Source organism: Nocardia nova NBRC 15556 (assembly GCF_001613005.1).
GTDB classification, from domain to species: Bacteria; Actinomycetota; Actinomycetes; order Mycobacteriales; family Mycobacteriaceae; genus Nocardia; species Nocardia nova.
Genome location: NZ_BDBN01000073.1, coordinates 1 through 54,468, shown reverse-complemented (window position 1 = coordinate 54,468; position 54,468 = coordinate 1). Strand labels below are relative to the sequence as shown.

46 protein-coding genes and 2 pseudogenes are annotated in these 54,468 nt (G+C 69.7%); 20 read left to right on the top strand and 28 right to left on the bottom strand.

Annotation, left to right across the window (positions count from 1 at the left end; all coding sequences use genetic code 11):
* A pseudogene (locus NN2_RS26275) lies at nt 1-258 on the bottom strand (hypothetical protein); the annotation flags it as partial.
* Between the two features lie 259 nt (nt 259-517).
* Here NN2_RS26275 and NN2_RS26270 point away from each other — a divergent pair.
* From NN2_RS26270 to NN2_RS26260, 3 genes are read left to right on the top strand one after another with little or no spacing between them, the layout of a single operon-like run.
* A complete protein-coding gene (locus NN2_RS26270; RefSeq protein WP_227463155.1) occupies nt 518-763 on the top strand; it encodes a hypothetical protein in 246 nt (81 codons plus the stop codon).
* Nucleotides 764-819: 56 nt separating this feature from the next.
* On the top strand, nt 820-1,353 hold the full coding sequence (locus NN2_RS26265) for a WKL family lipoprotein (protein WP_030516907.1): 534 nt from the start codon (nt 820-822) through the stop codon (nt 1,351-1,353).
* A complete protein-coding gene (locus NN2_RS26260) occupies nt 1,305-3,455 on the top strand; it encodes an MMPL family transporter (protein ID WP_227463156.1) in 2,151 nt (716 codons plus the stop codon). Before NN2_RS26265 ends, NN2_RS26260 begins: the two co-directional genes overlap by 49 nt.
* A gap of 41 nt (nt 3,456-3,496) precedes the next feature.
* On the opposite strand, the gene NN2_RS26255 is transcribed toward NN2_RS26260, so the two are convergent.
* Nucleotides 3,497-3,934 (bottom strand): MarR family winged helix-turn-helix transcriptional regulator, encoded by a 438-nt coding sequence (locus NN2_RS26255; protein ID WP_063016793.1) that lies wholly within the window; start codon nt 3,932-3,934, stop codon nt 3,497-3,499.
* Between the two features lie 85 nt (nt 3,935-4,019).
* On the opposite strand from NN2_RS26255, the gene NN2_RS26250 reads away from it, so the two are divergent.
* From NN2_RS26250 to NN2_RS26240, 3 genes are all read left to right on the top strand, one after another.
* Nucleotides 4,020-5,261: an epoxide hydrolase family protein gene (locus tag NN2_RS26250; RefSeq protein WP_063016791.1), complete on the top strand. Its 1,242-nt coding sequence runs from the start codon at nt 4,020-4,022 to the stop codon at nt 5,259-5,261.
* Between the two features lie 175 nt (nt 5,262-5,436).
* Entirely contained in the window at nt 5,437-6,429 is a 993-nt protein-coding gene (locus NN2_RS26245; RefSeq protein WP_063016813.1) for a zinc-binding dehydrogenase, read from the top strand.
* 23 nt (nt 6,430-6,452) lie between these two features.
* Nucleotides 6,453-7,442, top strand: coding sequence for an RNA polymerase subunit sigma-70 (locus NN2_RS26240; protein WP_063016811.1), 990 nt, complete (start codon nt 6,453-6,455; stop codon nt 7,440-7,442).
* Nucleotides 7,443-7,450: 8 nt separating this feature from the next.
* On the opposite strand, the gene NN2_RS26235 is transcribed toward NN2_RS26240, so the two are convergent.
* The 4 genes from NN2_RS26235 to NN2_RS26220 all read right to left on the bottom strand — a co-directional run bounded on the left by NN2_RS26235 (nt 7,451) and on the right by NN2_RS26220 (nt 11,883).
* The gene (locus tag NN2_RS26235; protein WP_063016789.1) at nt 7,451-8,308 is read right to left on the bottom strand and encodes a heme ABC transporter ATP-binding protein; all 858 of its coding nucleotides are present in this window, start codon (nt 8,306-8,308) and stop codon (nt 7,451-7,453) included.
* A complete protein-coding gene (locus tag NN2_RS26230; RefSeq protein ID WP_082857269.1) occupies nt 8,305-9,309 on the bottom strand; it encodes a FecCD family ABC transporter permease in 1,005 nt (334 codons plus the stop codon). The genes NN2_RS26235 and NN2_RS26230 overlap by 4 nt, the downstream gene beginning before the upstream one ends.
* Nucleotides 9,310-9,686: 377 nt before the next feature.
* Nucleotides 9,687-10,847: a heme/hemin ABC transporter substrate-binding protein gene (locus tag NN2_RS26225; protein ID WP_082857267.1), complete on the bottom strand. Its 1,161-nt coding sequence runs from the start codon at nt 10,845-10,847 to the stop codon at nt 9,687-9,689.
* A 73-nt stretch (nt 10,848-10,920) separates the two neighbouring features.
* Entirely contained in the window at nt 10,921-11,883 is a 963-nt protein-coding gene (locus tag NN2_RS26220; RefSeq protein WP_063016805.1) for an aldo/keto reductase, read from the bottom strand.
* Between the two features lie 270 nt (nt 11,884-12,153).
* Here NN2_RS26220 and NN2_RS26215 point away from each other — a divergent pair, with 270 nt between their 5' ends.
* The 4 genes from NN2_RS26215 (at nt 12,154) to mshC (ending at nt 15,786) form a co-directional block, all read left to right on the top strand.
* Nucleotides 12,154-12,903: a histidine phosphatase family protein gene (locus NN2_RS26215; protein ID WP_063016787.1), complete on the top strand. Its 750-nt coding sequence runs from the start codon at nt 12,154-12,156 to the stop codon at nt 12,901-12,903.
* A 24-nt stretch (nt 12,904-12,927) separates the two neighbouring features.
* Entirely contained in the window at nt 12,928-13,512 is a 585-nt protein-coding gene (locus NN2_RS26210; protein WP_062964358.1) for a DUF3090 domain-containing protein, read from the top strand.
* Between the two features lie 6 nt (nt 13,513-13,518).
* Nucleotides 13,519-14,358: an SCO1664 family protein gene (locus tag NN2_RS26205; protein ID WP_063016777.1), complete on the top strand. Its 840-nt coding sequence runs from the start codon at nt 13,519-13,521 to the stop codon at nt 14,356-14,358.
* A gap of 189 nt (nt 14,359-14,547) precedes the next feature.
* Nucleotides 14,548-15,786 carry a cysteine--1-D-myo-inosityl 2-amino-2-deoxy-alpha-D-glucopyranoside ligase gene (mshC, locus tag NN2_RS26200; RefSeq protein ID WP_063016775.1) on the top strand — a complete coding sequence of 413 codons (1,239 nt, stop codon included), beginning with the start codon at nt 14,548-14,550 and terminating at the stop codon, nt 15,784-15,786.
* A 190-nt stretch (nt 15,787-15,976) separates the two neighbouring features.
* Here mshC and NN2_RS26195 read toward each other — a convergent pair whose 3' ends face one another.
* Both NN2_RS26195 and NN2_RS26190 read right to left on the bottom strand, forming a co-directional pair.
* Nucleotides 15,977-16,462: an SRPBCC family protein gene (locus NN2_RS26195; protein WP_063016773.1), complete on the bottom strand. Its 486-nt coding sequence runs from the start codon at nt 16,460-16,462 to the stop codon at nt 15,977-15,979.
* Nucleotides 16,459-16,821, bottom strand: a complete 363-nt coding sequence (locus NN2_RS26190; protein ID WP_051756663.1) for an ArsR/SmtB family transcription factor — start codon at nt 16,819-16,821, stop codon at nt 16,459-16,461. Before NN2_RS26190 ends, NN2_RS26195 begins: the two co-directional genes overlap by 4 nt.
* 99 nt (nt 16,822-16,920) lie before the next feature.
* Between NN2_RS26190 and NN2_RS26185 the strand changes: the two genes are divergently transcribed.
* Nucleotides 16,921-19,896: a type II toxin-antitoxin system Rv0910 family toxin gene (locus NN2_RS26185; RefSeq protein WP_063016771.1), complete on the top strand. Its 2,976-nt coding sequence runs from the start codon at nt 16,921-16,923 to the stop codon at nt 19,894-19,896.
* Nucleotides 19,897-19,905: 9 nt separating this feature from the next.
* Here the strand turns inward: NN2_RS26185 and NN2_RS26180 are convergent, their stop codons facing one another.
* Nucleotides 19,906-20,559 (bottom strand): enoyl-CoA hydratase-related protein, encoded by a 654-nt coding sequence (locus NN2_RS26180; RefSeq protein ID WP_063016769.1) that lies wholly within the window; start codon nt 20,557-20,559, stop codon nt 19,906-19,908.
* Nucleotides 20,560-20,606: 47 nt separating this feature from the next.
* Nucleotides 20,607-21,227, bottom strand: coding sequence for a TetR/AcrR family transcriptional regulator (locus NN2_RS26175; RefSeq protein WP_063016767.1), 621 nt, complete (start codon nt 21,225-21,227; stop codon nt 20,607-20,609).
* 150 nt (nt 21,228-21,377) lie between these two features.
* Between NN2_RS26175 and NN2_RS26170 the strand changes: the two genes are divergently transcribed.
* On the top strand, nt 21,378-22,217 hold the full coding sequence (locus tag NN2_RS26170; protein ID WP_063016765.1) for a patatin-like phospholipase family protein: 840 nt from the start codon (nt 21,378-21,380) through the stop codon (nt 22,215-22,217).
* A 1-nt stretch (nt 22,218) separates the two neighbouring features.
* On the opposite strand, the gene NN2_RS26165 is transcribed toward NN2_RS26170, so the two are convergent.
* From NN2_RS26165 to NN2_RS26155, 3 genes are all read right to left on the bottom strand, one after another.
* Nucleotides 22,219-23,577: a M1 family metallopeptidase gene (locus NN2_RS26165; RefSeq protein ID WP_063016764.1), complete on the bottom strand. Its 1,359-nt coding sequence runs from the start codon at nt 23,575-23,577 to the stop codon at nt 22,219-22,221.
* Between the two features lie 13 nt (nt 23,578-23,590).
* A complete protein-coding gene (locus NN2_RS26160) occupies nt 23,591-27,667 on the bottom strand; it encodes a Pls/PosA family non-ribosomal peptide synthetase (RefSeq protein ID WP_082857265.1) in 4,077 nt (1,358 codons plus the stop codon).
* Nucleotides 27,668-28,072: 405 nt separating this feature from the next.
* The gene (locus tag NN2_RS26155) at nt 28,073-29,944 is read right to left on the bottom strand and encodes an APC family permease (RefSeq protein ID WP_231982850.1); all 1,872 of its coding nucleotides are present in this window, start codon (nt 29,942-29,944) and stop codon (nt 28,073-28,075) included.
* A 520-nt stretch (nt 29,945-30,464) separates the two neighbouring features.
* Between NN2_RS26155 and NN2_RS26150 the strand changes: the two genes are divergently transcribed.
* Both NN2_RS26150 and NN2_RS26145 read left to right on the top strand, forming a co-directional pair.
* On the top strand, nt 30,465-31,727 hold the full coding sequence (locus tag NN2_RS26150) for an MFS transporter (RefSeq protein WP_063016801.1): 1,263 nt from the start codon (nt 30,465-30,467) through the stop codon (nt 31,725-31,727).
* A 110-nt stretch (nt 31,728-31,837) separates the two neighbouring features.
* Complete coding sequence (locus tag NN2_RS26145) at nt 31,838-33,586, top strand: serine/threonine-protein kinase (protein ID WP_063016799.1); 1,749 nt, start codon at nt 31,838-31,840, stop codon at nt 33,584-33,586.
* Nucleotides 33,587-33,623: 37 nt separating this feature from the next.
* Here NN2_RS26145 and NN2_RS26140 read toward each other — a convergent pair whose 3' ends face one another.
* The gene (locus NN2_RS26140) at nt 33,624-34,619 is read right to left on the bottom strand and encodes an SMP-30/gluconolactonase/LRE family protein (protein WP_245658853.1); all 996 of its coding nucleotides are present in this window, start codon (nt 34,617-34,619) and stop codon (nt 33,624-33,626) included.
* Between the two features lie 290 nt (nt 34,620-34,909).
* Here NN2_RS26140 and NN2_RS26135 point away from each other — a divergent pair, with 290 nt between their 5' ends.
* Nucleotides 34,910-37,207, top strand: a complete 2,298-nt coding sequence (locus NN2_RS26135; protein WP_063016758.1) for a hypothetical protein — start codon at nt 34,910-34,912, stop codon at nt 37,205-37,207.
* Nucleotides 37,208-37,236: 29 nt separating this feature from the next.
* Here the strand turns inward: NN2_RS26135 and NN2_RS26130 are convergent, their stop codons facing one another.
* The 3 genes from NN2_RS26130 to NN2_RS26120 all read right to left on the bottom strand — a co-directional run bounded on the left by NN2_RS26130 (nt 37,237) and on the right by NN2_RS26120 (nt 41,509).
* Entirely contained in the window at nt 37,237-38,994 is a 1,758-nt protein-coding gene (locus NN2_RS26130) for a DUF3556 domain-containing protein (RefSeq protein WP_063016756.1), read from the bottom strand.
* 30 nt (nt 38,995-39,024) lie between these two features.
* Complete coding sequence (locus NN2_RS26125) at nt 39,025-40,548, bottom strand: acetyl-CoA acetyltransferase (RefSeq protein ID WP_063016754.1); 1,524 nt, start codon at nt 40,546-40,548, stop codon at nt 39,025-39,027.
* A 91-nt stretch (nt 40,549-40,639) separates the two neighbouring features.
* A complete protein-coding gene (locus NN2_RS26120) occupies nt 40,640-41,509 on the bottom strand; it encodes a class II glutamine amidotransferase (RefSeq protein WP_063016752.1) in 870 nt (289 codons plus the stop codon).
* 237 nt (nt 41,510-41,746) lie between these two features.
* Here NN2_RS26120 and NN2_RS26115 point away from each other — a divergent pair, with 237 nt between their 5' ends.
* Nucleotides 41,747-41,989 (top strand): hypothetical protein, encoded by a 243-nt coding sequence (locus NN2_RS26115; protein ID WP_227463174.1) that lies wholly within the window; start codon nt 41,747-41,749, stop codon nt 41,987-41,989.
* 6 nt (nt 41,990-41,995) lie between these two features.
* On the opposite strand, the gene NN2_RS26110 is transcribed toward NN2_RS26115, so the two are convergent.
* Nucleotides 41,996-42,247 (bottom strand): hypothetical protein, encoded by a 252-nt coding sequence (locus tag NN2_RS26110; RefSeq protein ID WP_030516939.1) that lies wholly within the window; start codon nt 42,245-42,247, stop codon nt 41,996-41,998.
* 45 nt (nt 42,248-42,292) lie between these two features.
* A complete protein-coding gene (locus NN2_RS26105; protein WP_063016795.1) occupies nt 42,293-42,739 on the bottom strand; it encodes a GreA/GreB family elongation factor in 447 nt (148 codons plus the stop codon).
* Nucleotides 42,740-42,939: 200 nt separating this feature from the next.
* Here NN2_RS26105 and NN2_RS26100 point away from each other — a divergent pair, with 200 nt between their 5' ends.
* Nucleotides 42,940-44,469, top strand: a complete 1,530-nt coding sequence (locus NN2_RS26100) for a PucR family transcriptional regulator (protein WP_063016750.1) — start codon at nt 42,940-42,942, stop codon at nt 44,467-44,469.
* Between the two features lie 55 nt (nt 44,470-44,524).
* The gene (locus tag NN2_RS26095) at nt 44,525-45,352 is read left to right on the top strand and encodes a class I SAM-dependent methyltransferase (protein WP_063016748.1); all 828 of its coding nucleotides are present in this window, start codon (nt 44,525-44,527) and stop codon (nt 45,350-45,352) included.
* 53 nt (nt 45,353-45,405) lie between these two features.
* Here the strand turns inward: NN2_RS26095 and NN2_RS26090 are convergent, their stop codons facing one another.
* The 5 genes from NN2_RS26090 to NN2_RS26070 all read right to left on the bottom strand — a co-directional run bounded on the left by NN2_RS26090 (nt 45,406) and on the right by NN2_RS26070 (nt 49,365).
* Nucleotides 45,406-45,705 (bottom strand): hypothetical protein, encoded by a 300-nt coding sequence (locus NN2_RS26090; protein WP_063016746.1) that lies wholly within the window; start codon nt 45,703-45,705, stop codon nt 45,406-45,408.
* A 112-nt stretch (nt 45,706-45,817) separates the two neighbouring features.
* Nucleotides 45,818-46,387: a cupin domain-containing protein gene (locus tag NN2_RS26085; RefSeq protein ID WP_231982845.1), complete on the bottom strand. Its 570-nt coding sequence runs from the start codon at nt 46,385-46,387 to the stop codon at nt 45,818-45,820.
* An 80-nt stretch (nt 46,388-46,467) separates the two neighbouring features.
* Nucleotides 46,468-47,373 (bottom strand): RNA polymerase sigma factor SigJ, encoded by a 906-nt coding sequence (gene sigJ / locus NN2_RS26080; protein WP_063016744.1) that lies wholly within the window; start codon nt 47,371-47,373, stop codon nt 46,468-46,470.
* 65 nt (nt 47,374-47,438) lie between these two features.
* Nucleotides 47,439-48,554, bottom strand: coding sequence for a GGDEF domain-containing protein (locus tag NN2_RS26075; RefSeq protein ID WP_063016742.1), 1,116 nt, complete (start codon nt 48,552-48,554; stop codon nt 47,439-47,441).
* A gap of 223 nt (nt 48,555-48,777) precedes the next feature.
* Nucleotides 48,778-49,365, bottom strand: a complete 588-nt coding sequence (locus NN2_RS26070; protein ID WP_063016740.1) for a TetR/AcrR family transcriptional regulator — start codon at nt 49,363-49,365, stop codon at nt 48,778-48,780.
* Between the two features lie 81 nt (nt 49,366-49,446).
* Here NN2_RS26070 and NN2_RS26065 point away from each other — a divergent pair, with 81 nt between their 5' ends.
* Nucleotides 49,447-50,349 (top strand): alpha/beta fold hydrolase, encoded by a 903-nt coding sequence (locus NN2_RS26065; RefSeq protein WP_063016738.1) that lies wholly within the window; start codon nt 49,447-49,449, stop codon nt 50,347-50,349.
* 7 nt (nt 50,350-50,356) lie between these two features.
* Here the strand turns inward: NN2_RS26065 and NN2_RS26060 are convergent.
* The 4 genes and pseudogenes from NN2_RS26060 to NN2_RS26045 all read right to left on the bottom strand — a co-directional run bounded on the left by NN2_RS26060 (nt 50,357) and on the right by NN2_RS26045 (nt 54,152).
* Nucleotides 50,357-51,497, bottom strand: a pseudogene (locus NN2_RS26060) (phosphotransferase family protein).
* A 48-nt stretch (nt 51,498-51,545) separates the two neighbouring features.
* On the bottom strand, nt 51,546-52,772 hold the full coding sequence (locus tag NN2_RS26055; RefSeq protein WP_063016736.1) for a cytochrome P450: 1,227 nt from the start codon (nt 52,770-52,772) through the stop codon (nt 51,546-51,548).
* Nucleotides 52,773-52,941: 169 nt separating this feature from the next.
* Nucleotides 52,942-53,499, bottom strand: a complete 558-nt coding sequence (locus tag NN2_RS26050) for an ester cyclase (protein WP_063016734.1) — start codon at nt 53,497-53,499, stop codon at nt 52,942-52,944.
* Nucleotides 53,496-54,152 carry an SDR family oxidoreductase gene (locus tag NN2_RS26045; protein ID WP_063016732.1) on the bottom strand — a complete coding sequence of 219 codons (657 nt, stop codon included), beginning with the start codon at nt 54,150-54,152 and terminating at the stop codon, nt 53,496-53,498. Before NN2_RS26045 ends, NN2_RS26050 begins: the two co-directional genes overlap by 4 nt.
* Nucleotides 54,153-54,231: 79 nt before the next feature.
* Here NN2_RS26045 and NN2_RS26040 point away from each other — a divergent pair.
* Nucleotides 54,232-54,468: helix-turn-helix domain-containing protein (locus NN2_RS26040; protein ID WP_156511470.1), on the top strand; the 237-nt coding region annotated here is incomplete at its 3' end.

The following is a 54,468-nucleotide window of genomic DNA, read 5'->3' as shown; positions in this document are numbered from 1 at the left end:
CAGGCGTAACCCGAGGCCGTTGGGGTCGAGGGCGACCACCCGGCCGGTGGCGGGTTCGGCGAGCAGTGTCGCGACCGGCCCGAAGGCGGTGACGGCTCCGGCGGGCGTGGCGGTCGCCGCCGGCGCGGCGGCGGCGCGTCCGGGAGCACCGGCCGCGGGGGCAGTGGTGTCGTCGCTGTGGGAGGAACAGCCCGCGACGAGCACGACGGCGCCGGCGGCCGCGAGGACGGCACCCAGTGCCGACCGATAACCCCGCATGCTCCGAACTCCTTCGTGTGACTCATGCGTACTGTTTCATCTGACCATGATCGGACACGCGGCCCGGTCACCGGGGTGGTTCCGGCGTGGCACGCGCCTCACCCGTTACCGTGGATACCTCATATCGGACGTCGAACCAGGGGAGTCTCGGTTGGAAACAGACCGCACGTCTGAATTCACACTTGAAGATTTAACCGTTGGTCCGTTCGCCCACGGGTTCGGCCGAACGGCCGAGGGGCAGCCGTTCGCCTTCCGCACGGTGCGTTCCACCCTCACCCTCGAGATCTACCGCGCCGACACCCCCACCGACGTGCCCGGCCCCGAGGATGTGGTGGCCGTGGTCGAGGCCGCCGTCACCGATATCGACCTCGACGACGCCCGCAGCGTGCGCGCCCTGGTGCGTGATCTGGTGCCGACCGCCGTGCCGGTCCCGGCGCAGCGCGGGGCGACCACGACGGTGCGCGCGTTGCTGAACCGGTTGAGCGCGGTCATCGAGGGCCGCTGATCACACGTGCCAGACTGTAGGAACCACCGGTTACTTTCGACACATTCGAGGACGTAATGGCATTGCGACGCACGGTCCACGGCGCATTCGGAATCACGATGCTCGCGCTGGTGATCGCCGCCTGCGACAGCGGCCCCGACGAGGCTTCGGTGGCGGCGGCGCGCTCGTCGGCCTACGCCGCGCTCACCTCCTCCTCGGAGGCGGCCGCCGTCAGCAGCGCCAACCGGCCGCCGTTGCCGACCGCCGCACAGCTGGATTCACAGATCAAACGCGCACTGGATCCCTCGCTGCCCGACAGTGAACGCACCGACCTGATCGAGGACGGCGCCGCGTTCAAGGACGCCATTCCCGACATGTACAAGGCGCTGCACGACAATCCGCGCGCCGTCTACGGCGTGGTCGATCCGGTATTCGACAACCACGACGGCACCCTCACCGCCACGATGCGGCTGGACAAGGACGGCAGCGGCGAGAACGTGCGCACCACCATCGTGCATTTCGTCGATATCGACGGGAAGTGGAAGATCTCGCGCAACGATCTGTGCGGGATCCTGCGTTCGGCCGACTACCGCACCGCGGCCTGCGGCTGACCCCCGGCATGCTCGAGGGGTTTCTGCTGCGCTGGGGTCGATTCGTTCATCGCCATCGCTACCTGGTGTTCGCGATCTTCGTGCTGATCGTGGCCGTCTCGGGGTTCTACGGCCGTGATCTGGGCTCCCGGCTGACCCAGGGCGGGTGGTTCGACGAACACAGCGAATCGGTGGTCGCCTCCAAACTCGCCGACCAGACCTTCGGCCGCGACACCGATGCCGACGTGATCGTGCTCTACACCGCACCACCCGGCCACACCGTCGACGATCCGCCGATCCGCACGGCGATCGCCTCGGCCCTGAAGGATCTGCACGACCGGTATCCGGACCGGATCAAGAAGATCGACAGCTACTTCGACGGCTCGATGATGGGGCAGTTCGCCGACGCCTCCCGCACCCACGCCTTCGCCAGCATCGGCCTGCACGGCTCCGACACCGCCACGGTCGACAACTACCTCGCCATCCAAAAGGATTTGGGCGCAGGCGGTTCCGGGCGCGGACCGGGCGGCACGACGGTACAGCTGGCGGGTCTGCAACCGGTGGTCGAGGGCATCAACATCGGGATGCAGGACGATATCCACCGCGCCGAGCTGATCGCGCTGCCGGTGGTGGCCGTGCTGCTGTATTTCGTGTTCGGCGGCGTGGTCGGCGCGCTGCTGCCGGTGCTCATCGGCGGGATGACGATCCTGGGCAGTCAGGGCATGATGCGCCTGCTCACCGACCACATCGACGTCAACGTCTTCGCCAGCGCCGTGGTCACCCTGGTGAGCCTGGGGCTGGCGATCGACTACGGCCTGTTCGCGGTGACCCGGTTCCGGGAGGAGCTGGCGGCCGGGCGCAGTGTGGAGGAGGCGACCGCGCGCACGGTCGCCACGGCCGGGCGCACGGTGCTGTTCTCCGCCGCGATCATCGCGGTGAGCCTGGCGGCGCTGTTCATCTACCCGAACGGGGTGCTGCGCTCGGTGCCCTACGGCGGCATCAGTTCGGTACTGCTGGCGGCGCTGCTGTCGGTGACCGCGCTGCCGGCGGCGCTGAGTATCGTCGGGCGGCGCATCGATCTGTGGGGCTGGCACCGGTTCGCCGGGATCCGCAGCGCCCAGGAGATCGACAACGGGTTCTTCTCCAAGCTGGCCCTGTTCGCGATGCGTCATCCCGCGCGGGTGATCGTGCCGGTGGTGGCCGGACTGCTCTTCCTGCTGATCCCGTTCCGCAACATCGAATTCGGCGGCCTGTCGGAGCGATACCTGGCCGCCGACAACCCGGCCCGCGTGGCACAGGAGAAATTCGACGCGCTGTTTCCCGAATTCCGCACGGAGCCACTGAAATTGGTGGTCGTGGGGGCGGATCCGCAGCAGTTGTCCGATATCCGGTTCCAAGCCAATTTCGCACCGGGACTGACGGGACCGTTCGAGGCGGCGGCGCCGACGACCAACGGGATCAATGTGCTGTCCACCGGTCTGGTGCACAAGACCGACGCCGACGCCGCCATCGCGGCGCTGCGTGCGATTCCGCATCCGTCCGGGGTGCAGGTGATGGTGGCCGGGGTGCCGGCCCTGGAACGCGACGCCATTCACGGCCTCATCGACGGATTACCCTTGCTGGCAACGATTCTGGCGACCGCGGCCCTGGTGCTGATGTACATCGCCTTCCGCTCGATCGTGCTGGCGTTGAAGGCCGTGCTGATGAGCGCGCTGAGTCTCGGTGCCGCACTGGGCATTCTGACGTGGTTGTTCGTCGAAGGGCACGGCGCGGGCCTGCTCGGCTTCACCCCGGGGCCGCTGATGTTCGCGGTGCTGGTGCTGATCGTGACGGTGCTGTTCGGATTGTCCACCGACTATGAAGTGTTCCTGCAATCGCGCATGGCCGAGGCACGGGCGGGCGGGGCGCCGCCGGCGGAGGCGATCCGCTACGGCATCGCCCACACCGGCGGGGTGATCACCTCGGCGGCGGCGATTCTGATCGTGGTGACCGGTGCGTTCGGCTTCTCCGATCTGGTGCTGATGAAATACATCGCCTACGGCATGATCGCGGCCCTGATCCTGGATGCCACGGTGATCCGCATGCTGCTGACCCCCGCGGTGCTGAAATTGGTGTGGCGGTGAGCCTTCCGCAGGCAACAGCGGGCCGGGACGGATGCGCGGTGTCAGCGCTCCCGTTCCAACTGCGCCAGCCGGGTGAGCGCGGGTAGGGCGGCCGCCAAGGCCCGGCGCTGCGCGAGGCTCAGTTCGCCGATCAGCGGAACCAGATAGCGCACCCGGTCGTCGTGGCGGCTGCGCCGGATCTGCCGGCCGGCCTCGGTGAGGTGCACGAGCACGGCCCGCCCGTCACCGGGGTCGCGGCGACGCAGCACCAGGCCGTCGCGCTCCAGGCGCGCGACGAGTTGCGTGATGCCCGGCTGGGTCATCTGTTCGGTATCGGTCAGCTCCGTCAGTCGCATCGGGCCCCGCTGCGCCAGGGTGTCGAGCACCGACAGCGTGGTGAACGGCAGCTTCTCCCGGACCGGAATGCGGATGTAGACGCGGTTGAAGTCCTCGATCACCGCAGCGAACCCGTCCACGTCGAAATCATCGATGTCGTCCACGCGGGCAACTATATCCGGAACTTATACAAGTTGCTTAAATAAGTTGCTTATGTAATTGTGGCGATCACACGGCGCAGGAGGCCATATGAACGACACCACCGACGATGCCCGACCGTTCCCCTTGACTCCCACGACGATTCACGTCCCCGACGGTGTGCTCGCCGACCTGCGGCAGCGCCTGGAGCGGACCCGCCTGCCCGACGACGTGGGCAACGACGACGGGTATTACGGCGTGCCCGCCGGTTATCTGCGGGAGCTCGTCGACTACTGGCGCAGCGGATACGACTGGCGCGCAGCCGAAGCCGAGATCAACACCTTTCAGCATTACAAGGTCGACATCGACGGGGTGCCGATCCATATCATGCGCAAACCCGGAGTCGGCCCGAATCCGACACCGCTGATCCTGACGCACGGCTGGCCCTGGACGTTCTGGCACTGGTCCAAGGTCGCCGGCCCCTTGGCCGATCCGGGTGCGCACGGCGGCGACCCGGCCGAGGCGTTCGACGTGATCGTGCCGTCGTTTCCGGGCTTCGGATTCTCCAGTCCGCTGCTCGACCGCCCCGATCTGAACTTCTGGAAGGTCGCCGACCTCTGGCACACACTGATGACCGAGGTGCTGGGGTACGAGAAATACGCCGCCGCGGGTTGCGACGTCGGCGCGCTGGTCACCGCGCAGCTCGGCCACAAGTACGCCGAGGAGTTGTATGCCATCCACATCGGATCCGGGCTGAAACTGACCCTGTTCAACGGCGATCGAGCCTGGGACTTCAGCGGTGGACGGCCGATTCCCGACGACCTGCCCGCGGCGGTGCACGCACGATTCGTGGAGCTGGACAGACGTTTCGCCGTCCACCTGGCCGCGCACCTGCTCGCCCCCAGCACCCTCGCCCACGCCCTGTCGGATTCTCCGGCGGGCATGCTGGCGTGGATTCTGGAGCGGTGGAGCAAGTGGAGCGACAACGGCGGTGACGTAGAAACCGTGTTCAGCAGAGACGATCTGCTCACCCACGCCACGATCTATTGGGCCACCAACACCATCGGCACCTCGATCCGCCTCTACGCCAACAACAATCGCTATCCCTGGACGCCTTCACACGACCGCCTTCCGGTCGTGCAGGCACCCACCGGCATCACCTTCGTCGGCTACGAGAACCCGCCCGGTGTCGACACCGAGGACCGCGTCGAGAACTTCCGCACCGGCGACCGCGCCCCTTGGTACAACCACGTCGAGCTCACCGTCCACGACCGCGGCGGCCACTTCATCCCGTGGGAGATCCCGGATCTGTGGATCGACGACCTGCGCCGCACCTTCCGCGGGCGGCGCTGACCCGGTAGCGGCGGGTCACCGGGGCGAGAACCAGAGACCGGCCGGGCTCGTCAAGGTCGTTCGCTCCGCGAACTCGCGCCGGCCCACCGATTCCTTTTCGCGGCACCCGAGGTCTACATGGTCGGCGGCGCCGAACCGGTGGGCAGCGACGAGCCGAGAAAGAGAGTTGAGTGCCGTGAGCGTTCCCGCGACCATGCGAGCCCTGCACCAGACGTCCCTGCGGGGCCCGCAGGACACGTGCCTGATCACCGACGCGCCGGTGCCGCACCCGGGCCGCGGCGAGATCCTGATCCGGGTGACCGCGGCCGGGGTCAACTTCGCCGACATCTCGAAAAGCCGGGGGACGTTCCTCGGCGGCCCGCAGCCGCCGTACCCGGCCGGTTTCGAAGCCGCCGGCGAGGTCGTGGCAACGGGCGAGGGCGTATCCGAACCGCGGCCGGGAGCGCGCGTGGCCGGCGTGGGGGAAGGCGCGTTCGCCGAATACCTGGTCCTCCCGGCCGCGGCGGCCGTGCCGGTGCCGGAGGGCTGGACCGCCGAACAAGCCCTCGGCCTGACCGTCAACCTCCCTACCGCGCTCGCCGCGCTGAAACCACTGGGCCGCCTCGTGGCCGGTGAGACCGTGCTGATCCAGGCCGCGGCGGGCGCGACCGGACAGGCCGCGGTGACTCTCGCCGAACACTTCGGGGCGACCGTCATCGCCGCCGCGGCGCCCGGCAAACACGACCTCGTGCGCGAGCTGGGCGCCGACCACGTTCTGGACTCGCGCGGCGAGAGCCTGGCCGCCGAGGTGCGGGAGCTGACCGGCGGCGCCGGCGCCGATCTGGTGCTCGAATCCGCGGGCGGTTCGGGTTTCGCGGACACCCTCGCCGCGACCAGACGAGCCACCGGCCGGGTGGTCGTCTTCGGCGCGGCCGGTGGCGATGCCACGATCAGCAATCGGCAGCTGATCTACGAACACCAGATTCAGCTCATCGGCCTCAACATCGGCGTGCTGATCCAGGCGGCGCCCGAAATCTTCGGCGCGGTCATGGCGGAGTTGTTCGCCCTCGTCGCCGCCGGCGTGGTCGAACCGGCCCGGCCCACGGTCTACGACTTGGCCGAGGGCCCGAAGGTGCTGGCCGAACTGGAGGCTCGCGCAACCGTCGGCAAACTGGCGCTGCGGCCGTGATCACGGCTCCTACACTCGGCGATATGACCGCGCATGCGCGCACGGCCGACCGGGACCGGTTCGCCGCCGACTCCGGGCGCTACCGCCGGGAGTTGCTGGCGCACTGCTATCGCATGGCCGGTTCGGCACAGGATGCCGAGGATCTGGTGCAGGAGACCTACCTTCGGGCCTGGCGTTCCTACGCCGGGTTCGAGGGCCGGGCGTCAATGCGGTCGTGGCTGTACACGATCGCTACCAATGTCTGCCTCACCGCGAGGACCTCGCATCACACGCGGGTACTGCCCTCGGGACTCGGCGGTCCGGACAACGAGTCGGGCAGCCCGCCGAGATATGTTGTGGCAGGCGAGGTTTCATGGCTGGAACCGCTTCCGGACGGCTGGATCGCGACTGCCGACGATCCGGAAGCGGTCGTGGTCGCACGCGAATCGCTGCGGCTGGCGCTGGTCGCGAGTCTGCAGCACCTGCCCGCACGCCAGCGTGCCATCCTCCTGCTGCGCGAGGTGCTGGCTTTTTCCGCGGCCGAGACCGCGGAGATTCTCGGAACCACGACGGCGGCGGTGAAAAGCGGACTGCAACGCGCCCGCGCCCGCCTCGACGAACTGGACCCGGCACCCGAGAAACTACTGGAACCCACCGACCGGCGCGCACGGGCGCTGCTCGACGGCTACATCGCGGCCTTCGAGCGGTCCGACGTCGCGCTGCTGGAACAGGTGCTGCGCACCGATGCCACGCTGGAGGCGACCCCGTTCCGCGACTGGCAGGCCGGGCGGGCGCACTGCCTCCGCATGCTCGACACCTACGTGCTGGGTGTGCCCGGCCAGTGGCGGATGGTCGCCACCACCGCCAACGGACAGCCCGCCGCCGTCGTCTATCACCGGGCCGCGGACGGCCTGCTGCGTGCGGACGGGATCGTGGTGCTGGCGGCGACCGCCACCGGAGTATCGCGGGTGGTGAAGTTCCACGATCCGGCGCTGGTCGCACTGTTCGGCCACCCGGACGTGCTCGCGGACTGAACGGGGGTTCAGCGTCGCACGGGCAGGACCAGCTGGGCGCCGGTGACGGGGTGGTCGATGACCTCGACGGGGTGACGGTAGACGCGGGTCAGCAGGTCGGTGGTGAGGATCTCGCGCGGGTGGCCGACAGCGGCGAGGCGGCCCGCGTCGAGCACGGCGACGCGGTCGGCGTAGGCGGCGGCCAGGCCCAGATCGTGCAGTACGACCACGACCGCCGCGCCCTCGCCGGCGCGGGCCGCGGCCAGACGCAGCACCTGTTCCTGATGGCCGAGATCCAATGCGGCGGTGGGCTCGTCGAGCAGCAACGTCTCGGTGTCCTGAGCCAGCACCCGGGCGAGTGCCGCGCGGGCACGCTCACCACCGGAAAGCGCCGGGAACGGCCGTGCGGCGAGATGTTCCATATCGGTGGCGGCCAGCGCGGCGGCGATTACCCGGTCGTCGAATTCCTGGCGCGGGGTTCGCGCCCAGGGAGAGCGGCCCATGGCGACGACCTCGCGCACCGTGAACGGGAATCCGACGGTGTGGTTCTGCGGCAGCACCGCGCGGCGGCGCGCCATATCGGTGGGAGTCCAATCGGCGACCGGTCGGCCGTCGAGTTCGACTGTGCCGCTTGCCGGTTCGAGTTCGCCCGACAGCGCGGCCAGCAGCGTCGACTTGCCCGCGCCGTTGGGACCCACCAGTGCCAGGATCTGCCCGGCGACGACGTCGATGTCGACCGATTCGAGCACCGGCCGCCCGCCGCGCGCGATATCGATGCCGCGCGCTCGCAGGGTCACCGCACCGCGCGGTGTCGGTTGCGGAAGACCGTGGGCAGGGCGAAGTGTGCGGATCAGTGCGCGCACGCGTGCCGTTCCGGCGCCGCTCATGCCCAGCCTCCCGATCGGGCGCGAGTGCGCCGCAGCAGCCAGAAGAAGAACGGCCCGCCGACCAGCGAGGTCAGCATGCCCAGGGGGAGATCGGCGTTGTGGACCAGGGTCCGGGCCCCGATGTCGGCGGCCAGCAGCACCACCGCGCCGAGGATCGCTGATAGCGGGATCAGCACCCGGTGCGCGGGACCGACGAGCATGCGCACCACGTGCGGGACGACCAATCCGACGAACAGGATGATGCCGGTGAAGGCCACCCCGGCGGTGGCGAGGATCGCGACGACGACGATCACGTTGCGCCGCAAGCGCTCCACGTCGACACCGAGGTGCCGCGCCGCCGATTCGCCGAGGGCGAGCAGATCCAGGCGCGGCGCCATCGCGACCGCCGCCGCCACACCCAGCGCGGCCAGCGGCGCCACCACGGCCACCGCCTGCCAGGTGGCGCCGTTCAGGCTGCCCATCTGCCAGAAGACGATCTGATCGCGCGCCGCGGGGGAGGCGGTGAACAGCAGAAACGACATCAGACCGCCGGCGAAGGCGTTGACCGCGACACCGGTCAGCACCAGCGTGACGGTTTCGGTGCGCCCGCCCGAACGCGACAGCAGATACACCGCGAGTGTGGTCCCCAGTCCGGCGACGAACGCGCCTCCGGCGACCGACCAGGCCGCCACGAACGCGCCACCGACCACGATCACCACACCCGCCCCGACGGCCGCGCCCGCGGACACACCGATCACGCCGGGTTCGGCCAAAGGATTGGCGAACACACCCTGCAGCAGCGCTCCGGCGGTCGCCAGCGCAGCCCCGACCAGCATCGCCAGCACCACCCGCGGGAACCGGACCTCCCACAGCGTGACCTCACCGGCGGGGTGGTGCGGCATCGGCCCCCAGTCGAGCCCGATCCGGTGCAGCACACTGCCGGCCACCTCGAGCGGGGTCGTGGGGACCTGCCCCACAGCGGCCGAGATCAGCGCCAGGATCACCAGCAGTGCGATCGACATCGCGAAGACGACGGTGATGCGGGACCAGCGGCGCGGTGTGCGCGGACCGACGACGGCGTCGCCCGGAGCGGAAGGGTCCGAGTTGGACCTCGGATGCGGTTCTGCCCGCTGCGTGCCGGAAGCCGCACCGCCACCGGTCCCGGCCGAAGGTGCGACCGTCGACCGTTCGGCGCTCCGGCCGCTGAGCGCATCGGGCCCGGAAGTGCCTGCGCCCGCACCGTTCTCCGGCTCGGATGCGCCGTTCGCGCTCGACTCGGCACCCGACAGGTCCGAGATATGTTGCGCAGCAACGGATCCAGCAGAAGGTGCCACATTCGGTCCGGACGGTCGCAGACCGGGATCGGCGGCCGAGTCCTCACCGGGCGAATCGCCGGGACTCATGCGGGCTGGGTGCCGTAGACGGCCTTCGACAGCGCTTCGAGCACATGCCCGGTTTCGGGTCCGAAGCTGAGCAGCACCGCATCGGACATGTCGACGACGCGGTGATCGCGCCCGGCCGGCGTCTGGGCGACCCCAGGCACCTTCTCCAGGCCGTCGACGCCGCCGACCGATTTCAGCCCGTCCGACATCACCAGCAGCACGTCCGGTGCGGCGCTGATCATCGCCTCGCTGGTGATGGTGGTGAACGGCTCGGTCAGTCCCGCCGCGGTTCCGGCGTCGACGCCGCCCAGTGCCGTCACCAGCGAATCGGCGCCCGAGCCGGGCCCGGCGAGCATGGTGATCGCGGTGCTGCGCAGGTAGACGAATCCGATCTTCAACGGCGGCTGGCGTTTCGGCATCGCGGCGGTGGCCGCGGCGATCTCGGCGTGCGTGCGCTCGGCCAGCTTCACTCCTTGATCGTGGACGCCCAAGGCGTCGGCGACCGACCGGATCTGCGGGCCGACACCGTCGATGGTGCGCTGCGGGTCGAAGTACACGACCGTGATGCCGAGCGCGCGCAGCTGATCACGCATGGTGGGGGTGGCGCTGGTGGTGTCGGTGAGAAACACCGTGGGCCGTTGCGCGGCAACGGCTTCGATGTTGATGCTGCCGGTGCCGCCCGCCACGTTGGGCACGTCGCGCACCGCGGGGAAGGCCGCCGAGGTCGAGCGGCCCACCAGTTTGGAGCCCAGGCCCAGCGCCCACACGGTCTGGGCCAGGGTGCCGTAGCGGTCCACGGCCACGATCCGGTCCGCGGAGGTGACGGTGACCTCGGCGCCGTCGAACGAACGCACGGTGACCGGTAGCGCGGGCACCGGCTCGGGGCCGATCGGCGTCGGATCCGGATTCGCCAGCGTCGCGGTGGTCGCGCCCTGCTGCTCGCCCGAGGCGCCGCTGCCCCCGCACGCGGTGGTGACTCCGGCGAGCAGCACGACCGCGAGCACCGTGAGCAGCCACCGGGTGCCGCCCCGGGCCGGCCGCTGCCGTCCACCCGGCTCAGTCGATGCCGAACGGTTCCGTGCGGTCGTCGCGAACCTCAGCGCCGGCGCGCCCGGCTCGGTGGGCCCCGCCGGTGCGGCGGAGGCGATGCGGGCCGATCGGACGTCGAGACACCTCATGTAGGCAAGCCTAAGTGGTCGCGCGGACCGGTTGTCACCGCCCTGTGCGCGCACGTCCCGCCGGCCCGGCCGCTCAGATACCGCTGACGTCGTCGAGAGCGGCCGCGATCGCCCGCGGAAGTTCCAGCGTTTCCGCGGCGAGAACGCCGGTGAGCTGACCGATATCGCGGGCGCCGACGATCATCGACGCGACGCCCGGCCGGTCGCGCAGCCAGGCCGCCGCCACCGCCAGGGGCGAGGTGCCCAGCCCGTCGGCCGCGGTGACCACCGCGTCCACCACCCGGGTGGCGTGTTCGTCGAGACGTTCGCGGATTTCGGCTGCGGTCGCCTCGTCGGCGCCACGCGAGTCGGCGGGCACACCGTCGCGATATTTGCCGGTGAGGATGCCACCGGCCAGCGGTGAGGCCGCGATCAACCCGACCCCGTGGTGCCCGGCCGCCGGTAGCAGTTCGGCTTCGGCACCGCGTGCCAGCAGCGAATAGGGCGACTGCGCGGCCACGATCGGGGCCGCCGAGGCCAGGGTGGCCAGCTGCCAGGCGCTCAGGCCGCGCGCCCCCGCGTAGCGCACCTTGCCCGAGCGCACGGCGTGGTCGAGGGTGGCCGCGATCTCGTCGAGCGGGGTGTGCCGGTCCCAGGCCGCCACACTCCAGATGTCGAGATAGTCGGTGCCCAGTTCGGCGAGGGTGCGGTCGAGTTGACGCATCAGGGTGCGCCGCGACGCGTCCACACTCCAGTGGATGCCGGCCGCGGGTCCGCCGTCGGGATCGGTGACCCCGGGCACCGGCACCAGGCCCGCACACCCGCTGATCACCAGATCGTCGCGCGGCACCAGCTCACCCACGAGCTCGCCGAGCATGCGTTGCGCGGCGCCGCCCTGATACACCGGCGAGGTGTCGACCAGCGTTCCGCCGGCCTCCACGAAGGCCACCAGCTGCGCCGCCGCGTCCTCGGCATCGGTTTCCCGGCCCCAGGTGTGGGTGGCCAGCCCCATCCGCGATACCCGCAGGCCACTGCGGCCCACCGCCCGCTGTTCCATCACCACACCGCCCCAGCTCTCGTCACAGTGTCCGAGCCTAGGGCCACAACCGGTCCCGGAAACGGATACCACTCGCGAACCGCCGGAAGATGCGAGGTGCACCACAGCGCCCGCCGGTGCGGGGAGGCCGGGTCACAGGCCCGGTCGCCGATTCCTCCGACAGCGAAACAGGTTGCATACCAGCGGGTTCCGCATCGCCGGGGCGTGCGGCCGAGGTTGCGGGCCGGTGACGGCGCGAGCCCGGCGGTGGTGATCGCCTAGTCTGGTCCCATGACGGTGATCCTGCTGCGGCACGGGGTGTCGACCTCCAACACCGCGCGCACGCTGGCCGGCCGCAGTCCCGGGGTCGAGCTCACCGAGCGCGGCACCGAGCAGGCACTGGCGGTGGCAGAACGTTTGGCACCGTTACCGATCGAGCACATCGCACATTCCCCGCTGCTGCGCTGCACGCGCACGGTTTCGCCACTGGCCGACAAACTCGGCCTCGAACCCGAACCCGACGAGCGCCTGCTCGAGGTGGATTACGGCGAATGGACCGGCCGGCTGCTCTCGGAGCTGGTGAAGGAACCGCTGTGGAAGGTCGTGCAGCAGCACGCCTCGGGGGCGGTGTTCCCCGGTGGTGAGGGCCTGGCCCAGGTGCAGTACCGGGCGGTGGCCGCGGTGCGCGCGATCGACACCGAACTCGCCGAACGCCACGGCCGCGATGTGCTGTGGGTGGCCTGCACACACGGTGACGTGATCAAGTCGCTGCTGGCCGACGCGTTCGGCATCCATCTCGACGGGTTCCAGCGCATCGTGGTGGAACCGGCCTCCATCAGCGTCGTCCGCTACACCCCGGCCGCCCCCTACGTGTGGCGGGTCAACGACACCGGCTCCGACCTGTCGGCGCTGGCCGCGGTCGCACAACCGTCCGAGCAGCGGGCCGGGCCCGTCCCCGGCGGTGAGGTGGGCGCCGCGCCGCGGGCGGATAATGGGAATATTGCGGATCCCCCCGATTCGGGGAACGAGCGTAATCAGTGATGCAGTCGGTTTCAGGAGGTGCAGATGGCCCGAGCAATCCATGTGTTTCGCACCCCCGACCGTTTCGTCGCCGGAACCGTCGGTGAACCAGGGGATCGCGCCTTCTATCTACAGGCCGTGCAGGAACCTCGCGTGGTAAGCGTGCTGCTGGAGAAGCAGCAGGTGAAGGTGCTCGCCGACCGGATGGGTCTGCTGCTGGACGAGGTGGCGCGGCGGTTCGGCGCCACGGTGCCGCCGCAGGCCGAGGACGTCTCCGACACGGCTCCGCTCCAGATGCCGATCGACACCGAATTCCGGGTCGGGACAATGGGTTTGGGCTGGGACGCCGATGCCGGCGCGGTGGTGGTGGAACTGCTGGCCATCACCGAGACCGAGGTCGACGAATCGGTGGTCCTCGACGACACCGAGGAGGGCCCCGACGCGGTGCGGGTGTTCTTGACCCCGGAGCAGGCCCGCGAATTCGCGTTGCGGTCGGCGAAGGTGATCGCGGCCGGACGGCCGCCGTGCCCGCTGTGCGGGGAACCGCTCTCGCCCAAGGGGCACATGTGTGTGCGCACCAATGGTTACAAGCGCGGCGACATCTTCGGCGCGACCGATCTGGAGGACTGAGGACCGGTGACCACGCGCGCGGCGACCGCAGACGAGGGCGCGGCCCGCGACGGCCTCTACAGCGGTGAGTTGTCGATCATCGGGCGGGTGACCACCGCCAGCAACCTGACCCTGGTCTGTGAGATCGACCCGCCGGTCGGCGGTGGCGCGGAGCCGCTGCGGGTGGTGTACAAGCCGGTGCGCGGGGAGCGTCCGCTGTGGGATTTCCCCGACGGCACGCTGGCCGGGCGCGAGGTGGCCTCGTATCTGGTGTCGGCGGCGCTGGGGTGGTCGGTGATTCCGGAGACGATTCTGCGGGAGGGTCCGCTGGGGCCCGGCATGGTGCAGCGCTGGATCGAGACCGTCGACCCGGGTGAGGCGGCGCCGGAGCGCCTGGATCTGGTGGATCTGGTGCCCGCCGGTGCGGTGCCCGCCGGGTTCCGGGAAGTGCTGCGGGCGGTGGACGGCACGGGTGCGCGCGTGTCACTCGTCCATGCCGACGATCCGCGACTGCGCCGGATGGCGGTGCTGGACGTATTGCTCAACAACGCCGACCGCAAGGGCGGGCACGCCCTCGAAGGCGTCGACGGCGGTGTCTACGGGGTCGACCACGGGATCTGCCTGCACAGCGAACCGAAATTGCGCACGGTGCTGTGGGGCTGGGCGGGTGAGCCGGTGGGGGAGGAACTGCTCGGTGACATCGCCGTGTTCGCCGACCGGATTTCGGGTCCGATCGGTTCGGCGCTGGCCGAGCACATCACCGACGACGAGATCGAGGCCCTGGAGGCGCGGGCCCGCGAGCTGCTGAACGATCCGGTGCTGCCGCAACCGATCAGCTCTCGCCCCATTCCCTGGCCCGCGTTCTGAGCCGGTGCGAATCCGGTCGCGCCGATCCGCCGACGTGCGTGCCGCATTCGGTGCGCGCGGCGTACAACGGTTGACTTCGCCACACCGCTGACCCCGGCCGAGGTCGGATGTGGTGGCGAACACCCCGCGACGGGCCCGGTAGCCGGGGGCGGCGGGCGAGGTGCCCGCCCGGACCCTTACCCTCGAATCATGCAGTCCTGGTCCGAAATCTCCGTTCCCGCCGTCCCCGGATCCGGACCGCCGTTGCGGTTGTTCGATACCGCCGACCGGCAGGTGCGCCCGGTGTCGCCCGGCGCGACCGCCACCATGTATGTCTGCGGCATCACACCCTACGACGCCACGCATCTGGGGCACGCGGCGACCTATCTGGCCTTCGATCTGGTCAACCGGATCCTGCGCGACGGCGGCCACGAGGTGCACTACGTACAGAACATCACCGACGTCGACGATCCGCTGTTCGAGCGGGCCGAGCGCGACGGGGTGGACTGGCGCGAACTCGGCACCGGCGAGATCGAGTTGTTCCGCGAGGATATGGCGCAGCTGCGGGTGCTGCCGCCGCGCGACTACATCGGCGCGATCGAATCGGTCGGCGAGGTCGTCGAACTGGTGGACAAACTGCTGGCCGCCGGGGCGGCGTATGTGGTCGACGACGCCGAATACCGCGACATCTACTTCCGCCACGACGCCACCGAGCAGTTCGGCTACGAATCCGGCTACGACCGGGCCACGATGGATCGGCTGTTCGCCGAGCGCGGTGGCGATCCGGAGCGCCCGGGTAAGCGCGACCCGATCGACGCGCTGCTGTGGCGGGCGGCGCGGCCGGGTGAGCCGTCGTGGCCGGCGCCGTTCGGCGAGGGCCGCCCGGGCTGGCATATCGAGTGTGCGGCGATCGCGTTGAACCGGCTCGGCCCCGAATTCGACATTCAGGGTGGCGGCAGCGATCTGATCTATCCGCATCACGAGTATTCGGCCGCGCACGCCGAGGCGCTGGTGTCGCATCGGCGCTTCGCCCGGCACTACGTGCATGCCGGGTTGATCGGCTTGGACGGCGAGAAGATGTCCAAGTCGCGGGGCAATCTGGTGTTCGTGTCGAAGTTGCGGCGCGCGGGCGTGGATCCGTCGGCCATCCGGCTGGGCCTGTTCGCCGACCACTACCGCACCGATCGGCAGTGGTCGGATGCGGTGCTCGAGCAGGCGCAGCAGCGGCTCGCGCGCTGGCGGCAGGCGGCGGCGCTGGAGTCGGGTCCGGGGGCCGAGGAGACGGTCGCGCGATTGCGTCAGCATCTGGCCGATGATCTGGACACCCCGAAAGCCCTTGCCGCCGTGGACAGCTGGGTGCAGCAGGCCCTGACATACGGCGGGCCGGACACCGCGGCGCCGGGCCTGGTTCGCACGGCCGTCGATGCCCTGCTGGGCGTCACTCTCTGAACAGAGGGTGCGCGGTGCACTGGCTGCACATGCGCAACGACTGCAGGCAGTAGGCCGCCGCGGCTCGAGGCCGGACAGCTGATCCGCAGGTGTCGCACCCGCGGATCAGCTGTGATCGTTTACCTCGGCGCTGAACCGATTCACCACTGCCGCCGCCTCGCGATGGGGGCGCGGAAGTGCGCGCAGCAGTTCAGGCAGCGGCCGCGGCGGCGCGTGCGTAGGTGTCCGCCAGTCCGGGCCAGCCGCCCGGCGAGCCGACCGCGTCGCGCATGGATTCCCACCCCTCGCCGTGGTTGGCGAAGTCACCGTGCACGAGAGTGACGGCGGTGTGGGTGGAATCGACAGGGGTGAAGGTGACATCGACGCGGCTGGTCAGGGCCGGGTCGGGCTGGTATTTCCAGTCCAGGGAGATGTCCCAGGAGAACGCGAAGTGGCCGGGACGGTCCCACACGAGGACGCGACCCCACGGGCATTCGGTGCCGTCGGCCTCGCGGCCGAACAACCGTCCGCCGACGCGGGGTTCGACCACCACTTCGGCCAGCGGCCCCGCGCCGATGTGGTGTTCGCGGGGCCACCAGCTGTCCATGCCGGTGGTGAAGACGTCGAAGGCGGTGTCGATGGGCGCCTCGACGGTGAGTTCGACGCGCACCTGGGTCTCGCTGGTTTGCTGTGTCATGACTGCTCCTCGAATATGGTTGTCCCGCTACTTGTTTCGATCGATTGAGCGCGTGCGGCGGCCTCGGCCCGGTCGCGAAACGACGACATCGCCGTCGTCCAGAACCGGGTGAAGTAGCCGCGCAGGGCGTCGATGCCGTTCGGATCGAGCCGGTAGATCCGGCGGGTGCCGATCGCCTCGTCGACCACCAGCCCCGCCTGTTTGAGCACTTTCAGGTGCTGAGAGACCGCCGGACGGCTGACCGGGAGTTCGGCGGCCAGCTCACCGACGGCGCAGGGTCCGCGCCCGAGTCGTTCGAAGATCGCTCGCCGGGTCGGATCCCCGAGAGCGTCGAGCGCACCATCTTGGTAAGTCCCCACGAACCGTAAGTCTAGACTTACGTAACGCAGGTCACAAGTCTTTGACGCCCCGAAAGAGCGGGTGATTAATTGTCTCGGGACGCAACAAGGAGGTTGTCGGTGTCGCCATTGCCGGGATCGGATCGAATCCGCGCCGCACGCACCAAGCTCGAGGCGGGAAATGCCCTGTTCGCGGCGGTGCGCAAGGATCCGCGCATCGCGCGTGACCTGATCACCGGCCTGATCGGCGCCGCTCGATCGCACTCCGCCCCGGCGGCCACACCGGCCGAAGAGGCAGACGGTTATCTCACGCCCGCCGGTGTGAGCGACTACGCCCGGTCCGCACATGCCCGCCGCGGCATTCGGGTGGCACCCGATGCCGTGGCAGCCTATCTCTCGGATCTGAACCGGCTGGCCGACTGGTTCACCCTGCACGCCGGCTGGCGGGGCGAGGCACCCGGCGCTGTGCGCGAGGGCCTGACGTTCACGCAGCAGGCGCTGGTGATGGGCATCCCCGCCGAGTTGCGCTGGACGGTCGTCGAGGCCGGCGAGCGCGGTTTCGCGCTGCGCGGCGAGGGTCCGCAGGGAGTGCGGCTGGGGTATTGGCTGACTGTCGCCGGTGCCGGCGACGAGGCGACGGTGTACTTCGATGCCGGGCTCGGCGGCCCGCCCGTCGAGGGCCCGCTGGGCGCGTCGGTGGCCCGCAGCCTCGGTGAGGCGATGGAGCAGTCCCTGGCCCGGCTACCCGACGCGATCGCCGCGGCCGGACCGGTGAAAAAGCGTGCGGCACAGCCCATTCGACATCGCGCCTCGGGCACCGAGATCGATCCCCGGACCCCCGTGCTGGTGGGCGTCGGGCAGATCACCCAGCGCACACCGGATTCCGGTTACGGAGATCCGGCCGCGCTCGCGGTGACCGCGTTGCGGCGCGCCGCGGCCGATACCGGCGCCGGAGAGGACCTGCTGCGCCGCGCGGACGCGGTGTTCGCGGTGGCGTGCACGTCGTGGCAGTACCGGGATATGGGGGCGGTGATCGCGCAGCGCCTGGGTGTGGGGGATGTCGACACCGCGCAGTCGAGTCCCTTCGGCGGCGACGGCGGTCAGCTGGTGATCAACGAGGCCGCGGCGGCGATCGCGGCCGGTGAGTACGACATGGTGCTGGTCACCGGCGCGGAGGCCGGAGCCACGCAGGCCGCCGCGCAGCGCGCCGGTGTGGAGCTGTCGTGGCCGCAGCAGGGTTCCGAGGTCGTGCCGACCCGCTCGATCGGCATCGACAAACCGGCCAACAATCCGGCCGAGACCGCGGCGGGCCTGATCGCGCCGATCAACATGTACGCCCTGCTGGAGTCGGCGAACCGGCATCGGCTGGGCCGCAGCCCCGGCGATCACGCCGAGGCCGTGGCCGAACTCTGGTCGCGGCTGTCGGCGGTGGCGGCGCGCAACGAATACGCCTGGCAGCCCGAGGAATTCGACGCCGACCGGATCGCCACTCCCGGTCCGGACAATCGCATGGTGTCCACGCCCTACACCAAACTGGAATGCGCGAATCTGACCGTCGATATGGCCAGCGGCATCGTGGTGTGCAGTGCCGCGGCCGCGCAGGAGGCCGGAATCGCGCAGGACAAGTGGATCTTCATCCACGCCGGCGCGTCCGGGCACGACGAGTGGTTCACCAGTGAACGCGCCGAACTGGCGGCCTCACCGGCGATCGCGACGCTGGGCCGGGCGGTGCTCGAGCACAGCGGCATCGGCGTCGAGGCGCTGACCCACGTGGATCTCTACGCCTGCTTCCCGGTGGCGGTGCAGATCGCCGCGCGCGAATTGGGGCTGGCGATCGACGATCCGGCCCGTCCGCTGTCGGTGACCGGCGGACTGACCTTCGGCGGCGGTCCGGGTAACAACTACGGCGGCCACGCGGTGGCGACGATGGTGGCGCGGTTGCGCGCGGAACCCGGCACCTTCGGCCTGGCGAGTTCGCTGGGCTGGTACGTCACCAAACACGCTCTGGGCGTGTACTCGTCGCTGCCGCCCGCCCGGCCGTACCGGCATCTGCGCCCGATCATCGAGAATCCGCCGGCGCGCCCGGCCCGCAGCACCCACGACGGTCCCGCGGTGGTGGAGGCCTACACCGTCGCCTACGCTCGCGACGGACAGCCGGAAGCGGCGATTGTGAGCCTGATCGAACCCGCGGGCGGCCGGATTCTGCTGCGCAACACCGATTCCGAGCTGATCGCGCAATTGGTCGACGGCGATCTGCTGGGTTTGCCGGTGACGGTGTCCGGGCACGATATCAGCGTCGAGGGTCGCGAGCGGGTGGAGTTGCCGGCCCCGCCCGCCCCGCCGGTGCTGGTAGAGCGCCGCGGCCCGGTCACGATCATCACCTTGAACCGCCCGCAGGTGCGCAATGCCGTCAATCTGGCCACCGCCCTCGGGCTGGAACGGGCCTTGGACGCCTACGAGGCCGATCCGTCGGCGCAGGTCGCGATCATCACCGGCGCGGGTGGATACTTTTGCGCCGGAATGGATCTCAAGGCCGCCTCGCGCGGCGAGACGCCGATGACCGAGAAGCGCGGCCCGCTCGGTATCACCGCGAAACCACCGGTGAAGCCGTTGATCGCGGCGGTCGAGGGACCGGCCCTGGCCGGTGGCTGCGAACTGGCGCTGGCCGCCGATCTCGTGGTGGCAGCACAGGATTCGACGTTCGGGATCCCCGAGGTCAAACGCGGACTGGTGGCCGTCGGCGGTGGCGTCTTGCGGCTGGCGCAGCGGTTACCGCGGGCGGTGGCGATGGAGCTGGCGCTGACCGGTGATCCCATCTCCGCCGAACGCGCGGCGGCACTGGGACTGGTCAATCAGGTGACCGAATCGGGGAAGGCCCTCGACGCCGCACTGGAGCTGGCGCAGCGGATCGCGGTGAACGCGCCGCTGAGTCTGGCGGCGAGTAAACGCATCATCGACGAATCACCGGACTGGTCCACCGATATCGCGTTCACGCGCCAGCTCGAGGTGTCGGGCAGTGCGCTGTCGTCGGAGGATGCGGCCGAGGGTGTGCTGGCGTTCGCGCAGAAGCGCACGCCCGAGTGGAAGGGCCGCTGAGCAGCGCGATCAGGCGGTCAACGCAGTGTAGGCGCCAGCGTAGAACACCGATTTGATCGATCCCAATGTGCCTTGGTCCTTGGCGCCGAGCGGGGCCAGCAGCGCGGTGGCGATCTCGACCTCCGTGCCCGCGGCGGCGGTGGCGTCGACCAGGCCGTGTTCGTGGGCTTCGGCCCCGCCGAACCGTCGTCCGGTGAGCACCGCGGCGGTGATGGCTTCGGCCGACAGCTTGGCCTGTACGAGCGCGGCCAGCGCCGGGGTGAACGGCACGCGGATGTCGACCTCGGGGAAGCAGAAGTAGCCACGATCGGCGCGCATGACCCGCTGGTCGTGCGCGAGGGCGAGCATCGCGCCGGCGCCGAAGGCATGACCGGGCAGGGCCGCCACACTCGGCACCGGCAGCGTGAGCACCCGCGCCAGCAGCCCCTGCACCTGTTCGACGTACCACGGGGCGCGCTCGCCGTGGGCGCCCAGCCACTCCAGGTCGAGTCCGTTGGAGTAGAACTTGCCGCTCGCGGTGGTGATCAATCCGGTGGCGCCATCGGCGAGCACGGTGTCGAGGTGAGCGTTCACGGCGGCGAGGAACTCGGGTGAGAAGCGGTTCTCGCCGGCGCCGAGGTCGAGGACGGCGACGGTGTCACGGTAGGTGAGAGCGGGGGACATCGGATCTCCTTCGGTGCTTCGTTGGTAGCCGGTTTGTGGTGTGGGGGTCAGTGTTTCGGTGGTGGTCCGGCGCTGACGGCGGAACGGACGGCGGCCCGCAACCGCATCCGGGTGTCGGGGTCGGCGAGGCGGTCACGCGACAGCAGCAGCGCGGTGGGCAGATCGACGATGCAGACGGTGATCACCTCGACCGCGCGCCGGTCCTCGCGCTGCCACAGGTGCGCCGACAACCGCCGCATCACCGCGACGAGCCCGCGGTGCTGGGCGCGCACCTCGGCGGCCACACTCTCGGGCAGCTCCGCGGCGAGCACCTCGTCGTGCCGCAGCATCGTCACCAGGCGGGACGAGGCCGGATACCGTGCGGCGAACTCCGCGGGCGCCTCGGCCGCGCGCACGACCGCCTGCACGGCGGCCTCGCTGCCGGATCCGTCCGCCAGCGCCTCGTCGACGAGTTCGTTCTGCACGTCCAGGAACCGGTGCGCGGCGCGAATCCACATGCGCGCCACCAGTTGCGCGCGCGAGCCGAAACTGTGGTAGATCGCCCCGTTCGACATGCCGCTGGCAGCCGCGACCGCGCGAATCGTCACGGCGGGCACACCCGCGGCCACGGCGAGCGCTTCGGCATGGTCGAGAACGACATCGAGGTCGTGGATGCGGGGGCGGGGCACGACCTCACCATAACAGAGCAATTGCTCTAATACTCGGTGGTGTGCGCCACACGATCGCGACCGGCACAGCACACCGACAGCGCGCGATCGAGGCGCTCCGTGAGGTCCGAGGCGCTGCGCGGCGGAGAGCGCGCCGGTAGTGTCGCGCTCATGTGTGCCGCACTCTCGCCCGACCGATTCCGCACCGCATTGGTACTGGGCGGCGGCGGTCCCGTCGGGATCGCGTGGATGGCGGGGGTGATGGTCGGATTGCGTGCCGCCGGGATCGATCCCGCGCGCGCGGACCGGATCGTGGGCACGTCGGCAGGGTCGGTGGTCGGTGCGGTGCTCGCGGCGGGCGGGGATCTGGAACACCTGGGGGCCACCCGGTCGCCGGGCGGCGAATCGTTCGCACCGGATCCGCGCCGACTCGCCGAGATCTTCTCATTGCGAACCACCCCCGGCGACGCGCGCGAAATCCGCCGCCGCATGGGCGAATTGGCGCTGGCCACCGAGGCCGGAGATCCCGACGCCCACGTCGAACGGATCGCCCGGCTGGCCGGTGTCACCGAATGGCCGGAGGCCGACCTGCGCGTCACCACGGTCGATATCGGCACCGGCGAACTGCAGGTGTGGACCCGCGACACCGCGGCGACGTTGCCGCAGGCACTGGCCGCGAGCACCTCGGTCCCGGGCGTCTTCCCGCCGATCCCGATCGGTGAATCCCGCTATTTCGACGGCGGTGTGCGCTCGGCCCTCAATGCCGACCTGGCCGCCGGCGCGCAGATCGTGGTGATCATGGAACCGCTGGCGCACATGTTCCCCCGCACCCGCACCGATCGCGCGCACGGCGCGGAGACCGAGATCTCCATCGCCCCCGATGCCGAGGCGGTGGCCGTCTTCGGCATCGACGTGTTCAACCCGGCCGCGCTGACCCCTGCCTACGAAGCCGGGTTGCGCCAATCCGCCGATGCGGCACGGCAATTGGCCGACGTCGGATTCGACGCCTGAGTCAGCTGCCGACCGCGCCCAGCCCGTGCTGCGGCAGCTCGGGCAACGCCGCGCGGTAGAGCCAGCTGTCCCACAACTCGCGCAGCGGGGCGGGGCTGTAGTGGCCGGCGAGGTCGGTGAAGTCCTCGGCGGCGACGGTGCCGTAGCGGTGCCGGGCGGTCCAGTCGCGCAGCAGGGAGAAGAAGGCGTCGTCGCCGAGGCGCAGGCGCAGGGCATGCAGGGTGAGGGCGCCGCGTTTGTACACCCGGTCGTCGAACATCGACGCCGGCCCGGGATCGCCGATCACGAGATCCTGCGCGGACCGGGCGAGGTTCTGGCGGGCGGCGCGGGCCAGCTGGTCGGCGCTGGGTCCGCCGCCGGCCTGGGACCAGATCCATTCGGCGTAGCAGGCGAAGCCCTCGTGCAGCCAGATGTCGCGCCACTGCCGCACGGTGAGGCTGTTGCCGAACCACTGGTGGGCCAGTTCGTGCGCGATGAGCCGTTCCGCGCCGCGCTGCCCGTCGCAGTGGTTGGCGCCGAAGATCGACAATCCCTGTGCCTCGATGGGGATTTCGAGCTCGTCGTCGGTGACGACGACGGTGTAGCCGGGAAACGGATAGGGCCCGAACCGGCGCTCGAATTCGGCCATCATCTGTGGTTGCCGAGCGAAGTCGTGGTCGAAGGCGGTGCGCAGCCGCGGCGGTAGCACCGCGGTCATCGGCACCTTCGTGAGGCGTCCGGCGTCGATGCGGTGGGCGCGATAGGGTCCGATCTGGATGGTGGCCAGATAGGAGGCCATCGGCTCGGACTGCTCGTACACCCAGGTGGTCTGGCTGGATTTGGTGGTGCGAGCGGTCAGTACGCCGTTGGCGAGCGCGTGATACGGGGAGTCGGTGGTGATCGATATCCGGTAGCTCGCCTTGGAGCTGGGGTGGTCGTCGCACGGGAACCAGGACGCCGCGCCGTTGGGCTGGCTCGCCACGAGCACACCGTCGGTGAGTTCCTCCCAGCCGACCTCACCCCACGGCCCGCGCACGGGTTTCGGGGTGCCGCCGTAGTGCACCACGATCGACAGTGCCGCGCCCGGCGGGACCTGGCGCGCGGGTGTGATCGTCAGCTTCCCGCGGGTGTGGGTGTATTTGGCGGGTTTGGCGCCGTTGACGAAAACCTTTGCCACACTCAGTGTTTGCGACAGATCCAGCGCGAACCGCGGCTGCACCGCGGTGGTCACCGCCGTGATGGTGGCCCGCCCGGTCAGCCGGTTGGCGGCGACCTTGTACATCAGGTCCAGTTCGTAACGCGAGACCCGATAGCCGCGGTTGCCGTTCTGCGGCAGATAGTCGTCGATCGGCGCCTCGGCGCCACCTTTGCCCAGCTTCACCGACGACCTGCCTTCACTTACCGCGCCGGGTATCCGGCCACGGCGCAATCGGATTGCCCTGCCACCGGGTCGACGCGGGGACGGTGTCCCCGCGCATCACCAGCGACGCCGGGCCCACGGTCGCACCGGCGCCGATGCGGGCCGCGGGCAGTGCCACGCAGTGCGGGCCGAGGGTGGCTCCGGCCTCGAGGGTCACGCTGTCCATGGACATGATCCGATCATGGAACAGATGTGTTTGCACGACACAGCCGCGTTCCACCGTCGCTCCGTCGCCGAGGCTCACCAGATCGGCCTCGGGCAGCCAGTACGATTCGCACCACACTCCGCGCCCGATGCGCGCGCCGAGCCCGCGCAGCCAGATGTTCATCACCGCGGTGCCGGTGGCCGCGCGCGCGAACCACGGCGCGGCAACGGTTTCCACGAACGCGTCGCACACCTCGTTGCGCCACACGAACGAACTCCAGAGCGGATGTTCCACCTTCCGGATACGTCCGACGATCAACCATTTCGCCGCCACCGCGCACGCACCGGCCGCGGCGCCGGCGATCAGCAGCACCACACCGGAACAGAGTGCGGCCAGCCAGTATCCGGGCCCGGAGGCCAGCCAGGCCAAGGCGAACAACACACCGAGCCCGATGCCGAAGCTGAGGATCACCGGGATCAGCCGGCAGGTCTCCACCAGCGCGCGCGCCAGTTTCAACCGCAGCGGCGGATCGAAGGTGCGCGCGGTGTCGGAATCGCCGGCGGTGCGGCGCAACCGCACCGGCGGGCTGCCCAGCCACGACGAACCCGCCTTCGCCTTCTCCGGAGCCGCCGACAACACCGCCACCAAACCGTTCTTGGGCACCCGCCGTCCGGGCGCGGTCATACCGGAGTTACCCAGAAAGGCCCGCTTTCCCACCTTGGCGCCGCCGATGTGCATCCAGCCGCCGCCGAGTTCGTAGCCGGCGATCATGGTGTCGTCGGCGAGGAAGGCCCCGTCGGCGACCTTGGTGAATTTCGGCAGCAGCAGCACCGTCGACGCCTCGACGCCCTTGCCCACGTCGGCGCCGAGCAGCCGCAGCCACAGCGGAGTGAGCAGGCTGGCATACAGCGGGAACAGGAAGGTCCGCGCGGAGTCGGTGAGCCGTTCGGTGGCCCAGGCCTGCCAGCCGACACGACTACGCACGGGGTGGTAGCCCTCGGTCAATCCGATCGCGAGCACGCGGATCGCGACGACGGTCACCACAGCGAAGACCGCGAGCACGATCAGCGCGGCCACCGGCAGCACCAGCATCGCGTGTGCCAGCGCCCCGGTCAGCGTTGTTTCGTCGCGGATCCACCAGGCCAGCAGCAGTCCGCCCGCGGCCAGGGCGAACACCGGCAGCGCCGACAGCAGCATCGAGGTGACGCCGAAGACGAGCACCCAGTGCAGTGCGCGCGGCGGTGTGCCGGCGGGCCAGCGATGTTCGGCGGGACCGACTTTCACCGCGGGCGATCCGGCCCAGCTCTGGCCCGCTTTCACCTTCCCGAATACCGCCGAGCCCGGTTCCACGACGGCGTTCTTGCCGATCACCGCGCCGGGCATCACCGTGGAGCGGGAACCGACCACCGCGCCGGGCCCGATGCGGATTTCCCCGATGTGCACGAGGTCGCCGTCGATCCAGTATCCGGCCAGGTCCACTTCCGGTTCGACGCTGCAGCCGTCGCCGAGTTCGAGCATCCCGGTGACCGGCGGCAGCGTGTGCAGGTCGACGCCGCGCCCGATGCGTGCCCCGAGCGCGCGGGCGAACGGCACCATCCACGGTGCGCCGGAGAGGTTTTCCGCGCCCGCGGCCTCGGCCATCCGCACCGCCGTCCACAGGCGCAGATGGACCGAGCCGCCGCGTGGGTAGCTGCCGGCGCGCACGCCGCGCAGCAGGATGCGGGCGCCGGCCACGCAGATCGCCATCCGGCCGGGCGGTGAGATGAACAGCACGAATCCGGCCAGCGCCCACCACCACGACAGTCCCGGCATCCACGGCAGCGCACCGAAGCGGGAGGCGATGTTGGTGACCACGCCGAGCCAGGTGAGCCATTGCAGGCCGGTGAGGGTGGTCAGCGGCACCGAGGCCAGCACCTGGAACCATTGCGCGCGCCGCGGTGTCGGGGTGACGTGGCGGGTGGGCGCTTGTTCGGTGGGGGCGGCGGCGTCGATGAATTCGGCCAGCGCGCCGAGGCGCGGATGATCGTAGAGGTCGGCGACGGTGATCTGCGGCAGCCGTTCGCGCAGCGCGGTGACCAGCTGCGCCGCCGACAGCGAACCGCCGCCGAGGTCGAAGAAGTCCGAGTCCAAGTCATCGACATCGGCGCCGAGCACCGAATGCCACAGTCCCGCAAGCCAATACGCGGTGCCGTCCAAACCCGCGCCGGGTTCGCCGTCGGCGCCGGGCAGCGGCCACGGCAGCGCGTCACGGTCGACCTTTCCCGATGTGCGCGTGGGTAATTCGTCCAGCACGGCCAGCCGGGGCACGAGGGCCGCGGGCAGTCGTTCGGCGAGCAGTTCCCGCGCGTGCGACAGGTCGATGCCGTCGTCGCCGGTGGACAGGTAGCCCACGAGGATCGGGGTGCCGGTGGCGGTGGTGCGCACGGCGGCCGCGGCGGCGGTGACGCCGGGCAGATGTTGCAGCGCGGCGTCGAGTTCGCCGAGCTCGATCCGCCGTCCCCCGACTTTGACCTGGTCGTCGGCGCGGCCGAGGAAGATCAGCCCCGCGGGGTCGTTGCGCACCATATCGCCGGAGCGGTAGGCGCGCTGCCATCCGAGTGTCGGCATCGGCGCGTACTTCTCGGCGTCCTTGGCCGGGTCGAGGTAGCGGGCCAGCCCGACGCCGCCGATCACCAGTTCACCGGCTTCCCCTTCGACGACCGGTGTGCCCTCGGCGTCGACGACGGCCAGATCCCAGCCGTCCAGCGGTAATCCGATGCGCACCGGCGGCGTGCCGGTGAGCTGTGCCGCGCACGCCACCACGGTGGCCTCGGTGGGGCCGTAGGTGTTCCACACCTCGCGGTCGTCGCTGCCGGCGAGCCGCTCGGCCAGTTCCGGGGGCACCGCCTCGCCGCCGAAGATCAGCAGCCGCACCGCGTCGAGCGCTTCCGGCGGCCACATGGCGGCCAGGGTGGGCACCGTGGACACGATGCTGATCTCGCGGCGCACCAGCCAGGGCCCCAGATCCATCCCGCTACGTACCAGCGCACGCGGCGCCGGCACCAGGCACGCGCCGTGCCGCCACGCCAGCCACATCTCCTCGCAGGACGCGTCGAAGGCCACCGACAGTCCGGCCAGCACCCGGTCGCCGGGCCCGATCGGGTCCTGCCGCAAAAACATTCGCGCTTCGGCGTCGACGAATGCGGCGGCGTTGCGGTGGGTGACCGCCACCCCCTTGGGGGTTCCCGTGGAGCCGGAGGTGAAGATGATCCACGCGTCGTCGTCGACCGTGGGGCCGGGCGCGTCGGGATCGGCCGGCGCGCGGTTGCCGTCTCCACGCGGGTCGGTGCCGTCTCGGCCCACGGCGGTGTCGTCCGCGCGCATGGCGGTGTCGTCTCGGCGCATGGCGGTGTCGTCTCGGCGCACGGCGGTGATGCCGTCGGCAGTGACGACGGCGGCGACCGCGGCCTCGCCGAAGACCAGTTCGGCGCGTTCCTCCGGGTCGTCGGCGTCGACGGGGACGTAGGCGGCCCCGGCGCGCAGGACGGCGAGGATGGTCACATACAGCCGTGCGGTTCCCGAGGGAATCCGCACTCCGACCCGGTCGCCGCGCCGGATGCCCGCCGCCCGCAACTCGGTTACCGTCGCGTCGATCGCCGCGAGCAACTCCCGATAGGTCAGTACCTCCGTGCCGTCGTCGACGGCATCGGCGTCGGGGTGCGCGTGTGCTGTTTCGGCGAGGATGTCGACCAGTGTGCGAGGCTGCGCCGCGGCGGCGCCGCGCAGCAGCGGCGAGGCGGGAGCCTGCGCGGTACGCCGGCCGGAGTCCGGGTCGGCGACCTCGGTCCCGTCGGTTTCGGTCACCGCCGAGCCGGAGGGGCCGGCATCTGCGCGGGTTCGGGAATCCGTCGCGGTCTCGGAGCTCATCGGAGCTTCGGGGTCCGTCGCGGTCTGGGAGTCCGTCGAGACCGGGGAGTCCGCAGAGGCTGTGGGTTCAGGGGGCTCACCATTCGTGTCGCTGCCCGAGGGCGCGGTGAGTGGCGCGTCGGTAGCGCCCGCGCCCGACTGCGAACCGACGATCACGTTGCTGCCTACCTCTCCCGTTCCCGGCTATCGGACGTCCGGTTCTCTCACATTGGGGTTACCGTTGCGCAAACACCAGCTGTCCGGTTCACGCGCGTCCGGGCCGCCACAGCCCCCGACGATCGCACCGTCGGCCCGCCCTATTGTCCCAACACAACCGCACGTGGGCTCTCGCGGGGGCGACGGGCGCGTTCGCCCGCGATATGCCGAGGTCTCGCCGACCACGCACTGCCTCCTGCGAGCGCCCGGTCAGCTGTCGACGTGTACGTGCGGGCGCTGATTCGGATCGGCGACAGCGCGCCGCAGAATCTCCCGGGTCACCGGCGCGACCTCGCCCTCACCGACGAACAGGAATTTCAGCAGGTTGAGCAGCGGATTGCCCTCGGTCCATTCGAAATACACGTGCGGATTCATGCCGGTGCGATCGCGTATCGCGAGCAGGATCGCGGCGATCGAGTTGGGCACCGCGGCGGCTTCGACGGAGAGGATTTTGTAGCAGTCGATCTCGACCGCGCCGACGTTGAGGTCGGTGGAGAATTCCGAGGCGTCCTTGACGATCACCTCGAGGAACAGGATCGGCTCCTTGGCGGGGATGTGGCTTTCGATCCGCTGTTCGGCTTCCTTCTGCCGGTAGTCGTCGGGCCGGCGGGCGTCGACGTCGTCGAGGTCGTGGGTGACGATGCGGATGGTGCCCGAGGCGGCGATCTTGTCGATGAGCCAGGCCGCCTTGTCGTCGAAGTCGACCTCGATGGCCCGCAGCTCGAACGCGCGCCGCGCCCGCGACACGAACGACACCACGATGATGGCGATGATGAACAGCGAGGCCAGCTGCACGCCCTCGGGGCGTTCCACGATATTGGCGATGGTGGTGTAGACGAATACGGCCGCCACGGCACCGAATCCGAAAACCTTGCCGCGCTGGCGTTTTCGTGCCGCGGACAGGGTGACGGCGACGGCGGCGGAGGTGATCAGCACGAGCACACCGGTGGCGTAGGCGCCGCCCTGGGCGTCGACGTCGGCGTCGAAGTACCAGGTGATGCCGAAAGCGATCACCGCGAACACCAGCACCAGCGGACGGGTGGCGCGCGCCCATTCCGGCGCCATGCCGTAGCGGGGCAGGTACCGCGGCACCAGGTTGAGCAGTCCGGCCATGGCCGAGGCGCCGGCGAACCACAGTATGGCGATGGTGGAGATGTCGTAGACGGTGCCGAATCCGTTGCCCAGATACTCGTGGGCGAGATAGGCCAGCGCGCGGCCGTTGGCGGATCCGCCGGATTCGAATTCGCGTTCCGGGATCAGCACCACGGTGATGAAGCTGGTGACGATGAGGAATGCGCTCATGATCAGCGCGGCCGTGGTCAGCAGTTTGCGCGCGCCGCCGATCCGCTGCTCCGGGTGCTCCTCGGTGTCGCCGGGGCCGCCTTTGATCTGCGGCATCACCGCCACACCCGTTTCGAAACCCGAGAGTCCGAGCGCGAGTTTGGGGAAGACGAGCAGCGAGATGCCCACCATCGCGAAGACGCTGCCGTGCTGGGCGGTCATGGCGTGGCCCCAGTCGACGACCAGGTGCGAGGCGGTGGCGACCTTCCACACCCCGACGACAGCGACCACCAGGTTCAGCGCCAGGTAGACCCCGACCAGCCCGATCGCGATTCGGATCGCCTCGGCGAATCCTTTGAGAAAGATCGCGGCCAGCAGTGCCAGCAGGGTGAGGGTGATCGCGAGCCCGTGCCCGTGCAGCGCCTGCGGCACGAACGGATTCTCGACGATGTGGGCGGCGCCGTCGGCCGCCGACAGCGTCATGGTGATCACGAAGTCGGTGGCGGCGAATCCGAGCAGGACCAGGATGAACAGTTTGCCGGTCCAGCGGGGAAGGATATCGGCGAACATGGCCAGCGAACCGCCGCCGTGTGGAGATTCGCGGGCCACTCGCCGATACACCGGCAGCGCGCCCAGCAACGTCAGCGCGACCAGCACCAGCGTCGCCAGCGGGGACAGCACGCCGGCGGCCAGCGCGGCGATGCCGGGCTGATAGCCGAGGGTGGAGAAGTAGTCGACCCCGGTCAGGCACATCACCTGCCACCACGACCGTTGATGCTGCTCTTCGGCCTGCTTCACCATCGGGCCGGGATGGCGGGAGTAGCGGTCCTCGTCGGCGCCCTGCAGCAACCAGTCCGTCAAAGCCGAACGCGGTCGTCCGGTGGCGGTGGCGGTCACGTGATCCCCCTCGGGAGCATCTGTCCGGGCATCCCGGAGTCCAGCGATATCCGGGTCAATGTACGTGGGCCGCCACCGCAGCCACGCATACCGGATGTCGTGCGCGGCAGCGCAAAACGGCAAATCAGACACACAATCCGGCAAATCCGGCGCAGGCCCGGCCGATGACTACCGTTCACCGGCCGCGTCGCGCTGTGAGCGGAGTCACCCACCCCGATATCATCGCAGGTGGATCCCACCGACCGAGCCGGCCGCGCTGCCTGCGTCCGGTTTGCCGGACCACCCACCGGGTACCCGAGTGTTTCGTGTCCCACGTCGCGGCATCGCGGCCGGGCGCGCAGCAACCGAAAACAGGTGAGGAGGAGCGCGCGTGAGCACCAGCCTGCCGCACGCCCAGCAACGACGTTCGGTGGCCGCCGCGGCCATGGGCAACGCCACCGAGTGGTACGACTACGGCGTCTACGCGGCCACCGCCTCCTATCTGACCGACGCGTTCTTCCCCGGCTCACTGGGCACGCTGGGCACGCTGCTCGGTTTCGCCATCTCCTTCGTGCTGCGCCCGATCGGCGGCATGGTGTGGGGCCCGCTCGGCGACCGAGTCGGCCGCAAACTGGTGCTGGCCACCACGATCCTGCTGATGGCCGCGGCCACGGGCTGCATCGGCATCCTGCCCACCCATTCGGCGGTGGGTATCGCCGCGCCGATCCTGCTGATCCTGCTGCGCGTCGTGCAGGGATTCTCGACCGGCGGCGAATACGGTGGCGCGGCCACCTACATCGCGGAATCGACCGATGAGCGCCGCCGCGGATTCCTCGGCAGCTTCCTCGAATTCGGCACCCTGTCCGGATTCGTCGGTGGCTCCACGGTGGTACTGATCCTGCAGGTTCTGCTCTCCGACGACGCGATGCAATCGTGGGGCTGGCGCATTCCGTTCCTGCTGGCGGTGCCGCTGGGCCTGATCGGCTGGTATCTGCGCAGCAAGCTCGACGAATCACCGGTGTTCACCGAGGTCGCCGAGCATCAGAAGGCCCAGGGCGGGCTGCGGGTGCTGCTGCGCGACTACCGCCGCGAACTGCTGACCATCGCCGGACTGGTGGTCGCACTCAACGTCGTCAACTACACGCTGCTGGCGTATCAGCCGACCTATCTGCACAACACACTGGGCATGGGCGATTCCGAGACCACGGCGATGGTGCTGGTCGGCCAGATCGTGATGGCGCTGGTGCTGCCGGTGTCGGGTGCGGTCTCCGACCGGGTGGGTCGGCGGCCGATGTGGCTGGTGTCGCTGGTGGGGCTGGCGATCCTGGCCATCCCCATGTACTGGCTGATGGCTCAGGGCGCGGTGTGGGCGATCGTCGGCTTCGTCGTGCTGGGCCTTCTCTACGTTCCCCAGCTGTCCACGATCTCGGCGACCTTCCCGGCGATCTTCCCGACGCAGGTGCGGTACGCGGGATTCGCGTTGGGCTACAACATCTCCACCGCCGCGTTCGGCGGTACCGCACCGCTGATCAACGAGTCGGTCATCGACGCCACCGGCTGGCATCTGTTCCCCGCCTACTACATGGTGGGCGCGTGCCTGGTCGGCCTGGTGGCCTGGTTCTTCCTGCGCGAGACCGCGGGCGTCTCGCTGGCCGGCACCGAGGTTCCCGACGCGGCCGACGAGGAACCGGTTCCGCAGCCCAGCTAGAGCTTCCGGAGCTTGCCTAGGTCCACCGCTTGCGGCGGATGCCGCGCTCGTGTGTGATCGAGCGAGCCCGCACGCGGCAGGGCACGGCCCGGAAGGAACGACGAGTCCAGATGCTCCCACTGGAGTCCGGTGATCCGGCGACCATCGGCCCCTACCGTCTGCTCGGGGTACTCGGCTCCGGCGGAATGGGCCGAGTCTATCTGGGCCGCAACGCCGGTGGCCGCACCGTCGCGGTGAAGGTGGTGCGACCGGATCTGTCGGATGATCCCGAATTCCGCACCCGGTTCCGGCGGGAGGTGGCCGCCGCGCGGCGGGTGACGGGCGCGCATGCGGTGCCGGTGCTGGACGCCGATGTGGAGGCGGAGCGGCCGTGGCTGGCCACCGGGTACGTCGCGGGGTTGTCGTTGCGCGAGGCCGTGGACTCGTTCGGGCCGTTGCCGGAATCGGCGCTGGTTCCGCTGGCCGCGGGCCTGGCGCGGGCGCTGGCCGATGTGCACGCGGCCGGGGTGGTGCACCGCGATCTGAAACCGTCCAATGTGCTGCTGACTCTCGACGGGCCGCGGCTGATCGATTTCGGTATCGCCCGCGCCGCCGACGACGACGGCACGCTGACCACGACCGGCAAGGTGATCGGTTCGCCGGGTTATATGGCGCCGGAACATATTTCGGGTGATGCGCCGGTGGGGCCGGCGGTCGATGTGTTCGCCCTCGGCGGGGTGCTGGTGTATGCCGCCAGCGGCAGTGGGCCGTTCGGTTCGGGTGATTCGATCCCGATGCTGTGGCGGGTGATGCAGGAACCGGCGCGCCTGGATGGCCTGCCGGCGGCGTTGCGTCCGCTCGCGGGAGTATGCCTGGACAAACAACCCGATAATCGCCCGACGCCCGCCGAAATCGAAAGGCAGTGTGTGGCATTGGGTGACGCCCGGTCGGGGTGGTTGCCGGGACCGATCCTGGAGGCGATCAGCCGTCAGGCGGTGATGCTGCTGGATCTGGATTCCGGTCCGGTGCCGAACGTTCCGCCGGTCACGCCGCAGAGCGCGCCCGACCTTCCCTCCACGCTGATCGGCTCCGGCGCCGTAGGGCACCCGCACACGCCCGTGCCGCCGACCGAGGCGTCACCGCCGACCGTACGGCGATCGCTTCCGGGCGATGCGGGCCGGTCATCGACCTTCACCCCCGGCCACTTCCCGAACACCGGTATGCCCGGGCGGACGGGTTCGTGGCCCGGCGCGCCGTCGCAACCGTCCGCACCATGGGATCCCCACGGCTACACCCAGGCCGGCGCACACGCTGAAAGCCCTCCCGCACACAGCAATTCGTCGCGGCGCCGGTTGGTGACGATCGGATGCCTGGCCGTGGTGTTGGTGGCGGCGGCGGTGATCAGTGCCACGCTCGCCTTCCGCAGCGCGTCATCGGATCGGCCGGCGTCTGCTCCCGGTACCGAAACCTCGGTCGAGACCGAGGACACGTCGGCCCCGGAGGCCACCGCCGCCGAGACGACAGTCGCGGGAAGCGAGTTGGCGGCGCTGCCCGCCGATTACGCGGGCACCTGGAAGGGCACCGCCACCGACGGGCTGGCCACCTACGACATCGTCGTCACCCTGCGCGCGGGCGCGGTGGGCACGGAACTGGGTACGGCGAGCAATACCGGCCGGACCAGTGGTCTCACCTGCCGACGCGCCGAAACCCTCACCTCGGCGAGCGATTCCTCGATCACGCTGCGGGCCCGCTTGGTCTCGGGCGCGACCTGTATGGACGACGGCCAGTCCTCCACCCTCACCCTGAACCCGGACCACACCGTCGCCTATTCGATGACCGGCCCGATCGGCGCCATCACGGGAACACTGCGGCGCCAGTGAAACCGGCTGCGGCACAACGGTTGTCGCCTCGGCCGTCTCATGACGGCAGGCGTACCACCGCGATCGCCGGTTCGCTGAGGCTGCCCAGGTAAAGGGTCCCGTCGGTTTCGGCGACGCCGGTGACCATCGCGTACCGGTCGGGTTCGCGTTGCAGGTCGTGGACGAGGGTGCCGTCGAAGTCGTAGGCCTGTACCCAGACGGTGCGGGCGGGTTTGGGCTGCAGGGCCGGCGGGATGGCGCGCACGAGACGGCGCAGCACACCGGGCAGCGGAAGCAACGTGTCCAGCACCGGGTTTCGCGGTGTGACGAGCGCGGCCCAGACGAGGCCGTCGCTGCCGAGGCCGAGATTGTCCGGGCAGCCGGGCAGGTTCTCCACCAGATGGTCGGTCTCGCCGGCGCGGGGGCCGGTGAGGTGGTGGCGGGCGATGCGGTAGCCGCCCGTTTCGGCGACCAGCACACAGGAGCGGTCGGGAGCCAGGACGATCCCGTTGGCGAATTGCAGTCCGTCGACCAGGGTTTCGACCCGGCCGTCGGGGCCGCGGCGGAACAGCCGGCCGGTGCCGGAGTGTTCGAGGATGTCGCCCATGTAGTCGTCGAGCGGGTAGCGGCGGCTGGATTCGGAGAAGTACACGGTGCCGTCGGTGTCGGCGACGACGTTGCTGGCGAAATTCAGCGCTACGCCGTCGACCCGGTCGCACAGGGTTTCCACGGTGCCGTGCGGGCGGTCCAGGCGCAGCAGTCCGCGCTCGGCGTCGCAGATCAGCAGCGATCCGTCGGCCTCGGCGTGCAGGCCCAGCGGCCGCCCGCCGGTGTGGGCGATCTGCTCGACCGCACCGGTGGCCGGGTCGACCGCGAGGACGGCGCCGTCGGCGATGCCGGTGACGACCCGCCCGTCGGGTGCGAGCACCACATCCTCGGGACCGTCCCCGGGCAGTTCGAGCAGCCGCAGGTCGGGCATGGGCGGATCGCTGTGCGGGGCGCGCGCCCGGGCGGGCGCCGGCGGGGGAGTCCACCGGGTCGGCTGGAAAGACATGACTCACCATATCCACCGGGCGGCGGTCCGGAGGCGTCACCACCTCCGGCGCAGGCGGGTGATCACCCCGGTGTCGGCGGGCAGGCCCGGCGGCCGGTGCTGCACAGTAGTCGCCGCGCCGAGCGGGTCGATGGAATCACCTCGAGCGCAACGGGTTACGGCCTTCCCGCCCGGCCGTACAGTGCCCGGTGATCATCAGCGCCGGCGAGCACGTCGATGCGCTGTCGGCATGTGGCGGCGCCGGCGCGTGGTTCCGCCGGTCCTGGTTTCGGTTTCGACGGGATAGTGGTGTGACGAGTGTCAGGGCTCCGGAGCGAAGCGGTGCGGAGGGCGATTTCTGGGATACGGCGCGGTGGCGGCCCGCAGTCGTGGCCGGGCGCTGGGAGCGGTGTCTCGGCGCGAGCCGGGGACGACGGGTCGCGGCGTGGCTGCTGCTGACGGTCCTGTTGCTGTTCGTCGCGCCGATCGGTGTGGGTGCGGTAGCGACCGCGCAGTCGCGGACCGACGCCGCGGGTGCCTCGACAATCGATGCGATCGGCTGGATGGACGTGCGGGATTCGTCCGGAACAGCGGTCTCGGACTACGTCTTCGCCACCAACCACGGCAGCCTGCTGCACCCTGGGAACACCGCGCTGTCGACGGTGCTGGATTTGGAGTTCGCCGGTTTCATGGCGATCGCTGTCACCGCGATCTGGCTGATCGGGTACGCGATCAGTTTTCGCTGGCTGCAATTGGTCTCGGTGCCGCTGACCGAGGTCGCCGATACCCTCGCCGGACAGATCGGCACCCCGATGGTCATGACGGTGGCCGCCAGTGTCGGCGCGTTCTTCGTCGCGTGGTTCGTCCTGCGGGGGCTGTTCAGCAAGGCCACGCTGCAGGTGCTGACGATGCTGGCGGTCGCGCTGTTCGGGGTCGGCTATCTCGCGCATCCGATGGCCGATGTGCTGTCGCCCCACGGGCTGCTCGCCGAGGGCCGCGATGTGGGAGTCGCGGTGGCGGCCGGGCTGAACGGCGATGCGAATCCGAATCCCCAATCGGTGATTGCCACGATGGAGAACACGCTGGCCGACAATTTCGTGCGCCACCCGTTGCAGGTCTGGAATTTCGGGCATGTCGTCGATCGCTCACCGGCGTGCCGGGCCGAATGGTCGGCAGGAGTCGCGGCGGGCAGTGACGCCCGTGTCGCGAGCGGCATGCAGCGCTGCGGCGATACCGCGGCCTACACCAAATCTCAGAACCCCAATGCCGGGCAGGTCTGCACCGGTCTGCTGCTGTTGCTGTTCGCGGCGGTGCTGCTGCTGTTCGGGGTGTATCTGTCGGGCAAGATCGTGGTGGCGGCGGCCGAGGCGATCTATCACGCGTTCATGGCGATATTCGGTTTCGCGGCAGGCGGTTTCGTCTACGGGCCGACGCAGACCTTCCTGGTCCGCAATCTGGTCGACGCGTTCGTCTCGGCGGGCAAGATGGTCGCGTTCACCATCTATCTCGGTGTGTACGCGCTGGTGCTCGACGATCTGTTCCGGCAGACCCCCGGCCAGGGGATGGAGGTGATCTTCGTCGGCGGTGCGGTGATGGTCGTCGGCGTGGTGTTGTTGCGCCGAGTGGGCAAGAACGTCGCCGCGCGCGGCAATCAGGCTGTGGCGCGGATCGGTTCGGTTCTCGCGGGCGGGCAGGCCGGTGCCGGTGGTGCGGCTGCGGCGACGGCCGCGGGCGCGCCCTCGGGTTCGGAGCGGCTGCTCACCGCGCTGGCGGCGATCAATACCGTCAACGCGAACCCGGTGGCCGAATACATGATGGGGCGCAGGCGTTTTCCGCTCAGCTCGCGCTCGCGGCTGCGGCAGGACGCGGAGACAGCCAATATGCGCATCGCCGCGGAGTCGGGGCGCCGAGGCTGGATCCTGAACTACAACCGGACCAGGGAACAGATCATCGACTCGGCTCGCTCGGCTGCCGGCGAATACGGCCACACGCCGCTGGGCGCCGCGGTCGCGGTGGATCGCGTCGTCGACCGCGGCGGCGGCCTCGGTGACGCCGATTCCGCCCTGACCAGCGCCGGTTTCACCGACAAGCAGATGCGTCTGGATGCCATTCGCGCCTACAACTACCGCACCAGCTGGGGCCCCAACATGTGGGACGGAGACAAACATCTCGGCCAGGCGATCGCCTCGATGAACGTCCTCAAACTCGGGCGCACACCGGCGAACGTGGCGTTGTTCCAACGCACGGCCCACCGGCTGGCCAACCGCCGGTTCGCCGACCCGCAGTTGCGGTTCAGCAGTTTCGACGCCGAGGAGCAGGCGTTGTTGCGCGCCTACTTCGCCAACCCGAGCAAGCCGGTGATCGAACGAATCAACCAGGTCGCCACCGGTTCGGCGACCACGCTGCCCGGAATCACCGGCACCGTCGAACCCGAGCGCGCGGCATTGATGAACCGCTTCATCAATGTGCATCTCAGCCGCAGCTATCTCGCGGCCGCACAGGCGGAGGATCTGCCGGCCGCGTCGGAGATTCTGCGGAAGATGGCCTTGCCCGAGTACTGGCTGGGGACCAGCAAACTGACTCCGTCCAAAGCCATTCCGACGTTCTGATGCCGATCGATCCGTCGCCGAGGAGGTCGTCAGGGAGCTGGGTGCGAATCCGTGACGGCCGGGCCCGCGGTGCTGGTGACGTGGACCGGGAGGTTGTCGGCCCACGGCTGGCTTTCCACCATGTCGGCGACTCGGACTGTGCCCCTTTCGAATTCGCCGGTGGCGGCGTCGACGAGGCGGTAGGCCTGGACCTGGGTGTGGATGGGCTGGGCGTCGAGCAGCACGACCCGCACTTCGCCGGGTTCGAAGTGGCAGCGTTGCTGCAGGGCGGCGATGAGTTGTTCGTTGTGCATGTGCCCGTCGCCGAAGTTCCAGCCGATGGCGGTGCTGCAGATGCGTTCACCGTCGGTGATGGTGTATTCGTCCTCGCGGCCGGCGGGCATGGCGCGGTGCACGAGGGTGAACAGGGCGCGGCCGTGGGTGTTCATGGCGCGGAAGGCGTAGCCCAGATACAGCGGGATCTGGGCCCGGTCCTTGCCGTAGTAGCGCTCCATCTGCGCCTGCGGCATGCTCGCGATCGCGACGATGTTGCGGTCGATCTTCTGCGCCGCCGAGGGTTTGACGCACCACACCGTGGTGTCCCAGTTGCCGGCGTAGTAGCGCATCCCGGGCAGGAACGAGATCCGGGAGGGCAGCAGGTTTCCGGTGATCACGATCGCGACGAGGACCGCGAACAGCAGCACCGGCAGCCAGGGATGCGTGGCGTCGGCGAAGCCGATGTCGGCGTGGGCGACGAACAGCACCCCGAGCCCGAACATCATGAACACGTTCCACTCGAGCGGGACGCCCATCGGGATGGCGGTCAGGATCGCCAGGTGGAAGCACAGCAGGATCACCGCCGCCACCGCGGTGGGCCGGCCGCCGTGGGAGAAGAACAGCACGATCGGCGCGCACATCTCGACCGCGGTGCCGCTGTGGGCGACGAATCGCGACAACCAGCCGGGCCGCAGGTCGTCGGGGAAGTCGGCGAAGAAGCGGCGCTTCAGCCATCGCGGACGCACGATCGGGCTGTTGGACATCATGGTCGAGACCACGAACGGGAAGTGCCGGTTCAGTTTCGAGGTCGCCGCACCCATCCAGATGACGACGAAGACGAGTTTGGCGGCCAGGATCGCATCGGCGCCGCCGAACAGGAACGCCACCGCCAGCGAGCCGTAGACCTCGCCGCGCGCGGCCAGGAAGATCACCTTGTCGCGCAGTCCCAGCACCGCCAGCACGGCGACGACGAGGCCGACCTGCCAGGCCGGCAACAGTCCGACGGTGGTGTCGAGGGCGGGGATCGGGCCGGTGCCGTCGGACAGCAGCGCCCACAGCAGCACCACCAGCAGCAGCGCGTAGAGCGCGGCGTCGACCGGGGTGCGGGCGGTGCCGCGGGTGAGCGGGACCACGCGCGGCCACGGTGGGAGCCGGATCGTTCCGGGCCGCAGCCAGTACAGGATCGATCCCATCGGCGGGAAGTAGCGGTTGTTGAGCGGCCCGAATCCGCAGCCGAGCCCGATCACCTCGAACAGCATCGTGTAGAGCACGGCTTTTTCGAACACGATCGGTTCCGACCACCAGCTGCCCACATCGGTGAATCCGTCGATGCCGCTGGTGCTCAGCGCGAACAGCCAGCCACCGAGGATGTAGAGGCAGATCTTGACGACGTAGAACAGATGCAGCACCACCGGTGTGCCGAAGCCGACCTCGGCCCAGTGCCGCGCCATGAGCCGGATGCGCTCACTGCGGCCGCTGTTCTCCCACTGCTGTTGATCGACGACCGGCAGTTCCGGCTGGACGAACCCCATCAATCTCTCCGTTCCCGCGTCCGCGGCCGGTCACGGCACCATGACCGCGGTGTTGCCCTTCTCGCTCGACGTGACGAGGATGTCGCGGCCGATCGGATCGTCCACCGCGGCAAGGCTTTCCGGCGCCATGATCGCCAGGAACCGGCTGTCGTCGGCGTGCAGGCGCCCGACGACCAGTCCGGTGCGCGGCTCGAATGCGTGGCGCACGGTGTAGGTTTCGATCCGGGCCGGCCCGTCGGCGCGCGCCCGGCTGGGCACCTGCGGGGCCGACGCCACGGCGCGCTGCAGGTGTGCGCTGCGGTCGGGCTCCCAGGGCGCCGGCGTGGTCGAATACACCCCGACCGAGTATTTGCTCATGATGCCGCCGTTGGCGCCCACCAGGCCGAAAGCGCCCGGCTGGTCACGCATCCGGGCCACGGTCTCGGCGATCGCGTGCATCGAGTAGTTGTTTCCGGGGCCGCCGAAGAACGGCAGCCCGCCGGTTACGGTGAGCCCGCGCGGGTCGTCGGTGGCCAGTCCGGTGCCGTCGCAGAAGTTGAACACCGCGACGGGGAAGCAGCTGTAGAGATCGAGGGTGGTGAGGTCGTCGAGCCCGATTCCGGCCACCCGCAACGCTTCTCGCGCCGCCGTCCACGCGGTGGGCGCGGCGCCGAGGTCGGGGCGGGCGAGCAGGGTCTGCTCCTCGAGGTCGGCGTGGCCGCGCAGATACACCAGTTTGTCGTCGGGGACGCCGAGCCGGCGGGCTTTGCCCAGCGACATCACCACGGCCGCGGCGCCGAGGTTGACCAGATCGCGGGCCACCATCAGGCGTGGAAACGGGTCGCAGATCATCCGGTTCGAGTCGGTGACGGTCGCCAGTTCCTCGGCGCTGCGCTCGACCGGTGCGGCGGCGAGAGGATTCTTGGCGGCCACGGAAGTGAACGGCGCCAGCAGTTTTCCCATTTCCAGGCGATACTGCTGCGGTGTCGCGCCCACGCGCGCGCGGCGGGCGTTCTCGAGCAGGCCGTACTGGGTGGGTGCGCCCATGACGGCGTGGGCGATCAGGTTGTCGTCGACGAACGATTCGTATCCGAAGCCGCGGTCCTCGAGCTGGCCGGCGGCGGTTTCGGTGAAGTCGGGTCGGTCGTCTCGCCCGGCGTAGTGGCGCTCGGTCGAGATCGCGTCCGATCCGGTGATGAGCACCGATTCCAGTCGCCCGGCGGCGATGTCGGCGGCGAACTCGGTGAGCAGATGTTGCGGGCCCTGCCCGCCGACCACCTCGAGCACGGCGCGGGGCGGGTCGATGCCCAGTCGCCGCGCCACCGAACGCGGGTAGTTGTCGGAGCGGCCGAGCGGGGCGCGCACCGGCGCCGAGATTTCGAATTGGCGCACCCCGGCGATGAGTTCGACGCTCGCGGCGGCATCGGCGTAGCGGACCTCGGTGTCCTCGAGGGCGGCGCGGGCGGCCGCGGCGGCGAGGTCGACCGACGACATCTGCCGGTATTCGGAACTGTCGATGCGGTCGATGGCCTGTCCGACGCCCACGACGACCGGCGTACGCGAATCCACCATCAGCGGACCCCACCACTGCGTGCGGTCGTGCCGGCTGCCCGTCTCATGGCAGTGACAGTAACACGGGAAATAGAACCTGTTACAGACGTTTGTCTCAGGTGGTGGCTCGTTGTGAGGCCGCGGCGTGCTCGCCGAGATCGGCGAGAGTGAGCCGGTGCCGCGGCGCGTGGTCGACGACGGTGTGGCGGGCGGTCACCAGATCGGGTCCCACGTGCAGCAACCGGCCCACCGGCAGCTCACACCAGCCGGGATCGCTGTCCATGCGTTCGGTGGCGATGACCACGGCCGGATGGTCGGCCAGCGCGGGGGAGTGGGCGCGGATAGGGCCGGTGCCGGCGTGGTCGAGGTGTTTGCCGCCGCCGGGTCCGCCCGCGGCGCGTTCGAGGACGAACAGGTCGTGGGTGTCGGGATAGCGCAGCGCCCACAGATCCTGCGCGGTGGTGAGCACGAAGTTCAGCGCGAACACCGGCAGGTTGTCGGCGATCCACCCGACCGCCGCGCCGATCCCGGCGACGACATCGCCGTCGTGTTCGTCGATGCATCGGGTGACGAGCGCGAAGACCCGTTCGGAATCGGTTTGCCCGGCGACCAGATCGCGGTAGTCACCCAGCGCGCGTTCCAGTTCCTGCAGACCTCCGACGACACCGTTGTGGGCGAACAGCCGCCCGTGTTGCTCGAACGGGTGGGTGTTGGCCGCGACCGTCGCCCCGGTGGAGGCGTAGCGCACGTGAGCGAGGAAGGTCGCCGATTCGCACTCCATGGCCTCGCGCACGAACTGCTCGTCCTCGTAGGCGGCGATGGGCTGCTTGCGCACCAGGGGCCGGCCGTCGGGTTCGAAGGTGCCCAGCCCGGTGCCGTCGGGTTCGCGGCGGCTCTGCCGCGCCAGGCTGTCGGAGGCCTCCAGCAACCAGAATGTCGCGTGCACCCGCTGCGGTGCCGCGCTGAGCCCGAACAATCGGCACATCGATTCACCTTTCGCCGCGCCGGCACGGACCGAACATCCGCCTCGGACGAAAATGCTTGTCGCGCTTCGATATTCAGTGCACGGTCATCGGGGATTCTCGCCGATGACGCGGCTACGGCCGCCGGACCGACCCTACCCGGGTGCGGCGAAACGCGAGGCCCTTCGGCCCTGGATCGGCGGTTGCCCGCCGTGCACTATGAGGTGATCAAAATGTGGCGGAACCGGAAAGGGGTGCTCGTGGCGAGGAAACGGTGGAGCGAGCTGGACGAGCGGACACGGCGGCTGATCGTGGCCGCGACGGTGGTCGAAGGGATCTTGAAAATCGCGGCGCTGATCGATATCGCGCGCCGGCCGGCCGCAGAGATCCGGGGGTCGAAACTGCGGTGGGCGACCGCGGTGACACTGCTCAACTCGGCGGGTACGGTGCCGATCGCCTACTTCCTCGCCGGACGCCGGCAACCGGGCCGCACCCCCTCCTGAGGCCGGTCACCGTTCGCCGCGATAGTCCTGGCATCGGCAGCGCTCGGCCGCCGGCCCGGCGCCGCCGTCGCGCGAGACCAGGACTCCGGCGTCCACGGCGCTGCGGCAGCGGCCCGATACCGGGTCGTGCACGATATTGGAGTGCCCGCAGTGCGAGCACAGTCGGCGCGTCACCTTCCGCGGCACCAGAACCAGCAGTACCAGTGCCGAGAACGCGACGGTGACACCGACGAACCTGAGCAGATGTGGCCAATCCATTTCACGACCTCACTTTCCGGCCCAGTCCGCCGCGGCCGACCGCGATCAACGCCGTCGCAGGTGCATGCCGTAGGGGACCGCCTCGAGCAATGTCACGTTCACCGACGCCCCGCTGGGAATCCGGTACGAGCACACCTGCCCGGGCCGGGCACCGGTGAGCGCGCTGCCCAGCGGCGACTCGGGCGAATAGACCTCCAGCTCCTCGGTGTCGGCACCGTCGCGCCGGCCCAGCAGGAAGGTTTCGGTCTGCTCGTCGTCGAACCGGACGGTCAGCACCATCCCGGGTTCGGCGATGCCGTCGTCGGCGGGCGCCTGCCCGACCACGGCACGATCCAGCAACTCCTCCAACTCCAGCCGGCGCAACCGCCGCCCGGCCGCGGACTGTCCGTCCTCGTCCCCGGGACCGTGCTGCGCCGACCGCAACTCCAGTAATTCCCGCCGTAGCCGCTCGTACGCGTCCTGCGTCAACCAGACGCCTTCCGTTCCGGTCATCTCATTCTCTTCGTCCACTGCCGACAACACCCCGGACCCCGGACGGCACCACATCCGCCGCACCGAGGTCCATCTCCAGAGTGACCCGCCGGCACACCGGCTACATTGTCAGCAGGGAACAATCTCGATCGCACAGATTGTCAGTGGCGAACAGCGTGGTGCTCGCCCCGCTGTCCAGGAAGGAGCGGTGATCTGCGCCGATGGTGAAACTGGATCGGTTGATCAATATCGTGAGCCGCTACGGCGCCCGCCTGCACGGCACCGTCGTGGACCGCATCGTCGAGATCCACAGCGTCGCGGTCCACGATCCGATTCGCCCGCACGCGGCCACCGGCGACGTGTTCCTCGCCGTCGGCGCGGCCGACCTGGCCGAAGCGCTCGCCCTGGGCATCGACGCCCGCGCCGGCGTGATCGTGGCCCGCACCTCCGAGACACCGGACGCCCGGATCCGGCAGCTGCTCGACGATCGCGGCCCGGCTCTGATGACCGTCGATCCGAGCGTGTCCTGGAGCCAGATCGCCTCGGTGGTCTACGGGCTCGTCCTCGAGGGCCGCGAAACCGAATCCGGGCGCGGTCCCAGCGACCTGTTCGCCCTGGCCGACACCATCTCGGCGTCCCTGGACGGGCCGGTCACGATCGAGGATCAGCTCTCGCGCGTGATGGCCTACTCGACCGCGCACCACGACACCGACCCGGTGCGCTCGGACACCATTCTGGGTCGCCGCATGCCCGATCGGGTACGCCGATTCTTCGAGGAGCAGGGCATTTTCGCCCATCTCGCGCGCTCCGACGCGCCGCGCTACATCCCGCCCGCGCCCGAGCACGGGTTGCACGGGCGCACCGTGGCCGCGGTGCGCGCGGGCCGGGAGCTGCTGGGTTCGGTGTGGGTGTCCGGCCGTGAGCCGCTCTCGGCGGATCGGGCCAGAATCCTGCAGGAGGGCGCGCACACCGTCGCGCTGCATCTGCTGCGGTCGCGCGTCAGTGCCGATCTGGAACGGCAGGTCGAGTCGGAGCTGGTCATCGAACTGATCGAAGGCAGTCCCGACGCGGAGGCCGCGATCGGCAAGCTCGGCATCCCGGCGCGCGATCTGCGTGTCATCGCGTTGCAGGCCCACGCCGAGCAGGAACGCAACGCCGGCATCCTGCTCGCGTTCGAGCGCGCCACCACCGGTTTCGGCTGGTCGCGCGTCGGTCGCAGCACGCTGTTCGGCAATACCGTCTACACGCTGCTGCCGGCCGGTGAGGACCCGGCGCCGGCGTACCGGTGGATCGCCGACATCGCCGCGAGCCTGCCCGCGCACATGACCGTGGTCGCCGGAATCGGCGGCACCGCCGACGCGCGGGAGCTGCCCGCGAGCCGCCAGGAGGCCGACGAGTGCATGGCACTGCCGGCGACCGCCACCCCGGAACCGGCCTGCTACGACACCGCCTGGGACCGGGTCCTGATCCAGCGCCTGCGCTCGATGGCCTCCACCGGCCGGCTCCCGTCCCGAGATCCCGTCGCCCAGCTGGCCGAGATCGACGAGCGGGCCGGCACCCAGTACCTGCCCACGTTGAAGGCCTGGCTCGAAGCCCACGGCGATCCCGCCACCGCGGCCCGCACCCTGGCCGTGCACCCCAATACCGTGCGTCATCGGATGCGGCGCATGCGCGAGCTGGACTTTCTCGACCCGGATGATCCGGCCAAACGCACGGCGATGCTCATCGCCTTGTCGATCCACACCGGCTGAGCTCGGGCGGAAAATCGGTGGAGGCGGTGCCTCAGCCGGGCTAACGTCGCGCGGCGTGAGCATCGACGCGCAAGCCGGCAAGTGGGTGGAACTCAACCGCGCCAATTGGGACGAGCGCGTACCGATTCACGTCACGAGCGAGTTCTACGATCTGGACGGTTTCGTCTCCGGCGCCGAAGCGCTGCGCGACTTCGAACCCGACGAGGTCGGCGATGTGCGCGGAAAACGCCTGCTGCACCTGCAATGTCATATCGGCACCGATACCTTGGCGTGGGCGCGTCGCGGTGCGAGCGTCACCGGCGTGGACTTCTCCGAGCCCGCTGTCCGCACCGCGACCGACCTGGCCGTCCGCATCGGTATCACCGGCGCGCGGTTCGTGACCGCCAACGTCTACGACGCGGTGACGGCACTGGACCGCGACCGCTACGACATCGTCTACACCGGTGTCGGCGCCCTGGTCTGGTTGCCGGATCTGGTGCGCTGGGCGTCGGTGGTGGCCGAGTTGCTCACGCCGGGCGGCTTCGTCTACCTGACCGAATTCCACCCGTTCGGCGACATTCTCGCCGAGGACGACGGCCGCACCGTCGCCTACGACTATTTCGATCCCGCGCCGCAGGTGTTCGACGAGCCCGGCACCTACACCGACCCGGACGCGGCGACCACTGCGAACATGACAGTGCAGTGGCAGCACGGCATCGGCGACATCATCAGCGCACTCGCCGGTGCCGGGTTGCGCCTGGAGTTCCTCCACGAACACGACTTCACCCTGTATCCGCGGTTCCGCAACCTGGTCGGGGACGGCGGCCGGTACCGTCTGCCGCCCGGGCAGCCGCGGGTTCCGTTGCTGTTCTCGCTACGGGCATCGAAACCGCACGACTGCTGAAACACGCCGGCGCCGTGGGGCTTTCGCCGAACAGCCGGTAGCGGGTGTCGCTGTCAGTGTTCGTCGTAGTGGCCGTCGTGGGGCGCGTGCCGATGCCCGTCGTGGAGATAGTCGACATGATCGCCGTGCGGGATGGCGACGTGCCCGCAGCCTTCGCCGTGCACGTGCTCGTGTCCGGCGTGTTCGGTGTGCCCGCTCGGTTCGCATTCGTCGACGTGGTCCCCGTGCACTCGGTGGATATGGCCGTCGTGCAGGTAGTCGACGTGGTCGCCGTGCGGCACCGCGACGTGCCCGCAGCCCTCGCCGTGGGTGTGCTCGTGTCCGGGATGGGTGGTGTGCCCACTGCTCGTCATCGGCGTTGCTCCCTTCGCTACGGCTCCCTCGATACTTCGTATCCTCGCAGGCATCGAGGCATTTGCGAAGGGGTTGCTCCCACACCGCAAGCCGCGGATTCACACCGGCCGGTCACTCACCGCCGGACCGTATGTGGAAGACGTCGGCGGTGAGGAAGTCGCCGCGGTGCTGGTCGTGATCGAGTGCGGGGCGTTCGTCGCCGCGGGTGGCCTGCCGCCAGATCGGGCTGTCGACGAAGTGGTTGTCGAATCGCTCTTGGGTGTCCAATATTTCGGCCGGATCGGCCAGTCCCCGGCGGATGCGGTCGCCGAGCCGGAAGTAGTCGAACCGCTCGATCCCGGGGGTGAACACGATCAGCACATCCGCCGCCGAGGTCGCGGGAGCCGCCCAGGCGTGGGTGGTGTGCGGCGGGATCAGCAGGAAATCTCCCGCGCCGATCTCGTGGATCTCGTCTCCGGCGAGCACCCGCAGCCGTCCGCCGAGCAGGTAGAACAGTTCGGCCGAGGTCGAATGATAGTGCGGCGGCGGCCCGTCGGCGCCGGCCGGCAGGAACGCCCGGTTCGCGCTGAGCACCCCGCCGGTCGTGTCGTGATCGGCATACAGCCGGACGCCCATGGTGTCGAGTGTTTCGGCGTCGTCGTGGCGGACGAGCAGGGCCTCGGTGTTGTTCGCGATGGTCACAGCGATCTCCTCACTCATTTCCCGGAACCGCTCCGGTCGCTACCGAAGAGGTGTGGCGGGTCGCGTGTGTGACATCGCGGTCACCGGACGCCGTTCAGCTTGTCCGGGTTGGTGATCGAGTAGATCGCGGTGATCCGGCCGCCTTCCGGTTCGAGGTCCACCACGACCACCGCGAGCGGGCTGCGACCGGTGAACACCAGGGCACACGGATCCGCCCCGGCGCGGCGGTAGCGCAGATCCAGCCCGGCCGGCACGGTGGCGGCGACGGAGACGAACAGTGCGGCCACCGCGTCGCGGCCGTGCACCGGTTGCAGGCTCGTGGCCGGTCCCTTGCCGCCGCTGTCGGTCCACAGCGTCACCTCGGGTGCGAGAACCTCGAGCAGCGCGGGAAGGTCACCACCGAGTGCCGCGCGCGCGAATCGTTCGGTGACCTCGGCGTGCACCGCGGGGGCGGCGCGATGGCGCGGACGCCGGGCGTGCACATGGCGGCGAGCGCGGGCCGCGAGCTGGCGCACGGCCGCCGGATTGCGATCCAGAATCCGCGCGATCTCGGGATGACCGAAGCCGAACACGTCGTGCAGGACGAAGACGGCCCGCTCGAGCGGTGACAGCGTCTCGAGCACCACCAGCAACGCCATCGACAGCGACTCTGCTCGTTCGACGCCGGCGCTCGCCTCCTCCCCGGACACCAGCGGTTCGGGCAACCACTGGCCGACGTAGGTCTCGCGGCGTCGGTTCACCTCGGCCCGCTTGGCCAGCGCGGCGTTGGCCGCGACCCGGACGAGGTAGGCGCGGGGGTTCTCGACCGGCTCGGCGCCGGGATCGCGAGGCCGCCCGGCCCACGCGAGCCACACGTCCTGCAGCACGTCCTCGGTGTCGGCGACACTGCCGAGCATGGTGTAAACCACCGAGAACAGCAGCTCGCGGTAGGCGAGAAACCGATCGGTAAGCTCGTCGCCGGCGGCATGCTGCGGCGTCGACGCCATGGTGAACCTCCTCGGCCGTTCGATCGTCTGCCACCACAGAGTCCCCGAACCGCCCGGGTGTGACATCACCCGCGGACGGGTGATCCGGTTGCCCGGTGGTGATCCGGCGGCGGGGTGAGATCGTCGAGCACCACCAGATTTCCCCCGGCCTGTTTGGCCCGGTACATGGCGGCGTCGGCGGACTGCAGCAGCCGGTCCGGGGTCGGTCGCGGACATTGCGGGCAGATTCTGGCGTCGTAGACGGCGACACCGACGCTCGCGGTGACCTCGACCGTGGTGTCCGACGGTTCGGCGACCGTGCGGCGCAGGCGCTCGGCCTCCGCGCGAGCGAGATCGGCGGCGATCGGCGCGGCGACCACGAATTCCTCTCCGCCCGTGCGAGCCACCACCGCGGAGCGTCCCGCCGCCTCGTGCAGGCGCCGGGCGGTTCGCGCCAGCACGGTGTCACCGACGCGGTGACCCCAGGTGTCGTTGACGCTTTTGAATTTGTCGAGGTCGAAGGTCATGACGCTGATCGCCGGGTGCCGGTCGACCAGGAGCGGGAGCCGGATCTCGAGGCCGCGGCGATTCAGCAGTTCGGTGAGCGGGTCCGACAGCGATTCGGTGCGCAGCAGCCAGTAGAGGATCTGCAACGCGGGCAGGGCACTGACCACCGACACGAACAGCAGCAGCCCGACCGCGAGCGCCAGGCGCAGTTGCCCGCCGCCGGTGGCGATGCGCACCGACACCACGACCACCGCCAGCAGCGACCACGCCGAATGCGCGGCCAGCACCCGCGCATTGTGGAAGAAGCCGAGGTAGCTGCCGGTGACCACGAGCAGTACCGTGCCCATCGCCGCGAACACCCGATCCGGCACCTGCAGGAATTCCAGGATGAACAGCACATCGGCGCCGCCGATCAGCAGCAGCGATTCGGTTTTGCCGGGCCAGCGCAGCAGCCACCAGCGCAGTGCCCACAGCACCCCGCACGACACTCCGACCGCGGACGCGACGCCGGGATGGCCGGGCGGTCCCACCGGTGAGCCCGTGATCACCGCTCCCATCGCCGCGATCATCGCCCCGGCGACACCGACCAGCACTTTCAGCGGACCCAGCGCCGATCGGGCCGTCAGGCTGCGTACCAGCCAGCAGTAGTCGACCGGATCGTTCCACCAGGCCCGCAGTGTCTTGCCGCCATTCATCGACTCACCCTCGCACCCGGCCGGGTTGCCCGGCCGTCGCTCGTTACCGGTGCGAGAATCCTTGTGCGAGGACCTCAGGAATCTCACCAGCTGATCCGCAGCAGTCTAGACCGGCAACTCGGGCCCATCGGGCAAAAATGTGGCACTTGCGCGACGGCCGCCGCGAGCGACCGGCCCGCGCGCATCCCGCGGGTGCCGCCTCGCCGGGATCGCGCGCATCGGCTCAGCGATCGCCGGCCGCCAGCAGCAGACGCGCCACCGAGGTCAGCCGGTTCGCCATCTCCCGGTAGCTGTAGTAGCCCATCCCGGCCTGGATCATCGCCCCGCTGACGGCGATGGTCAGGGCGTCGAGAAGCTCGCCGGTGCACGCGTCGCCCAGGGCGGTGCGGACGCGCTCGCTCAGGGCGGCACCGATGCGGGTGCGCAGGGCCGACACGTCGGGGTCGTGGCTGAGGATCGCGGCGGAGGCGGCCAGGCTCAGTTCCGGTTCCTCGGCCATCAGGTCACCCATCTCGGTGAATACGGCCGCCAGCCGCTGCGTCGGCGTATCTCCGGTGACCGGCCGCGCACACCAGGTGCGGATCCGGCGCCAGTACGCCTCGGCCACCAGATGCTGTTTCGCCGAGAAGTAGCCGTAGGCCGTGGCGTGGGTGAGACCGGCGCGCCGGCACACCTCCCGCATCGACAACTGGTCGTAGCCCTGTTCGCGCAGCACGTCCAGACCGGCGTCGAGCAGGCGGTCCACGGTCTCGGCGGAGCGCCCGGCCAGAGAGCGCCGGGGCGGGCGAGGATGTATCGCGGCCTCCACCATGGGGCAGACACTAGGATATACGCCTGTAAACAGCAAAGCCGACGCCGGACCCAGCGGGTGCGGAACGACCGACGAGGCACGATGGCATCCACCTCCACTCCCGCGCCGGGGCGCACCGAATTCGATCTGGGACAGGTCACCCTGCACGCCCTCACCTGGGGCGACCCCGCGGCGCCGCTCGCACTGTGCCTGCACGGCTACCCCGACACCGCCTGGACGTGGCGCCATCTCGGACCCGCACTGGCAGAGCACGGGTACTACGCCGTCGCACCGTTCAGCCGCGGATACGCTCCGTCGTCGGTGCCGGCCGACGGTGACCTGTCGACCGGCTCGCGCGTCGCCGACGCTCTCGGCATCGCCGAACGCCTCGGCGCCGACCGGGCCGTCGTCATCGGCCACGACTGGGGCGCCTTCACCGCGAATGCCATTGCCGCACTGCCCGAATCACCGTTCCGGGCCTTCGTCGCCGCGGCCGTTCCGCCCCTGGCGAGCGTGCGGATCACCCGCGGCGACCTCGCCCGCCAGGTCGGGCGGACGCTGGCGCAGTCGGTGAACAGCTGGTACATCCTCGCCAACCAGTTCCCGGCCGTTCCCGAACGGTTGTTCACCTCGATGACGGCATTCCTGTGGCGGCGATGGTCTCCCGGCTACGACGCCACCGACGACCTCGCTCACCTCGCCGCGGCCGCACCGCTGCAACACCGCTCGGCGATCATCGGCTACTACCGGCAACTGGTCCGGCCGCGGCCGACGCGACCCCGCGACCTCGACCGACTGCTGATGAGCCCACCGATCCACCCCATACTGCAGCTCTACGGCGCCACCGACGGATGCCTGCGCCCCGGCTTCTTCCACGATCTGGAGCGCCACCTGCCCGCGGGAAGCCGCGTCGTCCGCATCGCCGACGCGGGGAATTTCCTGCATCTGGAGAAGCCGGAGGAGGTCGACCGGATCATCCTCGACTACCTCGGCCCGGGCCGGTAGCCGCGGTTCACTGCGCCGTTTCCCCGATCAGCCGGCGCAGCAACCCCGGCGTGGTAGAACAGCGACTCGACATCCTCGGGTCGCTGCATCTCCCCGAAGTGCACCCGGCGGGCGCCGGTGCGCAGGAACACACACGCCCAGACCACGGCCGAGTAGACGTAGAACCACCGCAGGTCACCGAGTTCGACACCGGTGAGGCGACGATACGTGTCGCGAACATCGTTCTCGCGCAGCACATTCGGCAACCCCGGCAGCCCGGCCAGCCCGCTCAACTCCTGAAACACCAGATGCGCGAACACACACCACGCGACGTCGAGTTCGCGGGGGCCCACCGTGGTCATCTCCCAATCGAGGACCGCGGCCGGACGGAAGTCGCGGTAGAGCACATTGCCTATCCGCGCGTCACCCCACAACAGCACGGTCTCACCGGCCGCGATCTGCTCGGGCCAGTGGGTGTCGAGCCAGTCGAAGGCGCGCTCGACCAGCGCTGAACCCCCGATGTCGGGGACCGAGAACTCGTACCACGCCCGCAGCCAGGCCAGATTCCTGCCCAGCGCGGTGTCGCCGGCGCGGTCGGCGACAAGGAACCCGAATGCGCTGTCCGCGTCGGGAATCGAGTGCAGCTTCGCGAGCACCTCGATGGTGGCGTCCTGCAGTTCGCGCTGCTGTTCGGGGGCCGCGTCGTAGAACCAGTTGCCGCCGAACGTATACGGCATCACATCGGGCGGGACGATTCCCTCGACGTAGTCCATGATGAAGAACGGCGCCCCCAGCACCGTTCCCGTTTTCTCCAGAAACCGCACCCGCGGGACCGGAATGCCGGCCCTCGTACCGGCGGCCTCGATCACCTGGGCCTGATGATCCAGGCGGTAGACCGGGAAGACCGGGACGTCGGCCTCGGTGGGCGCCACCCGCATCACCCATTTCCGGTCCACGGGCGCGCCGTCGTCGTCCCAGTGGGCGGTGAGCACGATCGTCTCCGAGGACATGCCGTTGGCGTCGATCCCGCCGACCACGGTGATCTCGGGCCGCTGCCCGTTCGGCATGACCGTGGCCAGCCAGTCGGCGAGGATCGAGGGCAACTGGGTGACGTCGCGGCTCGAGCTCTGCAGCCGGCTGACGTTCTCCACGGTCGGTTCGGTAGCCACTGGCTGCCTCCTTTCACTCGGGCGGGTCACCCACGGGCCGCGCGGCTCTCATCGGGCGCCGATCGTGACCGGCATATGCCGGATACCGGTGTGTTTGTTGCTGCGGACGTACTCGACGGGCCCACGCGGAGTGAGGGTTTCGACCCGATCCAGCAGCGCGTCGAACATGACCCGCATTTCCATCCGCGCCAGCGACGCGCCCAGGCAGAAGTGCACGCCGCGCCCGAACGCCACGTGCGGGTTGGGGTTTCGGGTGATGTCGAAGCGATGCGGGTCGGTGAACACACTGTCGTCGCGGTTGGCCGAGGCCCACCACAGCGTGACCTTGTCACCGGCGGCGATGCGGTGGCCGCCGATCCACACGTCCGCGGTGGCCGTGCGCCGGTTGTAGGGCGTCGAGGACGCCCAGCGCAGCATCTCCTCCACGGCAGCCGGCAGCCGAGACCTGTCCTGCTGCAACCGTTTCCACAGCTGCGGCGATTCGCTGAGCGCGGCCGTACCGATGGCGATGGAGTTGCGTGTCGTCTCGCTGCCCGCGGCCACGACGAGGGACAGGAACAGGTGTTGTTCGGCATCGGTCAGCGGCTCGTCGTCGACGAGTGCGTGCGTGATCACCGACAGCAGATCCTCACCCGGCGCGACGCGTTTGCGCTGCAGCAGATCCGCGGCATAGGCGAACATGCGAGCCTGCGCCCGAGCGAGACGGTCGTCGACCTCACCGACTTCGCGGCCGTCGTAGTCCAGGGTGACGTTCGCCCAGTTCATCAGTTCGTGGCGATCGGCTTGCGGCACACCGGCCAGTTCGGCGACGGCCTGCAGCGGCAGTTCCGCGGCCACGTCGGTGAGGAAGTCGCAGTCTCCCTTCGCCACGGCCGCGTCGACGATATCGGCCGCGCGCCGGCGCAGGTCGTTCTCGATCCGCCGCAGCGCTCGGGGAGTGGTGCTGGGGGCGAGCAGGCGACGGATTTTCGCGTGGCGGGGATCGTCCATCATGTTCAGCAGCGCCCCGACCGGCACACCCAGCGGCATATCCTCGAGCGTGGTGCCGCCGCCGTCGCGTCCGCCGCCGGATTCGGAGGAGAATACCGTGGTGTCGGTGGCCGCGGCGACGATGTCGGCGTATCGGCTGAGCACCCAGAAACCGTCGCCGCCGGGGCTGTGCGCGGTGGGCGGATGGAACCAGACCGGCGTTTCGCGCCGCAGCCGATCGAATATCCGGTGTGGGAAGCCGTTGGTGAACCGGTCCAGGTCGGTGAGGTCGATGTCCTCGTGCACGACGTGTCACCTCCTTGCCCACATCACGCTTGCCCACATCACGAGATCGCCTGTCGGCGGCTGCCGGGCGCCGTCGCACGACCCCGGCAGCCTGCACCTTACAGGTGTCAATCCGGCCGTAAGGCGATATCGGGAGCGCTCGGTCCCACCCCGCCGATCGGGACGGCGGTCACGGTGTCTGCCCGATCTGGCGCAGGAACCTCAGGTTGTCCTCGATATGCCAATCCTCGACGATCCGGGCGTGGTCGTCGCCGAGGTGCTGGATGTCGATGGCGTCGAATTCGACGGCCTGCCCGGAACCGCCGGCCCCGTTGTAGCTGCCGGTGAAATGGCCGCGGAAGACCAGCCGGGCCGTGAGGGTGTCCCCGGTGACGTACAGATCCGACAGCTCACAGGTGAGGTCGGGGACGGCGGCGCGGAAGGCCTTCGACGCCGCGGCGGGTCCGGCCGGTCCCTGCGGCCGGCCCGGCGGCAGGGTGTTGTCCCGGAACGACGGTGTGACAGCCTGCTGGAGGTAGTCGACGTTGCCGGTGTTCCAGAAGGTGTAGAGCCGTTGTGCCGCACGAACTTCGCGTGCGGCCCGGTCGGCGCCGAGCCCGCCGTCGATGTGCACGGCTCGCGGTACGACCAGGTCGCCGGAACGGTCGACGGGGTCGGCCGGGTGCGGCGGCTGCGCCGAGCAGGCACCGAGAAGCAGTGCGGCGCAGACGAACAGCGCGATCCTCATGCCAGTCTCCCGCCGCCGTCGACATGCAGGGTGGTGCCGGTGAGGAAGGGGTTGGTCAGCGCCAGCAGTGCCGCGGCGGAGATGTCGGCCGGTGTCCCGACCCGGCGAGCCGGATTGCGATCGGCGACGGTCCGGAAGAACTCCTCCTTGCCGGGCCCGTCCCACACGCCCGAGTCGACGATGCCGGGGGAGATCGCGGTGACGCGCACCGGCGCCAACTCGACCGCCAGCGCCTCGGCCAGAGCGGCGGCCGCGGCGTTGGTGGTGGCCATGACCGACCGTCCCGGGGACGGCCGCCAGGCCGCGACACCGGAGAACAGCAGCATCGCACCTCCGGCGCGGAATCGCGGAGCGAAGTGTTTGGCGAGCAGGATCGGCCCGATCACCTTGGCGTCGAAGGCGCGGCGCACCGCGTCGTGGTCGAGTGTGGTGACCGGGCCGTTGGCGTGGTCGGCGGCCAGTGACACCAGGTAGTCCACCTCGCCGATACGTTCGGCCACGGCGCGCACGGTTGCCTCGTCGGCCAGGTCCAGTTCGGGCCGGCCGACCGAAATCACCTGCGCTCCTTGTGCTTCGGCGTCGGCGGCTAGACGACGGCCGATGCCCGATCCGGCGCCGACGATGACCATCTTCTTGTCTTGCAGCGTTGTCATGCCCGGTTCAGCAGCGCGACAGCGCCGGATAATCCCTTCGCCGAATGAATGTTTTCGATCGCTGCCATAGGATGTACGAATGCCAACGCTGCGGGCACTGGAATGCCTCCTCGCCGTGCTCGACGCCGGCTCGATCACCGACGCCGCCACCGCACTGCACATGTCACAGCCCGCGCTGTCGCACCAGTTGGCGGCGCTCGAACGCGAGATCGGGGCACCGGTGCTGCAACGGCTCCCGCGCGGGGTGCGTGCCACCGCCATCGGCCGCGCTATCGAGGCCGACGCCCGTGCGGCGTTGACCGCGGCCGCTCGCGTC

Excerpts from the sequence above, each read along its gene's own strand:
- NN2_RS26265 (WP_030516907.1), top strand. The coding sequence starts at position 820 with ATGGCATTGCGACGCACGGTCCACGGCGCATTCGGAATCACGATGCTC.
- NN2_RS26250 (WP_063016791.1), top strand. The coding sequence starts at position 4,020 with ATGAACGACACCACCGACGATGCCCGACCGTTCCCCTTGACTCCCACG.
- NN2_RS26240 (WP_063016811.1), top strand. The coding sequence starts at position 6,453 with ATGACCGCGCATGCGCGCACGGCCGACCGGGACCGGTTCGCCGCCGAC.
- NN2_RS26235 (WP_063016789.1), bottom strand. The coding sequence starts at position 8,308 with ATGAGCGGCGCCGGAACGGCACGCGTGCGCGCACTGATCCGCACACTT.
- NN2_RS26230 (WP_082857269.1), bottom strand. The coding sequence starts at position 9,309 with ATGTCGATCGCACTGCTGGTGATCCTGGCGCTGATCTCGGCCGCTGTG.
- NN2_RS26225 (WP_082857267.1), bottom strand. The coding sequence starts at position 10,847 with ATGAGGTGTCTCGACGTCCGATCGGCCCGCATCGCCTCCGCCGCACCG.
- NN2_RS26220 (WP_063016805.1), bottom strand. The coding sequence starts at position 11,883 with ATGGAACAGCGGGCGGTGGGCCGCAGTGGCCTGCGGGTATCGCGGATG.
- NN2_RS26215 (WP_063016787.1), top strand. The coding sequence starts at position 12,154 with ATGACGGTGATCCTGCTGCGGCACGGGGTGTCGACCTCCAACACCGCG.
- NN2_RS26210 (WP_062964358.1), top strand. The coding sequence starts at position 12,928 with ATGGCCCGAGCAATCCATGTGTTTCGCACCCCCGACCGTTTCGTCGCC.
- mshC (WP_063016775.1), top strand. The coding sequence starts at position 14,548 with ATGCAGTCCTGGTCCGAAATCTCCGTTCCCGCCGTCCCCGGATCCGGA.
- NN2_RS26195 (WP_063016773.1), bottom strand. The coding sequence starts at position 16,462 with ATGACACAGCAAACCAGCGAGACCCAGGTGCGCGTCGAACTCACCGTC.
- NN2_RS26180 (WP_063016769.1), bottom strand. The coding sequence starts at position 20,559 with ATGTCCCCCGCTCTCACCTACCGTGACACCGTCGCCGTCCTCGACCTC.
- NN2_RS26170 (WP_063016765.1), top strand. The coding sequence starts at position 21,378 with ATGTGTGCCGCACTCTCGCCCGACCGATTCCGCACCGCATTGGTACTG.
- NN2_RS26160 (WP_082857265.1), bottom strand. The coding sequence starts at position 27,667 with ATGAGCTCCGAGACCGCGACGGATTCCCGAACCCGCGCAGATGCCGGC.
- NN2_RS26155 (WP_231982850.1), bottom strand. The coding sequence starts at position 29,944 with ATGGTGAAGCAGGCCGAAGAGCAGCATCAACGGTCGTGGTGGCAGGTG.
- NN2_RS26150 (WP_063016801.1), top strand. The coding sequence starts at position 30,465 with ATGGGCAACGCCACCGAGTGGTACGACTACGGCGTCTACGCGGCCACC.
- NN2_RS26145 (WP_063016799.1), top strand. The coding sequence starts at position 31,838 with ATGCTCCCACTGGAGTCCGGTGATCCGGCGACCATCGGCCCCTACCGT.
- NN2_RS26140 (WP_245658853.1), bottom strand. The coding sequence starts at position 34,619 with ATGTCTTTCCAGCCGACCCGGTGGACTCCCCCGCCGGCGCCCGCCCGG.
- NN2_RS26130 (WP_063016756.1), bottom strand. The coding sequence starts at position 38,994 with ATGGGGTTCGTCCAGCCGGAACTGCCGGTCGTCGATCAACAGCAGTGG.
- NN2_RS26120 (WP_063016752.1), bottom strand. The coding sequence starts at position 41,509 with ATGTGCCGATTGTTCGGGCTCAGCGCGGCACCGCAGCGGGTGCACGCG.
- NN2_RS26110 (WP_030516939.1), bottom strand. The coding sequence starts at position 42,247 with ATGGATTGGCCACATCTGCTCAGGTTCGTCGGTGTCACCGTCGCGTTC.
- NN2_RS26105 (WP_063016795.1), bottom strand. The coding sequence starts at position 42,739 with ATGACCGGAACGGAAGGCGTCTGGTTGACGCAGGACGCGTACGAGCGG.
- NN2_RS26100 (WP_063016750.1), top strand. The coding sequence starts at position 42,940 with ATGGTGAAACTGGATCGGTTGATCAATATCGTGAGCCGCTACGGCGCC.
- NN2_RS26090 (WP_063016746.1), bottom strand. The coding sequence starts at position 45,705 with ATGACGAGCAGTGGGCACACCACCCATCCCGGACACGAGCACACCCAC.
- sigJ (WP_063016744.1), bottom strand. The coding sequence starts at position 47,373 with ATGGCGTCGACGCCGCAGCATGCCGCCGGCGACGAGCTTACCGATCGG.
- NN2_RS26075 (WP_063016742.1), bottom strand. The coding sequence starts at position 48,554 with ATGAATGGCGGCAAGACACTGCGGGCCTGGTGGAACGATCCGGTCGAC.
- NN2_RS26070 (WP_063016740.1), bottom strand. The coding sequence starts at position 49,365 with ATGGTGGAGGCCGCGATACATCCTCGCCCGCCCCGGCGCTCTCTGGCC.
- NN2_RS26065 (WP_063016738.1), top strand. The coding sequence starts at position 49,447 with ATGGCATCCACCTCCACTCCCGCGCCGGGGCGCACCGAATTCGATCTG.
- NN2_RS26050 (WP_063016734.1), bottom strand. The coding sequence starts at position 53,499 with ATGAGGATCGCGCTGTTCGTCTGCGCCGCACTGCTTCTCGGTGCCTGC.
- NN2_RS26045 (WP_063016732.1), bottom strand. The coding sequence starts at position 54,152 with ATGACAACGCTGCAAGACAAGAAGATGGTCATCGTCGGCGCCGGATCG.